49 protein-coding genes and 1 pseudogene (1 of these 50 cut by a window edge) are annotated in these 56,740 nt (G+C 68.4%); 25 read left to right on the top strand and 25 right to left on the bottom strand.

The features are described from left to right. A protein-coding gene (gene radA, locus ENSA5_RS33885; protein ID WP_106395866.1) for a DNA repair protein RadA crosses the window boundary here: on the bottom strand, window positions 1-891 show its 5' portion. Its footprint begins 543 nt before the window's first position; 891 of the gene's 1,434 nt are visible here — the first part of the coding sequence; the start codon lies at window positions 889-891; the stop codon falls past the left edge of the window. A gap of 54 nt (window positions 892-945) precedes the next feature. Here radA and ENSA5_RS33880 point away from each other — a divergent pair, with 54 nt between their 5' ends. Further along, window positions 946-1,680: a type 1 glutamine amidotransferase gene (locus tag ENSA5_RS33880; protein WP_106395865.1), complete on the top strand. Its 735-nt coding sequence runs from the start codon at window positions 946-948 to the stop codon at window positions 1,678-1,680. Between the two features lie 130 nt (window positions 1,681-1,810). Then, window positions 1,811-2,419 (top strand): hypothetical protein, encoded by a 609-nt coding sequence (locus tag ENSA5_RS33875; protein WP_146156403.1) that lies wholly within the window; start codon window positions 1,811-1,813, stop codon window positions 2,417-2,419. A gap of 81 nt (window positions 2,420-2,500) precedes the next feature. On the opposite strand, the gene metK is transcribed toward ENSA5_RS33875, so the two are convergent. The 5 genes from metK to ENSA5_RS33850 all read right to left on the bottom strand — a co-directional run bounded on the left by metK (window position 2,501) and on the right by ENSA5_RS33850 (window position 7,126). Then, on the bottom strand, window positions 2,501-3,640 hold the full coding sequence (gene metK / locus ENSA5_RS33870; protein WP_106395863.1) for a methionine adenosyltransferase: 1,140 nt from the start codon (window positions 3,638-3,640) through the stop codon (window positions 2,501-2,503). A gap of 167 nt (window positions 3,641-3,807) precedes the next feature. Further along, complete coding sequence (locus ENSA5_RS33865) at window positions 3,808-4,947, bottom strand: hypothetical protein (protein ID WP_106395862.1); 1,140 nt, start codon at window positions 4,945-4,947, stop codon at window positions 3,808-3,810. 10 nt (window positions 4,948-4,957) lie between these two features. After that, window positions 4,958-5,725, bottom strand: a complete 768-nt coding sequence (locus tag ENSA5_RS33860; RefSeq protein ID WP_106395861.1) for a hypothetical protein — start codon at window positions 5,723-5,725, stop codon at window positions 4,958-4,960. A 150-nt stretch (window positions 5,726-5,875) separates the two neighbouring features. Further along, window positions 5,876-6,478 (bottom strand): hypothetical protein, encoded by a 603-nt coding sequence (locus ENSA5_RS33855; protein ID WP_181198440.1) that lies wholly within the window; start codon window positions 6,476-6,478, stop codon window positions 5,876-5,878. 87 nt (window positions 6,479-6,565) lie between these two features. Beyond that, on the bottom strand, window positions 6,566-7,126 hold the full coding sequence (locus tag ENSA5_RS33850) for an RNA polymerase sigma factor (protein ID WP_106395860.1): 561 nt from the start codon (window positions 7,124-7,126) through the stop codon (window positions 6,566-6,568). Between the two features lie 155 nt (window positions 7,127-7,281). On the opposite strand from ENSA5_RS33850, the gene ENSA5_RS33845 reads away from it, so the two are divergent. Both ENSA5_RS33845 and ENSA5_RS33840 read left to right on the top strand, forming a co-directional pair. Further along, window positions 7,282-9,054 (top strand): serine/threonine protein kinase, encoded by a 1,773-nt coding sequence (locus ENSA5_RS33845; protein ID WP_106395859.1) that lies wholly within the window; start codon window positions 7,282-7,284, stop codon window positions 9,052-9,054. A gap of 43 nt (window positions 9,055-9,097) precedes the next feature. Continuing rightward, window positions 9,098-9,604, top strand: a complete 507-nt coding sequence (locus tag ENSA5_RS33840) for a hypothetical protein (protein ID WP_106395858.1) — start codon at window positions 9,098-9,100, stop codon at window positions 9,602-9,604. A 296-nt stretch (window positions 9,605-9,900) separates the two neighbouring features. On the opposite strand, the gene ENSA5_RS33835 is transcribed toward ENSA5_RS33840, so the two are convergent. Both ENSA5_RS33835 and ENSA5_RS36665 read right to left on the bottom strand, forming a co-directional pair. Continuing rightward, complete coding sequence (locus ENSA5_RS33835) at window positions 9,901-11,370, bottom strand: hypothetical protein (protein ID WP_181198439.1); 1,470 nt, start codon at window positions 11,368-11,370, stop codon at window positions 9,901-9,903. 445 nt (window positions 11,371-11,815) lie between these two features. Next, a complete protein-coding gene (locus ENSA5_RS36665) occupies window positions 11,816-12,139 on the bottom strand; it encodes a hypothetical protein (protein WP_146156402.1) in 324 nt (107 codons plus the stop codon). Between the two features lie 349 nt (window positions 12,140-12,488). Here ENSA5_RS36665 and ENSA5_RS33825 point away from each other — a divergent pair, with 349 nt between their 5' ends. Beyond that, complete coding sequence (locus tag ENSA5_RS33825) at window positions 12,489-13,292, top strand: hypothetical protein (RefSeq protein ID WP_106395856.1); 804 nt, start codon at window positions 12,489-12,491, stop codon at window positions 13,290-13,292. Here the strand turns inward: ENSA5_RS33825 and ENSA5_RS33820 are convergent. Further along, window positions 13,279-13,470 (bottom strand): hypothetical protein, encoded by a 192-nt coding sequence (locus ENSA5_RS33820; protein ID WP_106395855.1) that lies wholly within the window; start codon window positions 13,468-13,470, stop codon window positions 13,279-13,281. The genes ENSA5_RS33825 and ENSA5_RS33820 overlap by 14 nt on opposite strands. Window positions 13,471-13,476: 6 nt before the next feature. Beyond that, the gene (locus ENSA5_RS38725) at window positions 13,477-13,644 is read right to left on the bottom strand and encodes a hypothetical protein (protein ID WP_181198438.1); all 168 of its coding nucleotides are present in this window, start codon (window positions 13,642-13,644) and stop codon (window positions 13,477-13,479) included. A 164-nt stretch (window positions 13,645-13,808) separates the two neighbouring features. Here ENSA5_RS38725 and ENSA5_RS36660 point away from each other — a divergent pair, with 164 nt between their 5' ends. Both ENSA5_RS36660 and ENSA5_RS33815 read left to right on the top strand, forming a co-directional pair. After that, window positions 13,809-13,994: a hypothetical protein gene (locus ENSA5_RS36660; RefSeq protein WP_181198437.1), complete on the top strand. Its 186-nt coding sequence runs from the start codon at window positions 13,809-13,811 to the stop codon at window positions 13,992-13,994. A 69-nt stretch (window positions 13,995-14,063) separates the two neighbouring features. Further along, a complete protein-coding gene (locus tag ENSA5_RS33815; RefSeq protein WP_106395854.1) occupies window positions 14,064-15,488 on the top strand; it encodes a DUF4215 domain-containing protein in 1,425 nt (474 codons plus the stop codon). A 208-nt stretch (window positions 15,489-15,696) separates the two neighbouring features. Here ENSA5_RS33815 and ENSA5_RS33810 read toward each other — a convergent pair whose 3' ends face one another. The 3 genes and pseudogenes from ENSA5_RS33810 to ENSA5_RS33800 form a co-directional block, all read right to left on the bottom strand. Further along, window positions 15,697-16,350 (bottom strand): short chain dehydrogenase, encoded by a 654-nt coding sequence (locus ENSA5_RS33810; RefSeq protein ID WP_146156400.1) that lies wholly within the window; start codon window positions 16,348-16,350, stop codon window positions 15,697-15,699. A gap of 60 nt (window positions 16,351-16,410) precedes the next feature. Next, window positions 16,411-17,367 carry a LysR family transcriptional regulator gene (locus tag ENSA5_RS33805; protein WP_106395852.1) on the bottom strand — a complete coding sequence of 319 codons (957 nt, stop codon included), beginning with the start codon at window positions 17,365-17,367 and terminating at the stop codon, window positions 16,411-16,413. Window positions 17,368-17,438: 71 nt separating this feature from the next. After that, window positions 17,439-17,963, bottom strand: a pseudogene (locus ENSA5_RS33800) (aldo/keto reductase); the annotation flags it as partial. Between the two features lie 125 nt (window positions 17,964-18,088). Between ENSA5_RS33800 and ENSA5_RS33795 the strand changes: the two are divergent. Next, window positions 18,089-18,502, top strand: coding sequence for a winged helix-turn-helix transcriptional regulator (locus ENSA5_RS33795; RefSeq protein ID WP_106395850.1), 414 nt, complete (start codon window positions 18,089-18,091; stop codon window positions 18,500-18,502). A 50-nt stretch (window positions 18,503-18,552) separates the two neighbouring features. On the opposite strand, the gene ENSA5_RS33790 is transcribed toward ENSA5_RS33795, so the two are convergent. The 4 genes from ENSA5_RS33790 to ENSA5_RS33775 form a co-directional block, all read right to left on the bottom strand. Continuing rightward, entirely contained in the window at window positions 18,553-19,392 is an 840-nt protein-coding gene (locus ENSA5_RS33790) for an MBL fold metallo-hydrolase (RefSeq protein ID WP_106395849.1), read from the bottom strand. A gap of 217 nt (window positions 19,393-19,609) precedes the next feature. After that, window positions 19,610-20,248: an Isoquinoline 1-oxidoreductase subunit gene (locus tag ENSA5_RS33785; RefSeq protein ID WP_106395848.1), complete on the bottom strand. Its 639-nt coding sequence runs from the start codon at window positions 20,246-20,248 to the stop codon at window positions 19,610-19,612. Further along, complete coding sequence (locus ENSA5_RS33780; RefSeq protein ID WP_106395847.1) at window positions 20,245-20,703, bottom strand: (2Fe-2S)-binding protein; 459 nt, start codon at window positions 20,701-20,703, stop codon at window positions 20,245-20,247. The genes ENSA5_RS33785 and ENSA5_RS33780 overlap by 4 nt, the downstream gene beginning before the upstream one ends. Further along, a complete protein-coding gene (locus ENSA5_RS33775) occupies window positions 20,700-22,988 on the bottom strand; it encodes a xanthine dehydrogenase family protein molybdopterin-binding subunit (protein WP_106395846.1) in 2,289 nt (762 codons plus the stop codon). Before ENSA5_RS33775 ends, ENSA5_RS33780 begins: the two co-directional genes overlap by 4 nt. A 695-nt stretch (window positions 22,989-23,683) precedes the next feature. On the opposite strand from ENSA5_RS33775, the gene ENSA5_RS33770 reads away from it, so the two are divergent. The 7 genes from ENSA5_RS33770 (at window position 23,684) to ENSA5_RS33740 (ending at window position 39,453) form a co-directional block, all read left to right on the top strand. Further along, on the top strand, window positions 23,684-24,655 hold the full coding sequence (locus ENSA5_RS33770; protein WP_181198436.1) for a transposase: 972 nt from the start codon (window positions 23,684-23,686) through the stop codon (window positions 24,653-24,655). A 572-nt stretch (window positions 24,656-25,227) separates the two neighbouring features. Then, window positions 25,228-26,547 carry a histidinol dehydrogenase gene (gene hisD, locus ENSA5_RS33765; RefSeq protein WP_106395844.1) on the top strand — a complete coding sequence of 440 codons (1,320 nt, stop codon included), beginning with the start codon at window positions 25,228-25,230 and terminating at the stop codon, window positions 26,545-26,547. Beyond that, window positions 26,544-27,617, top strand: coding sequence for a pyridoxal phosphate-dependent aminotransferase (locus ENSA5_RS33760; protein ID WP_106395843.1), 1,074 nt, complete (start codon window positions 26,544-26,546; stop codon window positions 27,615-27,617). The genes hisD and ENSA5_RS33760 overlap by 4 nt, the downstream gene beginning before the upstream one ends. A gap of 357 nt (window positions 27,618-27,974) precedes the next feature. Next, entirely contained in the window at window positions 27,975-29,348 is a 1,374-nt protein-coding gene (locus ENSA5_RS33755) for an outer membrane protein assembly factor BamB family protein (protein ID WP_106395842.1), read from the top strand. A gap of 26 nt (window positions 29,349-29,374) precedes the next feature. Further along, entirely contained in the window at window positions 29,375-31,429 is a 2,055-nt protein-coding gene (locus ENSA5_RS33750; RefSeq protein WP_106395841.1) for a PAS domain-containing hybrid sensor histidine kinase/response regulator, read from the top strand. Window positions 31,430-31,730: 301 nt separating this feature from the next. Then, window positions 31,731-37,322, top strand: a complete 5,592-nt coding sequence (locus ENSA5_RS33745; protein ID WP_106395840.1) for a protein kinase domain-containing protein — start codon at window positions 31,731-31,733, stop codon at window positions 37,320-37,322. A 232-nt stretch (window positions 37,323-37,554) separates the two neighbouring features. Next, complete coding sequence (locus tag ENSA5_RS33740; protein WP_181198435.1) at window positions 37,555-39,453, top strand: hybrid sensor histidine kinase/response regulator; 1,899 nt, start codon at window positions 37,555-37,557, stop codon at window positions 39,451-39,453. A gap of 16 nt (window positions 39,454-39,469) precedes the next feature. Here ENSA5_RS33740 and ENSA5_RS33735 read toward each other — a convergent pair whose 3' ends face one another. Genes ENSA5_RS33735 through ENSA5_RS33725 form a run of 3 tightly spaced genes read right to left on the bottom strand, consistent with a single transcriptional unit; the run spans window position 39,470 to window position 40,971 of the window. After that, window positions 39,470-40,018 (bottom strand): hypothetical protein, encoded by a 549-nt coding sequence (locus tag ENSA5_RS33735; protein ID WP_106395838.1) that lies wholly within the window; start codon window positions 40,016-40,018, stop codon window positions 39,470-39,472. Between the two features lie 3 nt (window positions 40,019-40,021). Beyond that, window positions 40,022-40,702: a hypothetical protein gene (locus tag ENSA5_RS33730; RefSeq protein WP_106395837.1), complete on the bottom strand. Its 681-nt coding sequence runs from the start codon at window positions 40,700-40,702 to the stop codon at window positions 40,022-40,024. Beyond that, window positions 40,699-40,971 carry a nickel-binding protein gene (locus ENSA5_RS33725; protein ID WP_181198434.1) on the bottom strand — a complete coding sequence of 91 codons (273 nt, stop codon included), beginning with the start codon at window positions 40,969-40,971 and terminating at the stop codon, window positions 40,699-40,701. Before ENSA5_RS33725 ends, ENSA5_RS33730 begins: the two co-directional genes overlap by 4 nt. A gap of 139 nt (window positions 40,972-41,110) precedes the next feature. Between ENSA5_RS33725 and folP the strand changes: the two genes are divergently transcribed. After that, window positions 41,111-42,013: a dihydropteroate synthase gene (gene folP, locus ENSA5_RS33720; RefSeq protein WP_258183102.1), complete on the top strand. Its 903-nt coding sequence runs from the start codon at window positions 41,111-41,113 to the stop codon at window positions 42,011-42,013. A gap of 63 nt (window positions 42,014-42,076) precedes the next feature. On the opposite strand, the gene ENSA5_RS33715 is transcribed toward folP, so the two are convergent. Beyond that, window positions 42,077-43,924, bottom strand: a complete 1,848-nt coding sequence (locus ENSA5_RS33715) for a CRTAC1 family protein (RefSeq protein WP_106395835.1) — start codon at window positions 43,922-43,924, stop codon at window positions 42,077-42,079. Window positions 43,925-43,989: 65 nt separating this feature from the next. On the opposite strand from ENSA5_RS33715, the gene ENSA5_RS33710 reads away from it, so the two are divergent. From ENSA5_RS33710 to rplI, 4 genes are all read left to right on the top strand, one after another. Next, window positions 43,990-44,898, top strand: a complete 909-nt coding sequence (locus ENSA5_RS33710) for an alpha/beta hydrolase (RefSeq protein ID WP_106395834.1) — start codon at window positions 43,990-43,992, stop codon at window positions 44,896-44,898. 143 nt (window positions 44,899-45,041) lie between these two features. After that, window positions 45,042-45,605: a 30S ribosomal protein S6 gene (rpsF, locus tag ENSA5_RS33705; protein ID WP_106395833.1), complete on the top strand. Its 564-nt coding sequence runs from the start codon at window positions 45,042-45,044 to the stop codon at window positions 45,603-45,605. Beyond that, window positions 45,605-45,850 carry a 30S ribosomal protein S18 gene (gene rpsR / locus ENSA5_RS33700; protein WP_106395832.1) on the top strand — a complete coding sequence of 82 codons (246 nt, stop codon included), beginning with the start codon at window positions 45,605-45,607 and terminating at the stop codon, window positions 45,848-45,850. Before rpsF ends, rpsR begins: the two co-directional genes overlap by 1 nt. Next, window positions 45,850-46,308 carry a 50S ribosomal protein L9 gene (gene rplI / locus ENSA5_RS33695; RefSeq protein WP_106395831.1) on the top strand — a complete coding sequence of 153 codons (459 nt, stop codon included), beginning with the start codon at window positions 45,850-45,852 and terminating at the stop codon, window positions 46,306-46,308. Before rpsR ends, rplI begins: the two co-directional genes overlap by 1 nt. A gap of 30 nt (window positions 46,309-46,338) precedes the next feature. Here the strand turns inward: rplI and ENSA5_RS33690 are convergent, their stop codons facing one another. After that, complete coding sequence (locus ENSA5_RS33690; protein WP_106395830.1) at window positions 46,339-48,195, bottom strand: hybrid sensor histidine kinase/response regulator; 1,857 nt, start codon at window positions 48,193-48,195, stop codon at window positions 46,339-46,341. A gap of 183 nt (window positions 48,196-48,378) precedes the next feature. Here ENSA5_RS33690 and ENSA5_RS38720 point away from each other — a divergent pair, with 183 nt between their 5' ends. Further along, entirely contained in the window at window positions 48,379-49,206 is an 828-nt protein-coding gene (locus ENSA5_RS38720) for a hypothetical protein (RefSeq protein ID WP_181198433.1), read from the top strand. 148 nt (window positions 49,207-49,354) lie between these two features. Here ENSA5_RS38720 and ligA read toward each other — a convergent pair whose 3' ends face one another. Beyond that, the gene (gene ligA / locus ENSA5_RS33680; RefSeq protein ID WP_106395829.1) at window positions 49,355-51,442 is read right to left on the bottom strand and encodes an NAD-dependent DNA ligase LigA; all 2,088 of its coding nucleotides are present in this window, start codon (window positions 51,440-51,442) and stop codon (window positions 49,355-49,357) included. Between the two features lie 145 nt (window positions 51,443-51,587). Beyond that, a complete protein-coding gene (locus ENSA5_RS33675; protein ID WP_146156397.1) occupies window positions 51,588-53,057 on the bottom strand; it encodes a hypothetical protein in 1,470 nt (489 codons plus the stop codon). A 259-nt stretch (window positions 53,058-53,316) separates the two neighbouring features. Here ENSA5_RS33675 and erpA point away from each other — a divergent pair, with 259 nt between their 5' ends. From erpA to queG, 4 genes are all read left to right on the top strand, one after another. Further along, entirely contained in the window at window positions 53,317-53,718 is a 402-nt protein-coding gene (gene erpA / locus ENSA5_RS33670) for an iron-sulfur cluster insertion protein ErpA (RefSeq protein ID WP_106395870.1), read from the top strand. A gap of 3 nt (window positions 53,719-53,721) precedes the next feature. Then, window positions 53,722-54,291, top strand: a complete 570-nt coding sequence (locus ENSA5_RS33665; RefSeq protein WP_106395827.1) for an NUDIX hydrolase — start codon at window positions 53,722-53,724, stop codon at window positions 54,289-54,291. Between the two features lie 141 nt (window positions 54,292-54,432). After that, the gene (locus ENSA5_RS33660; protein ID WP_106395826.1) at window positions 54,433-55,275 is read left to right on the top strand and encodes a hypothetical protein; all 843 of its coding nucleotides are present in this window, start codon (window positions 54,433-54,435) and stop codon (window positions 55,273-55,275) included. Window positions 55,276-55,324: 49 nt separating this feature from the next. Next, window positions 55,325-56,413 (top strand): tRNA epoxyqueuosine(34) reductase QueG, encoded by a 1,089-nt coding sequence (gene queG / locus ENSA5_RS33655; protein WP_106395825.1) that lies wholly within the window; start codon window positions 55,325-55,327, stop codon window positions 56,411-56,413. Between the two features lie 5 nt (window positions 56,414-56,418). On the opposite strand, the gene ENSA5_RS33650 is transcribed toward queG, so the two are convergent. Continuing rightward, window positions 56,419-56,740 (bottom strand): LuxR C-terminal-related transcriptional regulator (locus ENSA5_RS33650; protein WP_146156396.1); only part of this gene is annotated, 322 nt, incomplete at its 5' end.

Genomic DNA, 56,740 nt, shown 5'->3' with positions numbered 1-56,740 from the left:
GCTCGGGTTCTCGATCTCGCGCAGGCCGACGCCGGTCATCTCGAACACGCCGAGCTCGGCGGTGCTGCCGAAGCGGTTCTTGCTCGCCCGGAGCATCCGCGTGGCTCGCTCTTCGTCGCCCTCGAAGCTGAGCACGGCGTCGACCATGTGCTCGAGCAGGCGCGGCCCGGCGAGCTGGCCGTCCTTGGTCACGTGACCGACGATCACGACCGGGACCTTGGTGGTCTTGGCCCAGCTCAGGAGGTGGCCGGTGACGCTGCGGATCTGGCTGATGTTGCCGGGCAGGCCCTCTTGCGCGTCGCTGTAGACGGTCTGGATCGAGTCGACGACGAGCACGTCGGGGCGGCGCCCAGCCTGGTCCGCGGCATGATCGAGGATCGCCTCGATGCGGGTCTCGGCCAGCAGCAGCAGGTGCTCGTCGCCGGGCCCAAAGCTGCCGCCGCGGAGGCGCGCCGCTCGGTTGGCGACCTGGGCGATCGACTCCTCGCCGCTCGCGTACAGGACCGTGCGCTCGCCCTCGCCCGCGCTGACCAGCCCCGTGCAGGCCTGGAGGAGCAGCGTCGACTTGCCGATCCCCGGGGCGCCGCCGAGCAGCACGAGGCTGCCGGGCACGAGCCCGCCACCGAGGACCCGGTCGAGCTCGGCGATGCCCGTGCGCAGCCGGGTCTCGCCCGCGGCCTCGGCCTGGGCCTCGGTGACCGGGACCGGCTTCGACTTCGCGCCCGGGGCTGCGAGCACCACGCGCTCGCCGGCCGTCGGTCGCTCGCTGAGCTCCTCGATCGTGTTCCACTCGCGGCACGAAGGGCACTGGCCGAACCATCCGCTCGTGGTCGCTCCGCACGCGCTGCACTGCCAGCGGGTCTTTTGCTTGCTTCGCTTGGCCTTGGCCATCGCGCGAATGGTACGCCCCTTTTCGAGCCGGACCTGCCCTGGTAGACCGCTCGCGTGCGAAGCGACCTGTCTTTTTGTCTGCTGCAGATCCGCGCGGCCTCCGACCCCGTGCGCGCCGAGGAGGTCGACTGCTTCGTGCGTCGGCTCGAGGTCGACCCCGGCCAGGTCGTGGCCCTCGACGTGCTGGCCGAGTCCCTCGATGACAGCATCTACGAGCGCTTTGACGCGGTCCTGGTCGGGGGCTCGGGCGAGTTCTCGGTCCTCGACGACGTCCCGCCGATCCAGCGCCTCCTCGACTTCCTGGGCGAGACGGCCGCGCGCGGGTTTCCGACCTTCGCGTCGTGCTTCGGCTTCCAGGCGATGTCGCTCGCCCTCGGCGGCGAGGTCGTCCACGACGGCGAGCGCGCCGAGGTCGGGACCTTCGACATCGGGCTCACGCCGGACGCGGGCAGCGACGAGATCTTTGGTGGCCTCCCCGAGCGCTTCTTGGCCCAGCAAGGCCACAAGGATCACGTCACGCGCCTGCCCACGGGGGCGCGGCACCTCGCGAGCAGCGAGCGCAGCCCCTTTCAGGCCGCACGCTTCGGTGAGGGCTTGGTGTGGGCGACCCAGTTTCATCCCGAGCTGACCGAGGACGACAACCGCCGCCGGGTGATGCGATACCACGAGCTCTACGCGGACGAGATCGACGCGGTCCTCGAGATCCTTCGGCCCTCACACGAGACCCACGGGCTCCTGGCTCGCTTCGCCGATGTGCTCGGGGATGCGTCGGGCAAGCGCTCCGGCTGATCGCCCGCGGCTGACGAAGACTGACGCGCACGTGGTGAAATCGACAATTTTGTTCTCACCCTTTGATAGGGCATTCTTGTCGGCCTCGGGCGTCATCGCTCGTATTCGTAATTCACGAGACAGGAACATCATGCAGACTCGAGTTCTCCCAATCATCGTCGCGACCGCGTTCATGGTCATCGCCTGTGACAGCAAGTCCAGCGAGGGCGACAAGAAGCAAGACGACAAGAAGGCCGACAAGGCCGAGAAGGCCGAGAAGGCCGACAAGGCCGAGACGCCCGAGAAGCCCGAACAGGTCGCCGAGCCCCCCGTCGATGAGGCGCCGAAGGTGACCCCGGGAGAGGTCAACCTCGAGGAGATCGAGGAGCCCTTCCTCGGCAAGATGTTGATGCCGAAGGGCGCTGAGACCTCGAGCATGAGCGACAAGGGCGGGCACTACCGATTTCCGCTCAGCGCCGACGGCTCCGAGACGCTCTACGTCGACTACGAGACCACGGGGGGCGAAGAGACCCTGGAGAAGGCCAAGAAGGCGACCAAATGGACGGTTTCCAACTCAGAGATCACCACCGCGGCCACCAACGAGGCAGGGGTTCATGTGATCGAGCTCAAACGCGAGAGCGACAACATGATCTTCGTGCTCGGGTTCCGCCCGGACAGCTACACCAAGTGCTGGGGCCCCGCGACGCAGCTCGAGAACTGCAAGCAGATCATCAACTCGATCCCGATGCCCGAGAAGTAATTTCTTTCAGGGACAAAAGACATCGGCGCTCACGGACGAGCCGTGAGCGCCGACGGTGGCGCGAGCGAGCTCAGCGTGAGCTCAGAGCGCGGCCTTGAGGGCCTCGACCTTGCCGAGGCCTTCCCATGAGAAGCCCTCGCGGCCGAAGTGGCCGTAGGCGGCGGTCCGCTTGAAGATCGGCTTGAGCAGGTCCAGCTCGGCGATCAGCTTGCCGGGCCGGGCGTCGAAGTTGGCCCGGACCAGCTGCGAGAGCTTCTCGTCGGAGACCTTGCCGGTCCCGAAGCTCTCGACCCGAATGCTGACGGGCTCGGCCACGCCGATCGCGTAGGCGAGCTGGACCTCGCAGCGATCGCAGAGCCCGGCCGCGACCAGGTTCTTGGCGATGTAGCGGGCGTAGTAAGCCGCGCTGCGGTCGACCTTGGACGGATCCTTGCCCGAGAACGCGCCGCCGCCGTGGCGACCCATGCCGCCGTAGGTGTCGACGATGATCTTGCGCCCGGTCAGGCCCGCGTCGCCCATCGGCCCGCCGATCACGAAGCGCCCGGTTGGGTTGATGTGATAGGTCGGGTTCTTGAGCAGGTCGGCCGGGAGGATCGGCTTGATGACCTCTTCGATCACGAACTCGGTCAGGCGCTCGTGGCTGACCGACTCGGCGTGCTGGGTCGAGATGACCACGGTGTCGATCTCGACGGGCTTACCGTCCTCGTAGACGACCGAGACCTGGCTCTTGCCGTCGGGCCGCAAGAAGGTGCTCGAGTCCTGCTTGCGCACGTGGGTCAGGCGCTCGGTCAGGTTGTGGGCGAGGTGGATCGGCAGCGGCATGAGCACCTCGGTCTCGCGGCACGCGTAGCCGAACATCATGCCCTGGTCGCCCGCGCCCTGATCGCCCTCGCTCCGGTCGACGCCCTGGTTGATGTCGGGGCTCTGGGCCTCGATCGCAACGAGCACGCCGCAGGAGTGGCCGTCGAAGCCCATGTCCGAGTGGACGTAGCCGATCTCGGTCACCGTCTCGCGGACGATCTTGGGGATGTTGACGTAGGTCGAGGTCGTGATCTCGCCGCCGACGACCACGAAGCCGGTCTTGACCATGGTCTCGCAGGCGACGCGACAGTGCGGGTCGTCGCCGATGATCGCATCGAGGATCGCGTCGCTGACCTTGTCGCAGATCTTGTCGGGGTGTCCTTCGGTGACGGACTCGCTAGTGAACAGACTTCGTGCCATGAACTGGAGTGCTCCTCGAGTCGGCCTTCGCGTTGAGCGGGCCGAGGGTGGCGCAGGATAGGGGTCCCGCGAACGGGTCGTCAACTGCGTGGCGGCGGCAGACGGCGCCGAGCGCCAGGGTCCCCACGCTCACGTGTTGGCCGGTTTGGGGCAGGATCGGGGCGGGCTCAGTCCGAGACGATCTCGACCGATACGGTGATCGGCGTGGGCGGGTCGGCCTCGTCGTCGGCGGGCTGGGGCAGCTCGATGAACAGCAGCGGCGCGTCGTTGGCCTCCGCGAGCGCGGACAGCTCACCCGCGCCGCCCCACGCGAGCGTGGTCTCGCTCTCGCTCGCGCTCGCGGGCGCACACGCGAGGGCCTGCTCGGGCAGGCAGCTCGGGCCGCGCAGGGCCAGGCCGACGCGGGGATCGTCGGCGCGAACGACGAGCGTGGCGTTGGCGGGCAAGCCCGGGGGCAGCTCGAGCTGCTCGACGCGCTCGGGTCGGCGCCAGCCCGTGCACGGGTGCTCGTGGGCGTCGCTGTGCGCTTCGTCGGGGGAGATCTCGACCAAGGCGGCGGCGCCGGGCTCGGGCACCGCGAGCTGCCCGGGCGCGACGCAGCTGTCGGCTGGCGGTCGGCGGCAGCGCCAGACCTCGGCGCCGTCCTCGTCGGCGCTCAGGCACACGGTCCCGGCCTCGCAGCGGCCCTGCCCCGAGCCGCAGGCCTGGTCCTCGCCGAGCACCGCTCGCAGCTCGATGTCGAGCTCGAAGTCGAGGGGGTCGGCCTGCTCGGCCTCGGCCGCGGGTAGCTCGAGCGCGGGGTCGTCTGCGGCGATGCCGAGCGCGACGAGCAGCTCGAGGTTAGGGCCGATGTCCGTGAGCGTGGTCGGCAGGGCGTCGGCGCAGGCGAGCACGCGCTCGGGGTCGGTGGGGCTCGCAACGCAGCCCGGTAGCAGGACCGAGAGCTTGGGTGTGTAGGCGCGGCCGCGCGCGCTGAAGGTCGCGTCGACTCGGTCCTCGATGGTCACGCGGACGAACACCACGGGCCCGTCGGCGCCGCAGGTCGAGCTGTCGGCGGGGGGCGGCGTGGCGTTGCGAAGGGTCGCGGCTAATTTTGTGGGGGCGCTGACGACCAAGCTGGTGTCTTCGCAGTCGTCGCCGAGCGCGGTGGCTTCGTTGGTTTCGGTTCCGGTCTCGGTCTCGGTCTCGGTCTCGGTCTCCGCGGGACCGGCGGTCTCGTCTTCGCCGCCGCCGCAGGCGGCGGCGAGGGTCACCGCGAACGCGGCGGCTGCGATCGCGGTGCTCGAGTAGCGAGGGAGGAGCCGCACGGGCGCCAGCCTAGCAGGCCGGGGTGGAAAGGAGTTTGTGAGGCACGGTCGAGGTGATCTCCCGGCCTCGACTCCACGGGCGACGGACAGCGCAGTCGCGGTCAGAGCCGGGCCGAGCGACGACACGAGCGCTGATACACGCACGCACCAGGTCGACGAGCACCATGAGGAGCGAAAAGAAGGCCGCAAGCCTCCCTTGAAGGCTTCGCGGGGTCCCGACTCCGAATGTCTTGCGCATCAGCAGCCCCAGGTTGTAGCCGGCGTTGTGGATCAGCACCCGCTTGAGGATGTTGTCGTGCCGTCGTAGGTGGGTCCGACCCATGCTCGTCGGCCCGTACATGTGAGCGAAGGGCCGCTCGAGCAGCTCGCCTCGTTGACGCATCAGGTGACGACCGCGTCGACCCTTGACCCGGCGCCGGTTCGCGTAGACGAGCTTCTTTTCGAAGTACAGCCAGTCGTCCTGCTCGCCGAGTTCGTAGACGCGGACCACGTTGGGGTGCTCGAGCCGAGCCATGGCGTGGCTACCGAACATCACCTGACGCCGCGGGAACGGCTCCTGTGCGTGGTGAACCTTCAGCGCCACCGCGCGACTGAGCAGGCGATCGACCGCCGCGAACACCGTCGAGAGCCGGGGCTCGGAGATCGTGTCGCTCAGCACATACCAGCGCACGCCGGTGTCGTCCAAGAACTTGTCGGCGACACTGGCCGGCGCGGCGCCGATCGAGGCCGCGATCAGAGCCAAGATGTAGTCCGATCGATTGAATATCGAAGTGTCCATCGGTGGACCACATGATCGAATGGGTTCGTCGATCCATCGATCTTGTTCGACCTTTTGCAACTCATCGATCACCTGTGACATGTCGTCTTCATGTCTCGTTCGTGGAGTTGTCGATTAGTAAGTCCTATTTTTTTCGTGCCAACCGATCGATCATTCGGCGCTTTCGAAAGCGAGCGCCGTGGAGAGCTCCCCAAGACATCGCCACGACCATATGGTTACGGATCGCCGAGTCGTATGCCGGGAAGTGCCCGCTACAGCTATGCGGGAAGCGACGGACCTTCGTCGCCCTCGAACTCGAGCTCGGGCAGTGAGCCGTCGGCGATCTTCGACCAACCAGTAGCGCATCGCCGAGGTTGCCCCGTCGTGATCGACGAGGCCCTCGGCCTCGAGCCGGGCCAGCGCGCCCTGGAGCTTCCACCGGGGACCCCCGACGCGCGCGCGCAGGTAGGGACCACACACGGGGCCGGGCGCGCGCTCGAGTACGCGGTATACGTAGCCGTCGAACTGCGCCCCCGTGGCCAGTTTGGCCCGCTTCAGCCGGCGCAGGTTGATCGGCGGCCCGCCGTCGAAGCGCAGGAGCACGTCTGGATCCGCGCGCAGCTCCGCGAGCGTGACCTTGGCCAATCCCTCGCCCCGGGGCCCGTCGAGCTGGCTGAGCAACTTCTCGAGGGTCCAGTCTGGGTGGGACCGAACCACTTGGGCGAGAGCGCGGCGCTCGGCCTCCTCGAGGATCTCGGCGGTGCGCGGCGACACGCCCCCAGAGGCGGAGAGTTAGCGATACGTTGCCGACGATCGCCAAGTTCCCGGCAGGCACCAAGCCGACGAAGCGTTGCCCGTCCGTCAGCGCGTCGGCTCACGCGTGGCCATGAGCTTCTCTAGCTCCATCTCCACTGCGATCCGCGCTCGCCGGATCCGAGCCCGCCCACTCACGGTCTTGATCCCCTCACGGCGCGCGAGCGTACGCGCACTCTCGCCGCGAAGCCGGCTCTCGAACGCCCGGCGCAAGGTCGAGCGTACGAGGGCCAGCGCCGCGCGCAGAAGATCGAAGCGCTCCTTCCAGACAAGTATGTCGGGAAGCTCGGGCTCGACGGCCCACTCGACCGGAACGTGGCGCTTGCGCTGGCCTTGCTGGCGCGAATGGGTCCGCAGGCGGTTCTTCGCTACTGTAAACACGTGAGAACGAAATGCCCGCGGGCCAGCGGGCTCGAAGCCATCGAACTCGTCGTTGATAATTTTCAAGGCCGCCTGCGCGAGATCCTCGGCGTCGGCACGAGCGACGCGGCTTCGGAAGTAGCTCAGCAACACGACCCGGGTCTCTCGAAGGAGGATGGTCTTGGCCCGCTCTCGACCATTCTCAGTCCGACACTTCTTGTAGTCACGAAGCATGCTGTCGAGTGACATCGGTGCTGAGAGTACACGCGGATCATCGGGGTCGCGCACGCGACGAAGCGCGATCCGATCACGCGTCCGCGCAGGCGATCCGACAGATCCGTCGCCGTCGACCGCACATGCATCGCATTGAGCTGATATAGAATCCCACTCCACGGAGCGACCGAGTGTCCCGCGAGCTACAAGAGTCCAGCGAACGTCGCATCCCCTCGGCGCGCTGGCTCGACTTGATCGACGAAGTCGAGGCCAGCCCGGGGCACGAGTTCGGCCGCTTCAAGCTGCTCGAGCTGCTCGGCGGGGCTGGCATGGGCGTGGTCTTCCGGGCCTACGACCCCAAAATCGAGCGCGAGGTCGCGCTCAAGCTATGGAAGCTCCCCCGAGACGAGGCGAGGGAGGCGGTCATCCACGAAGCCAAGTGCCTCGCCAAGCTCTCGCACCCCAACGTCGTCACGATCCACGGGACAGACGAGGTCGACGGTGACGTCGCCTTGATCATGGAGTTCATCGACGGCATGGACGGCCGCAAGTGGATCAGCACGCAGCGGCCGACCTGGTGGCAGATCGTCGACTTCTACGTCCTCGCTGGTCGCGGCCTCGCGGCTGCCCACGCCGCCGGGCTCGAGCACGGCGACTTCAAGCCCGACAACGTGCTGCTCGGTCGGGACAAGCGCGTCCGCGTCGCGGACTTCGGTATCGCGCGAGCGCTGCGGGAACACATCACGGGCGAGGACGACCCGGCCGAGGACAGCTACGAACCGGGGACCCCCGACTACATGGCGCCCGAGCGCTTGCTTGGGCGGCGAGGCGACGAGCGGTCGGATCAGTTCTCGTTTTGCGTGTCGGTGTGGGAGTGCCTCTACGGCAAGCGGCCCTTCGACGCGCCGACCGAGGTAGCGATCCTCGAGGCCATGGAGGGCGGGGTGCTGCAGACGGACCCCGCAGAGACCGCACCGGAGATCCCGAGGCGGCTGCGGCAGGTGATCGCGCGCGGATTGGCGATCAACCCTGGGGAGCGCTGGCCGGACATGGACAGTTTGCTCGCCGCGCTCAAGGAGATCCGGGAGCGGCCCGAGGAGCGCAAGCGCTGGCGCTGGCTCGCGGCGTCGGGGGTCGGGTTGGTCGTGGGGAGCTCCGCGATGACGGCATGGCTCGTGATGACACTCACGGACACAGTTTCCGAAACCGGGATCAAACCCGTCCGAGGCACGACGATCCTAGAAGCGGAGGACAGCTCTGACACCGACGGTGCAACCGACGAAGGAGAGAAGGAAGTCGCGGCCGAGTCACTCGTGTCGCAGCTGATGCCGCATATCGAGAGGGGCGAGTTGGACATCGTGTCCCGAGAGTGGAACCTGGCGGTTCAAGGCGCCCATGTGCAAGGCACCAGCATCGAGGGGGAGACCCTCGAGCTCGCGCGAGCGCTGCATGAGCGCTCGCTCGCTGTCGAACACCAGAAGCCGTACCAGGCGAGGAATACGGGTCTGCGCGGCCAGGCCATGCTGGCCTACTTGAGTGCGCACCCGTCCGACGGCGCAGCCACGGAGATCCAGGGGATCCGCGACGATTGGGATCGCATGGTCTCCGCCGAGACCTTGCTCGTCACCGAGTTCACCGAGCTGTCGCTCGGTCAACTCGAGCAAGTCTGCGCTTGCGAGGACGCGCTCAGTCCAGCCGACGACCGTTGCAAGGGCCGCGACGCCGCTGCAGTGCACCGGTGCCTCGCTGGTTTGCTCGCTGACCACGAGAGCGCCGTGAAGCAGTATCTCGATTGCTCAGTCCCAGCGCTGACCGAGCATGGCGAGTGCCTTGGTGCCGCGGCCGACTGCGATCCGGAGCGGCTCGCCACCTGCAAGGCGGAGCGAGCGCAGGCGATGGGAGCCTGCCCACCCTTGGGGCCCACTCTCGAGACGGCCCTCGTCGGGTGCATACGCGGAGATTGATAGCAGAACTCGCGACGAAGAAACGCGACGGTACGATTCGCGGATGACAACCGCGATCATTCTCCTCTCCACCCTCCTGCTCGATCCTCTCGCGCCAGACTTGTGCGCCGACGTCTATCTGGACGCCGACAACAAGCCGATCACCGACGCGAACGGGACCGCTGTGTCTCGCTTCTGTGCTCAGACCGGGGCAGATGCGCCCGTCTGGGACGACGACGTGTGCTGCACCTTCGGGGCCGTGGGGGCCCAGTGTACTGGTGCCCCGCCGGACTCGGCGTGCGCCGCTGGCAAGCGGCTGTACTGCGAGTTCGGTGAACTCCTCGCAGACTACAGCGTCGTCTGCTACCAACCACTGCCCGAGACCTGTGCGTCTGGTTGCACCGGGGTGACGATCATGGCACCCGACTACATCCAGGAGGAAGCTCTGTGCTGCTATAACGGCGACTGTTACGAGCTTTCCATCCCCGTGGAAGAGAACTGCCCGGGTGAGCTCTCCTGGTGCTGGTGGGGATACATGAAGGAGGATGGCACGGTCGACTGCTACGACTGACCTGTTCTCCTTTCCGTTCGACTCACACAGACTCAGGCGAGCACCATTGCCTGTGTGAGTCGGCTTCAATGTCACATCGTCGAGCCACGGCCAGGGACCCCATGGTTCGGTCCCTTCGCGAAGCACCCGCAACTCCGGCAGCGCGCCTTGAAGACGTGACAGCTCGGAGTCCGGGATTGAAGTGTCTTTTACGAACGGATGTCGAAGCAGCGTGAGCCCAGTCAGAAGCCTCGAGTCTGTGACCGGGCGGGCAGCAGTGCAAGTGGGCCGTTGTGCGGCGCGAGGATCCCCGATTCTCAGCGCAAACGTTCGAAGTCGCCGGCGGCGTAGGCGAGGTAGATCTCCAGCGCGCTGTACCCCGCGGCGTTCTCTACTTGGTAGGTGCCAAAGTCGTAGGTGTCGATGACCTGGTCGTTCGAGGTCACGCCGTGCTGGACGACGAAGAACTCGGGGATGTCCGCGAGGGTGTCGTAGAAGGCCGCACCGCGGGTGTTCTCGGGCAGCACAGGCTGTGTCCACTCTTTGTTGAACGGGTTCCGCGTGACCTCGTCCTCCACGTCTTGGAGGCGCAAAGTGTCGTAGCTGTCGACGTAGCGTCCGGGCACGCCGGCGTCGCTGACGAAGGCGTAGGCGCCCACGTCGGCGAGGACATCGGCGCGGGCCTCTTCGGCGCTCGTCACGGTCGTCGCCGCCAAGAGCGGGAACTGCGTCGTGGTGCGATAGTCCGCGGGGATCAGCGTCGCGGAGAAGAAGTCCGTCCAGAGCTCGCCGTCGTCGAGCTGGGGGGTGGGGTAGCGGTCGCGGTGGTAGTTGAAGGCGGTGTAGATCTGCGGCGGGTCCGACTCGTCGGGGTTCTGCACCTTGTTGTCTTGGCCGACGCCAGCGTACTCGCTGCCGGGCGTCATGTGGTTTCCGATGTAGTTGAGCTCGATGCCCGCGCCGCTGACGTTGGTGAGGCGGGAGCCCCAGCTGAACAGCACGTTGTTGGTCACGTCGATGCGGCCGGTGATGGCGAGGTTCGGCGTGCGGTGGCCCTGGTGCACAAACAGATTGTGGGAGGTGCTGATGCGCTCGGCGGGGTTGGCCCGAGAAGCGGCGCCGATGATGATGCCCGTGGCGTTCTCCGAGAAGATGCTGCGGCTGATCGTGCCGTCGGTGAGGGGCGCAAAGAAAGGCGCGATGGAGATCGCCTGGTCATCGTTGAAGCTCATCGACAGATGGTCGAAGATGAAGCGCTCGCTGCCGCCGCTGATGATACCGTTGTGGTCGTACACGTCGGGCTCACCGGTGTAGCTCCCGTTGCGGACGCGCAGGTGTCGGATGATGACGTTGTCGGTGCTCGAAATCGGCCGGTTGTAGCCGCCGGCAAGCAGGAGCGGGCGGCCCGAGATCGTGATGCCGCCTTCCGGTGCGGTTTGGCCAGCGATGGTGAAGTCGCTGTTCTCGACGATGAGCTCAATCCGCTCGTCGAGGTGGATTCGCCCCGAGACGTCGAAGACGATGGTGCGCGGGCCAGTCTCCATGAGCGCCGCGCGGAGGCTGCCGGCGCCGCTGTCGGCCAAGGTGGTGACGTGCAGGACGCGGCCGCCGCGGCCGCCCGTAGTGATGGAGCCGGCACCTTCGGCGGAAGGAAACGCGCGGAGCTCGGTGAGGGTGAGCGTACAATCGGTGCAGGGAGGTTCGCCGTCCGTGTTCCCGTCGTCCGTGTTCCCGCCGTCCATGCTCCCGCCGTCCATGCTCCCGCCGTCCGTGCTCCCGTCGTCCATGCTCCCGCCGTCCGTGCTCCCGTCGTCGATGCCACCCGCATCCATGCTTCCGGCGTCCGCTCCTACATCTTCGGCGGAAGACGAGCCACAGCCGAGGGTCAGGGCGCTTAGGAAAATCACGAGTTGAAACGAGGAGGGGGAGCGAGCTGACATGGTGAGAGTGCATCTCGGAATGGAGCCCGCGTCAATGGTTGAAGAGAAGGCGTGAAGAGCGATGAGGGCGCTCGAGGCCGCCCAAGTACCAATTTTACGTCGCGCATATGGCGCAAAGCTGCTTCGGCGAGCTTTGTGACGCGTGAGAGGCTGTCCGCAGACGGTGAGCCGGGCTCAACTTGCCCGAGTTCGTGCTCAACTCCGCCATGTTTGGCGACGAAGCGCACGGCTTCGTCAGCCCCGGGGGTGGTCGGCACGAGGGGGCCATCGCGGCCGGGTGGGGTCGCGTCGCTCAGGCGGCGAAAGTTCGCAAGAGTTCAAACGCGGCGGCGACCTCGGCGGCCCACTTCCCAAACGGGGCCTGCTTGAAGAACGCGACCCACAACCCATAGCGAAGGCGCGGCCCGCCGTACTTCCCTTCGATTTCAACCTTCATCGTCATCTCGCGCGAATGATGCTTGGCGTTTGGCCCAAGGCGCCCGAGGGCTGCTCGAGCGTCACTTTCCCCAAACTCTTGTGCTCGGCCAACGCCGAGCGCCTGCTCGAGCCCGAGGGCTGGAAGCCGACCGGGGCCGAGGCCCACGTGATCGGCAAGGCCGTGGCCGTCGTCGAGCACGACTCGCTGCTCGACGAGGCCCAGCGGATCGCCGCGGGTTGGATCGCCGAAGGCCGCCCGCGCTCCCCGGCGGCTTCGACCTCGCCGAGTTCGAGGCCGTCAACGCGGGCGAGTCCCCTTCCTCAGGTGAAGGGGCTAGCAGCCCGGGGTGCAATGCCTCGCGCCGCCTCGCTTGGCCTTTTCGCCGAGGGCTTTGTCGCCAAAACTTGCAGTACGCCCGGTACAGCGGCGTTTTGGCTTCGCGCCCTCAGCGAAAATTCCGGCGCGAGGCGACACGATGTATTGCACCTCGGACTGCTAGTTTTACTTCTCGGTCGCTTTGTTCGCGCCTCGGTTGGTATGGTCGGGCATGCGCGTCTGCCCTGCCTGCGACTGCCACGTCCTTCTGCTAGACCCTCGCTGCCCGCACTGCGAGGCGCCGCTGCCGGGGACCGGCTCGCGTGCGCTCCGCGTCGGCGCGAGCGTCGGGCTGGGTCTGACCCTCGCCGCTTGTCTCGGCCGCGCCGAGGCAGCCTACGGCGTGCCCGCGACGATGAGCGACGACTTCGGACCGACCACCAACGGCACCGACACCGACACCGAGGGCGAGGGCGAGTGCGAGCTGCCAGACGACGCCACGCCGAGCGGTGAGACCGCGCTGATCACGATCCGCAACGAGCGCGACGCGGCGATCTTCGTCACGCCCTACTCTTCGTTCACCTGCAATTACGGCAAGGTCGAGATCGACGTCGGGGGCGAGCCGGTGCTCTGGGATCACGCGGGCACCTACGCGTTCGCCTGCTCCAGCGACCTGTGCGGCTGGAGCTGCTCCGACGGCGGGGCCGCGGGCTTCATCATCAACCCCGGGGCCGAGGCCCAGGTCGAGTGGAACGGCGCGCTGTGGACCGAGACCGCGCTGCCCGAGGCCTGCGAGGCCGAGTACGACGACTGCGTCAACCCACCCGGCGACACCTGCGAGGTCCGGACCCTGGTCGAGGGCGACTACACCGTGCGCGTCAACCTCAGCGAGACCTGCCCCGTCGAAGACGAGTGCATGGCCTGCACCGACGGCGTGTGCGAGGTGTTCTTCTACGAGCCGTCGATGGGCGAGATCAGCGAGAGCTTCGAGGTCAGCGCCACGTTCCCAGCCGGGGCCGAGGTCACCATCGAGTGATCGCCAGCTCAGGGCCCTCCCACGCCAGCTCCGAATGTCCGTCGCGGACGTGCACGACGCGGCCCTCGAGGTCCCACGGCTCGTCCGGCGTGAAGTCCTCGTGCGCGTCGGCGTGGACCACCATGGTGAACTGCTCCCTGCCGAGACCGACGAGCTCACCGAGGCAGAGATAGGTCATTCGGGCCTATCCCCCCTCGGGGGACTCCTCGACGAGGGCTTCGAGATAGCCGGCGAAGCTGTCGGCGACGTCGAGCCACGTCCCCTCGGTGTTTCGGCCCGTCCAGGCCGGCTTCGCCTCGAAGTAGCCGACAACGCGGCCGCCACCGCTGCTTGTCAGGTCGAGGTAGAGCACGCCCTCCCGCGGCCCGTTGAGGCAGCAGGCGAATGGGATCACCTGCGGCGGGACGCCATTGTGCCGTTGCGCGTCTTGCTAGCAGCCCGGGCTGCTAGGCTGGCAACCGCCAGTACATCTCGCGGGGCAAGCTGTCCGAGAACCTCAAGGCCTTCATGTTCTTGATGGACTCCCCCAATCGGATCCGCGTGAAGATCTGGGGCACGGCGCGCTTCGTCGAGGGTGACGCCGCGCTGCTCGAGCGCGCTCGTGATCCGGACGACCCAGCCCGCGCGGCGGGTCCTGATGTTCGAGCTTCGAGCGTGGGACCGCCCCGTCACACGGCCGAAGAGCTCGAGGGGCTCGGCTGACGACTGCGCGGGCACGTGGCCGCTACAAAGTGCTTGGGCGGAGCCCGGATCGACGCGAGAATCTCGCTCATGGCACGCACCTTTGCTTCCACTGCGCTGATTTCGTCGAGTCTCCTCACGCTCACCGCCTGTCCCTCGGGCGCGGGCGACGGCGACGACACCTTCGGGACCTTCACGACCGACCCCGGCGACGGCGATGGTGATGGTGATGGCGAGACGGGCAGCGGCGACGGCGACGGCGACCCCGGCGACGGCGACGGCGACGGCGACGAAAACTGCGGTGACGGGGTCGTCGACCCTGGCGAGGAGTGCGACCTCGGGCCGATGAACTCCGCGTCCGGCCAGTGCACCCCCGACTGCACCATCGCCAGCTGCGGCGACGGCTACGTCTACGAGGGCTTCGAGGAGTGCGACGACGGCAACGGCGTCGACACCGACGAGTGCGTGTCAGGTTGCAAGAACGCAACCTGCGGCGACGGCTTCGTCCAGGACGGCGTCGAAGAGTGCGACGACGGCAACGACAACGAGGCCGACAGCTGCACCATGACCTGCACCCCCGGCTTGTGCGGCGACGGCATCCTCCAGGACGGCGAGCAGTGCGACGACGGCAACATGGACACGAGCGACGACTGCCCCGCCTGTCAGCTGGCGTTTTGCGGCGACGGCTACATCCAGGCCGGCGTCGAGGTCTGCGACGACGGCAACCTCGACAACAGCGATGCGTGCATCTCGCCCACCTGCGTACCCGCGACCTGCGGCGACGGCTTCTTGTGGGAGGGGACCGAGACTTGCGACGACGGCAACCTCGACGACACCGACGAGTGCCCGGGCAGCTGCGCGCCCGCGTACTGCGGCGACGGCTACCACCAGGCCGGCGTCGAGGGCTGCGACGACGGCAACAACGTCAGCGATGACGGCTGCACAGCCGACTGCGTGGCCGAGTACTGCTTCTTCTTGGATAACACTGATCAGACCGATCTGATGGGCATCGACTGGTTCGACGCCTGCGTCGACATGCCCGGCGAGAACGTCCAGATCACCGTGCGCGACGCCAACAACATGGTCGTGTACCAGGGCAGCGGGCCCAAGGTCGGCGTCTGGACTTACGACGAGCTGACCTCGACGAACGCGGGCAACAACCAATACGAGGTCTACAATCACGACCGGATCATCACCCTCGACAACGGTGACCTGCTGCGAATCTCGGGCAAGAACTCGAACAACAGCGGCTGCGGTGGGTCGCTTGGCAATGGCTATGTGATCATGACCTACGATGATCCGCTGAACGATACTTACTACAATAAGATCAAGCTGCTCGTGGCGCCCTACAACTTCACGGTCGGGCAGGAAGGCCCGCGCAACTTCGGCGACTGGACGCCCGGGGGTGAGCTGTCGTTCAACGACGACGAGGAGATGTGCAGCTGCTTCCCGAACCTCGGCCAGGGGCCCGCGCTGGCGCCCTTCATCGGCAGCATCGCGTTCACCGTGTTCTAGCAGCCCGGGCTGCTAGAGCGGCGCCGTCGCAGCGGGTACGTAGATCGCAGATCTAAAGTCCGTTCCGGGGTCCACGGCGGGCAGCTCGGGCTCGTTGATGAGGCTGTGTCGTGGCCGTTGGGCTCCGCGCAGGGCTGGAGGGGGCCCGTGTTTGGGGCCCGACGGTCACGACAGCCATCGAACAACGAGTTCGAGGTGCAGCGCGCCATCACAGGGCGAGAACTTGCCCCCGCATGTCGCCCTCGATCGCGTGAACGTAGCGCCTCGCCACCTCGTGGGCCGAGACCCCACCGCTCGGGTCCATGCCGAGCGCGGTCAAGGTGTCCTCGATCCACCCCGGACTGACGACGTTGACCCTGCGCGTGTCGGGAATGTCCAGCGCGATCGCACGAACAAAGGACTCGAGCGCGCCGTTGACGAGCGCGACCGGGGCGCTCCCGGGGAACGGGCTCTGAGCCAGGGCGCCGCTGGTGAGCGTCACGGATCCCCCCTCCGGGAGGTGCGGCACAGCGGCGAGGGTCAGGTTGACCTGCCCCATCAGCTTGCTCCGGAGGCCGAGGTCGAAGGCTGCGTGGTCGAGGGCTTCGAACCCAGCGAAGCGGGCTTCACCAGCGGTGACGACGACATGGTCGAAGGGTCCGAGCGCCGCGAAGCAGCGGATGATCGAGTCTCGGTCCTCGAGGTCGAGCTTCGGGTCACTGGAGCGGCTCAGGCCGATGACTTCGTAGCGCAGCGCGCGAGCGCCGGTCTCGAGCAGATCACGAAGTGAGCCGCCGATCAGGCCGCTCGCTCCGATGAGGAGGACCCGCTGCTTGTTCGTCTCAGGCTGGCGATGGGTGGACACAGTGGCGTTGTCGGTCATTGCCCACTCACCGTGGGCCACAACCCCGCTGCCCACCAATCCGACCGCGAGACCGAGGTATCAGCTGCGCGAATGCTCGCGCCCGTCCGCACCGGCAACCCGCGCCACGGCATCCCGCAGCCAGATCAACGACGGCTCCGCGGCGAAGCTCGGGTGCCAGGCCATGCACACGTCGAAGCCCGACAGCTCGAGCGGCGGCTCGCGGACCACGAGCCCGAACTCGTCGGCGAGGTACCGCGCGATGCGGCTGGGCACCGTGGCGATCAGGTCGGACCCACGGATCAGGCCTGGCAACAGCGCGAAGTAGGGCACCTCGACCGCGACCGCCCGCGTGTGCCCCACGGCCGCCAGACCCCGATCGACGATCGACCCGGCCTCGCGCCGGGGGCTCACGTGCACGTGCGTGGCCTCGGCGTAGGCCTCGACGGTGAGCTCGGCCGTGGCCAGCGGATGCTCGGGCCGAACCACGACGGACAGCTCCTCGCGATGCAGCGGCTGGGTCTCGAGCGCGCGCTCGGTCTCGCCGCGCACGCCGACGTAGAGCTGGACAATGCCCTCGGCGAGCCGCCCGCTGATCGACCCGTCATCGAGGGCATGGATCGCCAGGCGCACGCCCGGGGCCTCGGTCGCGACGAGGCGGCGCAAGGCCGGCGCAAGCAACATCGCCAGGTAGTCGACGGTGGCGATGACGAAGCGCTCGGTCGCCGTGTCCGGGTCGAACACGGGCCGGTCGCGGACCACGGCCTCGAGCTCGGTGATCGCCGCGTGGAGGCGCGCACGGATCCGCGACGCAAAGGGAGTCAGCTCCATATGTCGACCGACCTTGACCAGGATCGGATCGTCGAACTGCCGGCGCAGCCGCCCGAGCGTCTGACTCATGGCCGACTGCGTCACCCCGACCCGCTTCGCAGCTCGGGTCACGTTCGACTCGGTGATGAGCGCGTCGAGGGCCACGAGCAAGTTGGCGTCGAGCCCGGCCAGAGCCCCGGCCCACCTGCGGTCATTCGCGCTGCTCATGCCGGCCCGAGTGCAGGTTGGCGGCCGATCGCGTCGAGCTCCGCGAGGTCCTCTCGGCTGAGCTCGATCGCGGCGCCCTGCCGGGTGGTCACGTTGCTCAGCCCGAGGTTCCGGATGACCCCCTGCTGCTGGAGCTCGACGAGCGTCTCGAAGGCTTCGGCGAGCGACTCCTCGGCGGGGCCTTCTGCATCTCCGAGGCGCAGATTGACCAGATCCAGGGCATCGACCCCGAGCGACTCGAGGTTGTCGTCGACCTGCCGGCGGAGCTGGTCCGGTCGTCGCGCCACTGGCCACCCGCCTTCGGCGTCCCGGGTCGCGCCGACCTTCGTCGCGATGAAGAGCGATTCGGGGTAGGGCGACAGGGCATCGCGAATCAGTCGATTGGTCACGCGCGGCCCGTAGGCATCGCTGGTGTCGATGTGGGTGATGCCGCGCTCGACCACCGCCTTCAGAAGCGCGACCGCGCCGTCGACGTCGGCAGGCGGGCCCATCACCCAGGGGCCGGCGAGTTGCATCGCGCCGTAGCCGAAGCGGGTGACGCGGCGGTCGCCCAGCGACCAGTCACCACCAGGAAGAGAGGGAAGGTCGTTGCTCATGTGCATGCTTTCGGTTGAGGCCGAGGGGTCATCGCTCGGCCGGCACGAGGCTACGCATGGTACTCTCTGATGGGAAGTAGGCACCCAAAGGTGCGTATGTCAGCCTGGGGTCGGAGGTGCGGCTCATGGCGAAGACGGCAGCCCAACGGAGGGCCGAGGCGAAGGCTCGATACGATGCGTTTTTGTCGGTGTGTCCGAGCCGGCAGCTGCTCCACATGATCTCCAGCAAGTGGGTCACGCTGGTCCTGTGCGCGCTGGCAACGTGCGACGAGCCAAAGGAGATGCGCTACTCCGAGCTGGCCCGGGTGATCGCCGGCGTGAGCCAGAAGATGCTCACCCAGACCCTGCGCTCGCTCGAGCGGGATGGTCTACTTACCCGTACGGTGACGCCCACCGTCCCGGTCACCGTGACCTACCAGCTGACCCCGCTCGGGCGCTCCCTGCACGTCGCGGTCCGGGGCATCAAGAGCTGGGCCGAGGCCCACATGGACGAGGTCCAGGCCAACCGCTCCTCGGCCGACGACAACAAAGGTGCCTGAGTCCTTTGGCGCCCGCCCGCCCGCGTCGGTCGCTCCATGGATCAGGAGCTTCACGCGCTCATCCTCTCGTCGTCGAAGTCCGTGACCGCGGCGAGGTACCGCTCAAAGGACGCATCGACGGCGGCTCGCCCTCCCCCGCGGATGACCCGTCCCCAGGTGTAGCCGAACACGTCCTCGAACGCGTAGCCCGCGAGCCGCGCTCGCAAGGCCCGGACGTGGCGAGTCCGCATCGGGATCAGGTTTGGATAGCTGTACATGAACGAGACGTGCCGCTGATCCATGACCACTTGCGGCACATCCCCCGAAAACAGCGCGCCCCCAGGCCGAGGTCCGTCCGCCCAGTGCAGCGCCGTGGATCCACGAAAATGTCCGCCCATGCGGATCAGCGTCACGGAGTCCGACAGCGCGAGCTCGTCCCCCGACCACAGCTCGATCGCCGGGTGCGGTCGCTGGATCCACTCGCGGTCCGCCTCGTGAAGCAGGATCGGGACGCCACCCAAGGCGTCGCTCCACTCGCCCATCGACGCGTAGAAGTGCGGGTGGGAGATCGCAATTCGGTCGACGCCCCCGCGCGCCTCGATCGCCCGGATCGCCTCCGGAGTCACGATCGGCACCGTCTCCCACAGGATGTTTCCGGCGTCGGTCGGGAGCAGGAACGCGCGCTGGTCGATGGCGAAGCCAGGTGTCATCCCGAAGCTCAGCAACCCGTCCTCGTCTTCGATGCGTTGGGTGTGGGTTCGCAGGAGCTGCTCGTGCGTGATCCACCGTTGCCCCCGCCACCCGACGTACTGGCGTTCATCACTGCACACACGGCACAGCTCGGGCGTCGTCGCGCTGGCCGCGTGCTGCGTCCCACAGGTTTCACAGATGTACTCGTTGAGCTGCGTCATGCACCCAACTTGAGGCACGCCTGTGCGACGGACCAATCCTCGCGCGAGGCACAGGTATTCGCGCCGCGAATGCACGACGCTGGGCCCCTGCGCTGTCGCAGGGGCCGTCTACGCAGCTCGCCTCGCGGTCGGTCGCCTGCTCACCGGGGTCGACGACGGCGTTGCTCCGCGCTGGGCGGAAGGTCCGGCCCGCTTGCGCTCCCACTCGTCGCCGCCGTCACTCGGGGCAGACGGCGCCGCTGTCGAGCCAGGCCTGGAAGAGCTGGCCGAGCAAGCGCTGGTTGCCGGGGGCCGGCTCGAGCTGCTCCGGCGGCGCCCAGCCGTAGGCGACGAGCTCGTCGTGGGTCATGTGCTGAGCGAGCTCTGCGGGGGACTTCCCGCCGTTGCGCTGGGGATCCTGGATCTGTTGACAGATCGCGCGGGCCGACTTGCCTTCCCACGCCATCTCGAGCGGTGCGAGGTGCCAGTGTGGGCTGCCGGGCATGTTGAGGTAGCTCGACTCGCCGTGGCAGGTGTCACAGCCGAGTCCCGGCGCACCGAAGCCATCCTCGCCGCGGACGACCAGGGGCTGGTGAGGCTCACCGCTGCGTTGCAGCGGGCGCTCGCCGGCAGGATGGCAGTTCACGCAGCGGTCGTGTTGAAGGACCTTGGCCACCTCGAGGAACAAGGCGCGCGAGCGCTCGTCGTCATCGCTGATGACCGCGAAATCGGCCACGGACCGCAGCCCGCGATCGGCGGGCAGCCAGGTCGGCTCGCTGGTAGGTGGGCGCGAGCGCTGGCAGCTGACGACGCATCCCAAGCCGATGGCGACGCACAGGCTGGTCGCGGCCCACAGGTTGCGGGAAAAGGACTTCATTCCGCGTCTCCGGCGGCCTGGTGAATCGCGCGGCGAATGCGAATATAGGTGGCGCAACGGCAGATGTTCCCGCTCATGGCGTGATCGATGTCCTCGTCGCTCGGACGCCTGATCTTCGTCAGCAGCGCCACGGCGGACATGATCTGCCCCGATTGACAGTAGCCACATTGAGGCACGTCGATCGACACCCATGCCTTGCGCACGGCGTCGGCTGTCGGGCCAGAGACACCCTCGATGGTGGTCACGCGCTTGTCGACGACCGAGCGCACGGGCGCAACGCAGGCGCGGCGGGGGCGGCCGTCGACGTGCACGGTGCAGGCGCCGCATTGGGCCACGCCGCAGCCGTATTTGGTGCCGGTGAGGCGCAGCTCATCACGCAGGACCCACAAGAGCGGCGTCTCGGGATCGACGTCGATGTCGTGGCGATCGCCGTTGACCTCGATGCTGAGCTTCATTGCTTGGCCCCCTCGACCGCGAGACGGTCGCGGCGATCGGGTCCGAAGATGGGCAGCCGCCGGACGCGGAGGCCACAGGCTGCGAAGATGGCGTTGGTCAACGCAGGTGCGGCCGGCGGCGTCGGCGGCTCACCGACGCCCCCCGGGGGTGCGTCGGATGCAATGATCGTCGTTTCCATGTGTCGGGGTGCCTCGTTCATTCGCATCACCCGCCAGGCGGGGAAATTTTGCTGCTCGACGATCCCCTGCTTGGCGGTGATTTGTCCGTAGAGCGCGTTCGACAGGCCGAAGAGCGTGCCGCCCTCGAGCTGCGAGTGGGCGTGGTTGGTGTTGACGACCGTGCCAGCGTCCATCGCCGACCACACGCCGACGATGGTGAGGCGGCCTGCTTCGTCGACCGCGACCTCGACGACGGTGGCGACGTAGGCGGCGAAGGAGCGGTGGGCGGCGATCCCCAAGCCGTGACCTTTGGGAAGCGGGCGACCCCAGTCGGCCATCGTCGCCGCGGTCGTCGTCACCGCGGCCAGGCGGGCCGTGTCGATCGGGTGCTCGACGATCGAGCTGCCGTAGTTGTCGTACTCGGCGCCCTCGTCGTTCGGGTCGACGTGACGCGGCGGTCCGATGAGCTCGAGCAGGTAGTCCTTGGGATCGCGCCCCGCCGCGTGGGCGAGCTCGGCGACGAAGCTCTGGACCGCGAACGCGTGATAGATGTTGGCGACCGAGCGCAACCATCCGATGCGCAGGTGTGCATCGGCACGACCCGTCTCGAGCTGCAGGTTTGGAACAGCGAATGGCGTGTCCGACGCGCCAAGGCGAAGCTCGCCCCAACTCGGCTGATCGGCCCCCGCCTCGAAGGTCGAGCCGATGACGGGAAAGGCGGTTCGATGGAGGAAGGCGACGCAACGCCCCTCGGAGTCGAGCCCCGCTTCGAGGCGCTGGGCGCTCACGGCGTGGTAGTAGCCGTGCTTTAGCTCGTCCTCGCGCGTCCACACCAGCTTGACCGGCGCCTGGACGGCGCGGGCAACGAGCGCGGCCTCGGCGACGAAGTCTGGCTTCGACTTGCGCCCGAAGCCGCCCCCGAGCCAGGTCACGTTGATGGTCACGTTGTCCTCGGGGATCTCGCACGCCCGCGCCACGGCCTTGCGCGCCGCCTGGGGCGCCTGGACACAGGCCCAGCAGGTGACCTCGTCGCCGTCCCATTTGGCTGTAGCGACAGGCGGCTCGATCGGCGAGTGGACGAGGTGCGGGACGTAGTACTCGGCCGCGACCGTCTCGGCCGCGCGCTCGAGGGCCGCCGCGACGTCTCCGCGCCTGCGTCGTACCTCGCCTGGTTTTCGCACCTTGGCCATGAGCTCCTGCGCGAAGGTCTCGGAGTCGTAGTTCGCGCTGGGCCCTTCCTCCCACTTCAGCTCGAGCATCTCGCGGCCCTGGATGGCGGCCCAGGTGTTGCGGGCCACGACCGCCACGCCGCCGAGCGGCTGGAAGTGGGCCGGCGGCTTGGGCGTGTCGAGCGTGACCGTCTCGACTACGCCGCTCACCTGCTTGGTTTGGCTGTCATCGACGCTTTTGAGCTTGCCGAACACCTGGGGCGGCCGGGCGATGACCGCAACGAGCATGTTCGGCAGCTGGACGTCCATGCCGAAGGTGCCCTCGCCTCGCACGATGCGGGGCACCGTGAGCGACTTCACCGGCTTGGCGATGTAGCGCCAGTCTGCGCGTTTTTTGAGGACGATCTCGCCCTCGGCGGGGATGGGCTGGGCCCGTGCATCGGCCGCCAGCTCGCCATAGCTGAGGGATCGCTTCGTCGCCGGATGGGTAACCTTGCCCAGCACGGCACGACAGGAGGATGGGGCCACCTTCCACCGTTTCGCCGCGGCACGCTCGAGCATGGTGCGCAGCGCACCGCCCGCGACACGGAGGCGATGAAAATTGTAGCGGACCGAGCGCGAGCCATCGGTGTTTTGATCTCCGTAGCGTGGGTGACCGACGGCCTGGACGATGCGCACGCGGTCCCAGTCGGCCTCGAGCTCTTCGGCGATGATCTGTGCCATCGCGGTCCAGATCTGCTGGCCCATCTCCGAACGGTGGCAGGTGATCGCTACGGTCTCGTCGGGGCGGAGCTCGATGAAGAGATCGGGGCTGGCGTCGCCACCTCGGACGATGGTCAGCGGGCTCCCACCAGCTGCTGCGTTCTTGCCGGCGAGGGTAAGGCCGAGGATTAGAGACGCGGAGGTTACGAGGAAGTTACGCCGGCCCACTCCCACACGCGTCGCCGTCTCGCTCATGGGGTCGAGCCTGACCCGCTGGATCAAAGTGTCAAGCTGGAGGGGTGATGGGGAGTTTCAACCGGCGCGATGAGATCCTCGCGGGGACGGTTGGGGTCGTGGGGCACGAGCTTGGATGCGGGAGCAGGACGGGTGAGCGGGATGTTGGCGATGGGTCATGCGGGTCTGGCTCGGGGGATGGGGCGCAGATGTCACTGCACTTGGGAGGAGGAGCCTGTGGTGCAACCCATTGTGTCGTCTCGCGCCGGAAATTTGGTCGAGGGGACGGAGCGAAAGGGGCGCTCTGGGTCGCCGTTTTGCGCGCACTGGGGACCTTTGTTGCTGTCGGGCGTGGGAGAGGAGGTGAGGGGAGGAGAGGAAGTAGATGTTGGGGTAGTTTGAGTTGGTTGGGCATGTGGTGACGCGGTCGTGGCGATTGGTCTTGTTGTATTGGGTGCAGGGGGTGGCGTGGGCGCTGTGGCCGCCGTTCCTGCTGTTTACGGTCGTGCTCGGGGGTGGTCGCTTAGATAGGACTGGTGCAGTGTGAAGTGCGCGGGCGTGGGGGGCGGTGTGTCATGGGACGGGAGGGAGCATGGGCCGGTGTCCAGGAAGGCGCCTCGCGCCCCCTCTGAACCGTGTTTGTGACAGGACCTTCGGGCGCGACACTTCCTCGAAAAAACCTGCAAACCTCGACGAGGCCGGCCGATAGACCTCGCGTGACCCCGCCGCGATCCATCCACGATCAGCAAACCGCCTTCCTCACCTGCCGCGCCGTAGGCCGGAGTTTTCGCTTCGTTCCGACCGAAAAGGTCACGCAGACGCTCCTGTTCGTGCTCGCCTACACCTGCTCGAAATACCCCGTTTCCATCCACGAGGTCGTGTACATGAGCAACCACTTCCACGTGCTGATGACCGCGCACACGAAGTGCCTTCCCGATTTCATGGAGGATCTCAACTCCTTGGCCTCACGCGCCTTGAATGCCCTGCGCGGCATCTCGGGGACCAACATCGAGAAGGGCTACTGCCTCGTGGAGCCCCAAGACGCCGAGAAACTGCTCGAACACGCGGTCTACACGCTAGCGAACCCGTGCGAGAGTGATCTGGTGACCAAGGCGCGGCACTGGAAAGGCGTGACAACCGCGCGAATGCGATATGGCGATGAGATCGTCGTGCAAAAGCCGACCTACGGGCTCTGGGCCCGGAGCGGAGCAGCGAAGGGGCGCAAGCCAGCCAGGAGGCGGAAACGCCGGGACGCACGTACTCCGTCGAAGCGCGACCGCAGCATCATCCCGAACACCGCGACGCTTCGGCTCGTGCGGCCGGACGTCCGGCCGGAGCTGAGTGACGACGAACTTCGTGACCTGGTGCTCGAGCGAGTCGCTGCGAGGGAGCAAAAGTTCGAAGCCTTGCGGCAGAGGAAGGGGAAGAAGGTCCTCAAGATGCGGAACGTCAGCAAACAACACTGGGCTGCGATGCCCGGCGCGGAGGATCTGTTCGGGGTCCGGCCGACCGTGTCCGCGACCGACAAATGGAAGCGCATCGCGGCCCTCCAACGCAAGCAGATGTTCGAGGCGGCCTACGCGGAGGCGAGGGAGCGTTGGCTCGACGGGGAGAGGGATGTCGAGTTTCCGCAGGGCACGTGGTTGATGTGGCGCCGGTACGCGGCGCGGTGTGCCGGGGCCACGTAGTTGAGTAGGTGCATGGTACGTGGCGGGCACGGCGACCCGCTTCTTTGTGCTGGAAGACCGGTTGGGACTTCGCTAAGCCCACGAGCCCCCCTACGCTTGTTTTCGGGCAGGGCACCCCGCCACGCGCTTGTTTTCGGGCAGGGCACCGCCCCCGCCGCCTTCGGGCAGGGCACCGCCAGGTGCGGGACAGGACCTTCGGGCAGGGCACCCGCGGGCAGGGCACCGCCCCCCGGCACCGCCTCGTTCGGGCAGGGCACCGCGGGCACGGGCAGGGCACCGCCAGGTGCTACCCGCCGCCCGCCGGACAGGACCTTCGGGCAGGGCACCGCGCACGGGCAGGGCACCGCCAGGTGCTACCCGCCGCCCGCCGGACAGGACCTTCGGGCAGGGCACCGCGCCGGCAGGACCTTCGGGCAGGGCACCGCCAGGTGCTGGTGCTCGCCGACAGGACCTTCGGGCAGGGCACCGCGGGCAGGGCAAGGTGACAGGACCTTCGGGCAGGGCACCGCGACAGGACCTTCGGGCAGGGCACCGCCAGGTGGGGCACCGCCAGGTGCTAAGGTCCCGCCCCCATGCCGGAGCCGTTCACGGGCCTGCCCGTCCTCGACCTGCGCCACGCCGCCCCCCCCGCGCGCTGGCGCCAACTATGCGAACGCTCCTTCGGCCTCGACGGCGAGGCCGATCAAAGCGCCCGCGCGATCATCGCCCAAGTCCGCAACGAGGGCGACCCGGCGATCATCGAGCTAACCCAGCGCTTCGAGCAGCGCTCCCTGACCGCCGACACCTTCGAGCTGCCCACCGCCCGCGCCGCCGAGGCCCTGACCCAGCTCGACCCGGACCTGCGCCGGGCCCTCGAGCAGGCCGCCGCGCGGGTCCGGTCTTTCCATGAGCTCCAGGCCCGCGCCCTGGTCACCAGCGGCCGCGACACCCCGGGCGAGCAGCTCCAAAGCCGCGTCGCGCCCCTGGCCCGGGTGGCCGTCTACGCCCCGGGCGGGACCGCGGCCTATCCCTCGTCGGTCCTCCACGCGGCGATCCCCGCCAAGGTCGTCGGCGTCGACGAGGTCGTGCTCTTGACCCCGCGCCCGAGCGAGGTCGTGCTCGCGGCCGCGGCCCTCGCCGGGGTCGATCGCATCTTCCAACTCGGCGGCGCCCAGGCGATCGCGGCGGTCGCCTTCGGAACCGCGACGGTCCCGCGGGTCGACAAGATCGTCGGCCCCGGCAACGCCTACGTGACCGCGGCCAAGCGCCTGGTGTTTGGCCGCGTCGACATCGACTCGATCGCCGGGCCCTCGGAGATCCTGGTCGTCGCCGATCACACGGCCGACCCCGAGCTCGTGGCCGCAGATCTGATCAGCCAGGCCGAGCACGATGTGCTCGCGTCGCCCGTGCTCCTGACCTCCGATCCGGCCCTGGTCGACGCCGTCAGCGCGGCCCTGCATCGCCAGCTCGATGATCTGCCCCGACGCGAGATCGCAACCGCCGCGCTGCGCGATCAGGGCGCCGCGGTCGTCGTCGGCAGCCGCCGGGCGCTGGCCGAGCAGGCCGACGCCTACGCCCCCGAGCACCTCGAGCTGCTCGTCGAAGATCCCGCCGCGCTCGCAGCCGAGATCCGCCGCGCAGGCGCGATCTTCGTGGGCCCGTCGACGCCCGAGGCCGCCGGCGACTACACGGCCGGGCCCAGCCACGTGCTCCCGACGGCCGGCGGCGCGCGTTTCTCCTCGCCGCTGGGGTGCTGGGACTTTGTGCGCTACACGAGCGTGCTCGCCCTCGGGCCCGCGCAGCTGCGCGAGCAGGCGGCCGCGATCACCACCCTCGCCCGGGCCGAGGGCCTCGAGGGTCACGCCCGCGCCGTCGAGCGACGACTGAAGCCACGGGAGCCGACAAACACATGAGTGACCCCACCTGGCGCCGCCACCTGCGGCCGACCCTCGCCGCGCTCTCGATCTACGACGTCGCGCCCTCGCGCGCCCCGAGCCGCCTCCACGCCAACGAGTGCCCCGAGCCCTGGCCGCTCGAGGTCCGCGAGGCCATCGCCGGGGTCGTCCGCGAGCTCGAGCTCAACCGCTACCCCCACACCTCCGGCCAAACCCTGCGACGCGTGCTCGGCGAGCGTCACGGCTGCGACCCCGATCGCATCGTGCTCGGTAACGGCAGCGACGAGATCATCTCGATGCTGCTGACCGCGCTGTCGGGCGGACCCGAGGCCGGACACCTGGTCATCCCGAGCCCGACCTTCGTGCTCTACGCCCACGCCGCGCGGGTGCTCGGCGTGGACGTGCGCGCGGTCCCGCTGACGGACGCGCTCGAGCTCGACGAGGCGGCCATGCGCGGGGCCCTCGATGGCGCGGCGATCTGTTTTCTGGCCCGGCCCAACAACCCGACCTCGAGCTTGTGGGACGCCGAGCTCATCCACGCGCTGGTCCGCGATCACCCCGACACCGTGTTCGTGATCGACGAGGCCTACGCGGACTACAACCCGGGCTGTTCGCTGTTCAACCCCGACGGCCCCGACAACCAGGTTCACATGGCGACCCTGTCCAAGATCGGCCTCGCGGCGCTGCGCGTGGGCTACTGCATCGCCACGCCCGAGCTCGCGCGCGCGCTGAACAAGGTCCGCCACCCCTACAACGTGTCGCAGACGAGCATCGCGATCGCCGAGATCGCGCTGACCCGCTTCGCCGACGTCCAGGCTCAGATGATCGCCACGACGATCGCCAACCGCGGGCGCCTCGTCGAGCTGCTGCGGCGTCTGCCCGACGCCGAGGTGTTTCCAGCCCACGGCAACCTCGTGTTGGTCCGCTTCCCCGATGACGCGCGGGCTCACGAGGTCCGAGACCGCCTCGCCGCGGTCGGTGTTCACGTCAAAGATGTGACCGGCGTGCCCATGCTCGGAGGCTGCCTTCGGATCAGCGTTGGCACCGACGAGGACCTCGACCGCCTCGCGTCGGGCCTCGGGCTCTAGCAGCCCGTGGTGCAATGCCTCGCGCCGCCTCGCTTGGCCTTTTCGCCGAGGGCTTTGTCGCCAAAACTTGCAGTACGCCCGGTACAGCGGCGTTTTGGCTTCGCGCCCTCGGCGAAAATTCCGGCGCGAGACGACACGATGCATTGCACCACGGGCTGCTAGCCCTCGCTCGAGCGCGGAATTGAAAAAGATGAATGATTTAGGGTGAGTACGAGCCGAGAGGCGAGCGTTTGGGGTGAGCGGAGGGGCTTCGCCGCCGCAGCGAGGGGGCCTTTTCGACAGGCCTGGGTTACTTGCCAGGGTCAGTTAGCTGCAGCCGGATGAAGGCTCCGGCGGGCGCGCTATACTGCGCGGCATATGGCGATCGTCAAACTCGTCTGCCAGGGCTGTGGCGCCAACCTCGACGCCATGGACGACCGTCGCGTGATCCAGTGCGGTTACTGCGGGACCACCAACCAGATCAAGCGGACGGTCCACGAGCAGCCGCGGCAGGCTCCGCCGCCGCCGCAACCTCAGACTTCCTTCCCGCCGCCGCCGGCCCAGGTCAACCTTCCGCAGGCCGCGAACGCGGGCGGGGGCGCGGGCCGGGGCGTACTCACGATCATCCTGCTCACCACCTGCCTCCCGATGCTGATCGGCGGCATGTGCACCTTCATGGGCCTGCAGACGACCTCCGAGCTCCTCGACGGCCTCGGTGTCGGCTTCGAGGGGAGCAACAAGTCCGGGGTCAACGCGCGCAAGTACGGCTGGAACAGCAAGCGGCCCTTCGTCGCCGACGTCAACGGCGACGGGACCGACGACATCATCGGCACGATCACCGAGCCCGGCTCGGAGCAGCTCTTGTTGACCGCGATGTCGGGCAGCGACTGGTCGACGCTGTGGGAGGTCGACCTTGGCAAGCGCGCGAACCTGCCCAATTCCGCGCTCTACTTCGAGCCCCAGTCCAAGCTCGTGCTGTTCGGCGTGGGGGCCGCGCTCTACGCCTACGACGGCGGGTCCGGGGCCGAGCGCTGGGTTGCGAGCTTGCCGGACGCGCTCGAGGTGGTCACCGTCGACGGTGACCACCTGTGGGTCGCGACGATCGACGAGGCCGGCCACGATCTGGACCTGGCCAGCGGCAAGGTCACGCCCGCCGCGTCCGAGCCGGGCGCCGCGGTCAAGACTCTGCGCGACGACACGGGCTACGAGCTGATCCCCGAGCTGGGCAAGCTCGATCTGAAGTACGACCAATACGACGGTCTGCGGGTTCAGCAGGCCTTTTGTCCCGAGCAGGATCTCCCGTTCGCGCTCGGACGTCGTGACAGCGCCGAGGCCAAGCGCTGCGCCAACCCCCACGGGCTCGCCTTTGCGACCCGCGACAAGGGCACCGATGTCCCCTACCTGATCGGCTACGATCGCGGGACCAAGGCCGAGACCTGGCGGGTCCAGCTGACCAAGGCCGGCAGCCTCGAGACCGTCGACCGCGGCTTGGGGCAGCCGCGGGCCGAGTATGTCGGGGCGGACGCGATCGTCAGCTTCGTGCCCTCGAGTGACAACAACGCCCGCATTCGTCAGCTCTCGCTGGTCGATGGCTCGACCAAGTGGGAGACGACCTTGACCCGCACGAGCGTCGAGAACGTCGATGGGATGGTCGTCGGTGACGGCGTCGTATTCGTGAAATACGGCCAGCGCATCCACGTCCTGTCCCAAGCCGACGGCGAGGAGCTCGTCCGCCTCGGCGGGCTCATGTAGGCTTTGGTTCTGGCTCGACGCACGACGTGGCCGACCTACCAACGACTCGAGGCGAGCTCCTCGGCCAGATCGCCGTCCTTCGCAAGGAGCTTCGTGCCCATCGCAACGAGCGGCTCGGCTCGCTGCGGGCGATCAACGAGGGCTTCTCGGACGAGGAGTTCAGCGCCGAGCACATCAAGCTGATCCTCGACTCGAGCCCGGTCGGCGTCGGGATCGCGCGTACCGCCGATTCGCTCGTCGTCTACCAAAACCAGCGCTGCGCCGACATCTTCGGCGTCGAGATCGACGAGGTCCGCCATGCCCGGGACTCGTGGGCCGACCCCGCCGACCGCGACGCCTTCGTGGGCGCCTACGAGCGCGGCGAGCCGCTGCCCGACGAACCCGCGCGGATGTGTCGCAAGAACGGCGAAGTGTTTTGGGTCCTGCTTACGTTCGAGCCGATCCGCCTCGCGGGCGTCGACTGCGTCTTGTCTTGGATCTACGACGTCACGCCGCTCCGGGTCGCCCACCGAGCGCTCGAGCGGGCCAGAGACGAGCTCGAGCAGCGCGTCGAAGATCGGACCGCGGAGCTCGCTCGCAGCGAGACCGCCCTGCGCACGATCCTCGAGTCGCTGCCCGACGCCGTGCTCGTGTGTGACGCCGACGCGCGGATCCGTCACTGGAACGCCGCCGCCGAGCCCTTGTTCGTGAGCGCGCCCGAGCTCGGGGGCTCGCTGTCGACGCTGGTCGGCCCCGCGCTCGGCGAGCAGCTCCAAGCGGCCGCGAGCCGGGCGATCCAAGAGCAGCGATCCTTGCGCCTCGGCGACACCGAGCTCGCCACTGCTCGCGGCGCCGCGCGGGTCCTCGACATCGTCGTCTCACCCAGCCCCGGCGAGGGGCTCGAGCTCCACGCGGTGTTCGTGCTGCGCGACGTCACCGAGCAGCGTCAGCTCGAGCTTCAGGTCCAGCACGCCGCGCGGATGGACTCGCTCGGTCAGCTCAGCGGCGGCATCGCCCACGACTTCAACAACATGCTCAACGGGATCATCGGCGCCGCCGAGCTGCTCGGGCTGGAGAGGATCCCCGCCGCCAGCCCGGGCGCGGACGAGCTCAAGCTGATCCTCGACACCGCCGGCCGGGCCGCCGACCTGACCCGCAAGCTCCTGGCCTTCTCGCGCTCCGACCAGCAGGCCAAGGTGGTCCTCGACCTCCACGAGCCGATCCGGGACGCGATCGCGATCTTGCGCCACAGCGTCGACAAGCGGGTCGAGATCTCCACGCGCCTCAACGCCCCCCGAGCCACGATCCGCGGCGACAAGACCCAGATCCAAAACGCGCTGCTCAACCTCGGGATCAACGCCAACCAGGCCATGCCGAGAGGCGGGGTGCTCGAGATCAGCACCGAGCTCGTCACCCTCGACGCCGAAGCCTGCGCCGCCGAGGCGGGCGAGCTCGCGCCCGGGACCTACGTCGAGCTCTGCGTCCGCGACACCGGCGTCGGCATGGACGAGGCCCTCCAGGCCAAGATCTTCGAGCCCTTCTTCACGACCAAGGAGGTCGGCCGCGGGACGGGGCTGGGTCTGTCGATGGTCTACGCCACCCTCGAGTCTCACGGCGGCGGGATCTCGGTCTCGAGCGAGTTGGGGGACCACACCACCTTTCGGCTCTTGTTCCCAGCCCATCGAGACGAGCCGCTGCGGCCGACCGCCGAGACCGTCAGCGCAGCGACCAAGCCCTTGAAAGTGCTCGTCGTCGACGACGAACGCAGCGTGCGGCGGACGATCTCGGCGTTCTTCACGATGAAGGGCGGCGAGGTCCTCGAGGCCAGCGACGGTCGCGAGGCCCTCGACCTGGCCCGGGCCCACCTCCAAGACCTCGATCTGGTCATCCTCGACACGGTCATGCCGAGGATGAGCGGGCCGGACTGTCTGCGCGAGCTCCGCGAGCTGCGCCCCGGCCTGCCCGTGGTCATGATCTCCGGTCACCTCAGAAACATGGCGCTGCGTGAGCTCGACGATCTCGGCATTGGTGCGTTCCTGCACAAGCCATTTCGCTTCGCCCAGCTCGGCCGAGCGATCGAGCAGGCGATGGCCGAAGCCTGAGCTCGATCGCTGAATGGATAATGTCTGTAATTGCCAATTGATGTTGCTGGAGTGGTCAATGAACTCATGACTCGAAGCATCGCGGAAACAGCGTTCTCGTAATTCGTTTCCGGGGTCGTTTGGTGTGGAGTCGGGCCCATCGGCTGGGGTGGGGCGAGATCGCCCCGAGTATCAATATGCTCAGCTTCGAGGGGCCACTGTTCGTTAGAGCAGAGATGTGATCCGCGATCTGCGCAATTCGCAATCTCTATCAATCCACCAGCCCCGGTTCCTACAGGGTACTATTCGGGCCCCGCCGAGCATGGGCTTTCCGCTTGCAGAGTATCGGGCGATCCGACCGCTACGCGAATCCGCGCGCTCGCGCGTCTATGAGGCGGTCTCCGATCGAGATGGGCGGGCGGTGATCGCCAAGGTCTTCAACATCGAAGACGAAGCCGACGAGGACCGGGTCCAGCACGAGTTCGAGCTGATCCAAAAGCTCGACATCGAGGGGGTCGTCACAGCTCGCGAGCTACGTCGGGTCGGGGATCAGCTCGTGCTCGTGCTCGAGCGGATCCCCGGGGTCGATCTTGGGGAGTACGCGGGCGGCAGGCCGCTGGCGATCGCGGAGTTTTGGTCGATCGCAACACAGATCGCGGACATCCTCGCGCGGACCCACGCGGCGCGGGTCATCCACCGGGACATCAAGCCGACCAACATCCTGATCGAGCCCCGGTCGCTGCGGGTCCACCTCGTCGACTTCGGGATCTCCGTGCTGCTCGAGAGCGAGCGTCGCCACATCTACGACGGCGACGTGCTCGCGGGCACCCTCCCGTACATCTCGCCCGAGCAGACGGGCCGGACCAGCCGCGCGGTGGACCTGCGCAGCGACCTCTACTCGCTCGGGGTCACCTTCTACGAGCTCCTGACCGGGCACCTGCCCTTCGAAGGTCTGCTGCCGCTCGAGCTGATCCACGCCCACCTCGCCCGCGAGGCCGACCCGCCGACGAAGCTGCGCCCGGAGCTGTCGGCCGGGCTCTCGCGCCTGGTCATGAAGCTGCTCGCCAAGGCGCCCGAGCACCGCTACCAGACGGCGGCGGGCCTCGCGACCGACCTGCGTCGGCTCCAGGCGCTGCACGAGGCCAAGCTCGATGACGGGCAGGTCGAGCTCGGCGCCGAGGACTTCACGACCCAGCTCCGCCTGCCTCGTCGGCTCTATGGGCGGCAGCGCGAGCACGCCGAGCTGGCCGAGACCTTCGCGGTCGTGGCCGGGTCCGGGGGCCGGCAGAGCGTGGCCCTGAGCGGCCCGCTCGGCGTCGGCAAGTCCTTGCTGGTCAGCGAGCTCGAGACCACGGTCGTCGGCCACGGCGGCTACATGCTGCGGGGCAAGTTCGACGCGCACCGCGAGGTGCCCTACGTCGGCTTCGAGCAGGCCCTGACCATGCTGTTCGAGCAGATGCTGACCGAGAGCGACGCGCGCCTCGACCGTTGGCGCCGACAGCTCAGCGCAGGGCTCGGTGGCCTCGCGCCCGTGGTCGTCGAACTGTGTCCGACCGCCGAGCTCGTGCTCGGGCCGCAACCCAAGCCCGCGCAGCTCGACGCGGCCGAGGCCCGCAACCGGCTGCTGGTCACGGTCGAGCGCCTGCTCTCGATCGCGTGCAGCGATCGGCGGCCGATCGCGCTGGTGATCGAGGATCTGCAGTGGGCCGCTCAGGGCAGCGTGGCCCTGCTCGAGGCCCTCGTTCATGGTCACAGCGGCCCGCTGTTGCTGCTCTTCACCCTCCGGACTGACGAGCTCGGCGACGAGCATCCCCTGCGCGCGGTCCTGGCCGGGCTCGACGATCACCCTCGGTCCCGGAGGCTCGAGCTCAGCGGGCTCTCGACCGGCGCGATCGAGGCCATGCTCGCCGACGCCCTGCCCGGCGCGCGCGAGGTCGAGGCGCTCGCGCGTACGATCGCGCGCAAGACCAACGGGGTGCCGCTCTTCGTTGGCCAGTTCTTGGCCCAGCTGGCTGAGCGCGGGCTCCTGCGTCCGAGCAAGCGGGGCTGGGTCTGGGACCAGGCCCGCGTCGACGCCGAGCCGATCCCCGACGACGCCGTCACGATGATGGGCGCCAAGCTCGACGCGCTGAGCTCGAGCGCGCGCGACGTGATCCAACGCGCGGCCTGCATCGGCTCGCGCTTCGAGCTGCCGCGGCTGGCGCTGGTGTCGAGCCAGACCCGCGCCGAGCTGACGACCGGCCTGTTCGAGCTCGAGCACGCCGGCTTGCTCGGCCGCGTCGGCGGTGAGTATCGCTTCGTCCACGACAGCATCCAGGACGCCGCGCGGCGGGGTCTGGACGACGAGACGCGGCGGGCGCTGCACTGGAAGATCGGTCGCGAGCTGCTCGCGAGCCTGGCCGAATCCGACGAGCAGCTGTTCGAGATCGTCGACCACCTCGACGCGGGCGCGCCCGCCGATCCCGATCGCGCGACCCGTATCGAGCTCGCCGAGCTCGACCTTCGCGCGGGCGAGCGCGGGCTGGACACCGCGGCCCATGAGCTCGCCCAGAGCTACCTCGCTCGCGGCATCGCGCTCACCCAGGATCTGCGCGACGAGGTCATCGAGCGGGGCGCGGCGGCGCCCGGCTACGAGCTGACCTTCCACCTCCACTTCAAGCTCGCGTACTCGCTCGCGCTCAACGGGCGGAGGGCCGAGGCCGACGAGGCGTTCGCGGAGCTGCTCGACTGGGGCCTCGAGGATCATCACTACGGCGAGGTCGCCGCTCGACGCGTGCGCCTGCTGTGGGTCGAGACCCGCTACCGCGAGGCCGTGGATCTGGGCCTGGCCGCGCTCGCGCGCCTGGGCTCGCCGGTCCCGCGCACGCCCAGTCGGCTCCGCGCGAGGGTGGTGCTGACCCGCGCGTGGTCGCTGACCCGGGACCTCGACGTCGAGGCGACGGCGAGGATGCCCCGCTGCGAAGACCCGCGTGACGCCGCCGTGCTCGCGCTCGTCGACCAGGTCAAGTATCCGGCCTTCGCCGTCAACTACCGCCTGTTTCTGTATCTGACCGGTCTCCAGCTGCTGCTCATCGGCGCGCGCGGCTACCACCCGAGCCTGACCAAGGCGATCGGCGACCTGTCGATCGGGCTCGGCGGCGGCTTCGGCAAGATCGCCGAGGGGATCGCGATGCAAGACCTCGCCCGCGAGCTCGCCCGCGACGAGCCCACGGCCAAGTCCGAGTCGCGGGTGCTCGCCTTCGGCGGCGCCCTGTCTCTTCACCGCGGGCGCCCCTTCGCCGAGATCGTCACCCAGCTCGACGCCAGCTACCCGGCCGCCCTCGAAGCCGGCGAGTTCGACGCTGCGAGCTTCATCGGCGGCTTCGGCGGAGACATGCAGCTCGAGATCGGGACCCACCTGCGGGTGCTCGATCGCCACGCTCGTCGGGTCGCCCGCGACGTCGGGCGTTGGTGCCCCAACCAGATGAGGGTCATGGTCTGGGTCCTGCGCGGGCTGTGCTTGTCGCTGCGCGGACCCGAGACCGAGGCCGACGAGAGCTCCGAGCGGGACCAGGTCTGGGACCTCGATCCAGACCAGATCCTGGCCAACAACGGCGCTCCGACCAACTTCTACGTCGGGCTCATCGCCAAGGCCATGCGCGAGCTGGTGTTTGGCGACCACGCGGCCGCGCTCGACAGCTGCATGCGCTGCATCCACGACGTCGAGAAGGTCGTGTTCAACACCTGGTACATCGCCCGCGCGTGCGTGCTGACCTGCGTGGCCTACTACGGGCAGCTGCTCGGCGGTCACCCGCCCTCTGCGTCGGCCGCGGCCGCGGCTCGCAAGGGCCTGCGCACGCTCCGGCGCTGGACGGAGCACGGCGCGGCCAACTATGAGCATTACCTCTACCTCGCGCGTGGGCTCCGCTGCGCCGTCCGGGGCCGGGTCGGGGAGGCGGTTCGGCTGCTCGATCGCGCGTGGGCCCTGGCCCGCAAGCGGGGCTGTCGCTGGATCGAGGGGCTCGCGGCCGAGCAGCTCGCCGCGCTGCTCGAGCGCGAGGGCATGAGCGCGCTCGTCGATGGGGCCAGGCAGCAGGCGTGGACGGCCTACGCTGCCTGGGGCGCCGACGCCAAGCTCGACCAGCTGATCGAAGCCCACCCCGTGCTGTTCGCCGAGCTCGGGGGCCGCGGCGACCCCCCGCGCAGCGCCAGCCCGCGCGCGCTCGAGTCGCGTGGTCCCGGCAGGCGCGGCACGTCGGTGTCCGGGACCACGCCGCCCCTCGACTTCGCCGCGGTCTTGCGCACGGTCGGGGCGATCAGCGAAGACCTCCGCCTCGACGAGGTCATCGGCCGGGTGCTCGACGCCGCGCTGACCAGCGTCGGGGCCGACCGCGGGCTGATCGTGCTCGACCAGGGCCGGGAGCTGACCCTCGTCGCCGAGGCCAGCGCCGTCGGGGAGCCGACGATCTTCGCGGACCCGCCCTTGCTCCGGGACGCTGGCGAGCGGGCCCCGAGCATGCTGATCAACTTCGTCGTGCGCAGCGGTCAGTCGGTCGTGCTCGACGACGCCCGGGCCGATCAGCGCTTCGCCGGAGATCCCTACCTCGAGCGCGAGGAGGTCCGCTCGGTCTTGGCGCTGCCGCTGGTCAAGGGCGAGCGCCGGCTCGGCGCCCTGGTGCTCGAGAACCGGCTCACGACCCACGGCTTCAGCCCGACGAGCATCCGGGCGCTGCAGCTGATCACCGGCCAGGCCGCGAGCACGCTCGAGAACGCCCAGCTCTACAGCGCGCTGCACAGCAGCGAGGCCCGCTGGCGCTCGCTCGTCGACGGCGCCCCCGATCTCATCGCCCTGCTCGACGAGCGCGGGCGGGTCGTGTTCCGCAACCACAGCGGGCCGCTGACCGGGCTCGACGGCGACGAAGACGATGACGCCGAGGGCTCGCTGCGACCCCAATCGGCGAGCGCGTGGCGCGAGGCCGTCGCGGCCGTGCTCGACCACGGGCAGCGCCGCGAGCTCGAGCTCGAGTTCGTGCCCCACGCCGGGCTCCAGCGCTGGTACGCCGTCCGCGTCGCCCCGATCGAGGTCCGACGCACGCTGCTCGGCGAGACCGACAGCCTCCATCGAAACGCGGTCGCCGTCGCAACCGACATCAGCGCGCGCAAGCGGGCCGAGGCCGAGAAGCAGGGCCTCGAGGCCCAGATCCGTCAGCATCAGCGGCTCGAGTCCGTCGGGACCTTGGCCAGCGGCGTCGCCCACGAGATCAACAACCCGATCCAGGGCATCATGAATTACGCCGACCTGATCCAGTCGAGCTCGAGCGAGAGCACGATGGTCGAGTTTGCGACCGAGATCATCTACGAGTCCAACCGCGTCGCGACGATCGTGCGCAACCTCCTGGCGTTCTCGCGTCAAGACGCCACCTTGGCGCTCGAGACGGTCGAGCTGCGCGAGGTCGTCGCCTCGACGCTCTCGCTGGTCCGCTCGCTCTTGACCGGGGACTTCATCACCATCGAGTTCGAGACCGACCCGGGGTTGCCCTTCGTGCGCTGCCGATCTCAGCAGATCCAGCAGGTCGTCATGAACCTGGTCACCAACGCACGCGACGCGCTCAACGAGCGCTACGGCACCCACGACGATCGCAAGCGCATCGACATTCGCATCGAGCGATCCGAGCGGCCCGGCTGGGTCCACATCGCCGTGCGTGACTCGGGTCCGGGGATCCCCGCCGACGTCATGCCGAGGATCTTCGACCCTTTCTTCACGACCAAAGATCGCTACGAGGGCACCGGCCTCGGGCTCGCCGTGTCCCACGGGATCGTCAAGGATCACGGCGGCGAGCTGGTGGTCGAGACAACGCTCGGGGAGGGGACCTGCTTCATGATCGCGCTCCCGGCCGTCGACGAGTCCGAGCAGCTCGCCGCTGGATGCCAATGAGGCGGCGGCGGCGGCGGCCGATCGCGGCGCGCTTGGGAGCGTTGCTGGCTCCAATCGAAACGCCGACGAGTATGAGCTTTGGCCCGGCCGAGTCGGGCTCAAAACGACGACGCTCGCGACGCCGGCTCCGGCGCCAATCAGATCCGTGTCGGCGCCTCAACTCGATTTGACCGCGATCTTCAACGGGCCTAGCATCTCGCTCCAAGCGCGTATGGCGATGGATAGCGACAAGATGCATCTCATCTTCGAGGAGCTATTTCAGCGCGCGCCCGTCGGACTCGCGCTGATCGACCGTGAGCTCCGGTACCTCCACATTAATGATCGACTGTCGTCGATCAACGGCGTCTCGATCGAGGCGACGCTCGGGCGCTCGATACGAGATGTCATGCCGGCCGTCGCCGATCGCGTCGAGCCCATGATCCGGTCGGTCCTCCAGTCGGGTCGGGCGCTCGAGCGCGTCGAGATCAGCGGCGAGACACCCGCTGAGCCCGGCCGCTGGCGGAAGTTTGTCACAAGCTACCTGCCGATCTTGCTCGGTGGCTCCACGGTGGTCGCGGTCGCGGTGGTGGTCGAGGAGATCACGGCGCGCCGAGACGCCGAGGCGGCCCTGCGCGCGAGTGAAAGCCGACATCGATACCTGTACCTGCGGACGCCCGCGATGATGCACTCGATCGACGCTGAGGGGCGGCTCGTGGACGTGAGCGAGGCCTGGCTCGAGCGCATGAGGTACGTGCGCGACGAGGTCATCGGGCGTCGATCCGTCGAGTTCATGACCCCAGAGTCGCAGGACTACGCCACCCAGGAGGTCTTGCCGGCGTACTTTCGGACCGGCGTCGTCGAGGACATCCCGTACCAGTTCGTTCGCAAGGACGGCGCCGTCCTCGACATCCTGCTGTCCGCGGTCGCCCAGCGAGATGCCGAGGGCGACTTCGAGCGTTCGCTCGCGGTCCTGGTCGACATCACCGAGCGCAAGCGCGCCGAGGAGGCGCTGCGCCGCAGCGAGGCCCAGCTGCGCCAGGCCCAAAAGATGGAGGCGATCGGGCGCCTCGCCGGCGGCATCGCCCACGACTTCAACAACCTCCTGCTCGTCATCCTCGGCAACGCCGAATTAATGATGCCCCAGCTGGACGAGCCGAGCCTGCGGACGTCGGCGGAGCAGATCGTCGGCGCGGCGCAGCGCGCCGCCACGCTCACGCGACAGATCCTCACCTTCAGCCGCCAGCAGCTCGTCGAGCCTCGGGTCCTCGACCTCAACGAGCTGATCCGCGAGACCGAGAGCCTGCTTTGCCGCCTGCTCCGCGAGAGCATCGAGGTCGTCATCGACCTTCAGCCCGCGGCGTGCTGTGTGTGCGTCGATCCGGGGCAGGCGACCCAGATCTTGATGAACCTCGCCGTCAACGCGAGCGACGCGATGCCCAACGGCGGGCGCCTGACGATCGAGACCGCGACGGTCAACATCGAGGCCGCCGACCACTGCGAGCCGGGGAAGTATGTCCTGTTGACGGTGACCGATACGGGGGTCGGGATGGACACCGAGACCCAGGCCCGGCTGTTCGAGCCCTTCTTCACCACCAAGGAGCCCGGCCGTGGCACCGGTCTGGGTCTCGCAACCGTCCACGGCATCGTCTGCCAGAACAAGGGCTGGGTCAGGGTACACAGCACGCCGGGCCGAGGCTCGAACTTCTGCGTGTACCTCCCCTGGGCAGAGGAGGCAGAGCTCGAAGACGACGAAGTTGAGGGGGCGCCGGTCTCGGCTCCGCTGTTGCCGGCGACCATTCTCGTGGCCGAGGACGACGCGATGGTCCGCGGCGTCGTGGCCACCGCGCTGCGCGAGGCGGGCTACACCACCTTGTGCGCGGGTGATGCCGATGAGGCGCTGCGGATGATGCGGGCCCACGAGGGCCCGATCGACATCGTCCTCACCGACGTCGTGATGCCCGGCACCTCGGCCTCGAAGCTCGTCGACGGGGTCCGCCAACGGCATCCTCGCGCGCAGGTCGTGTACATGTCTGGCTACGCGCCGCTGCAGCCCGGCGAAGTCCAGATCGAAGCGAAGGACTTTCTACGCAAGCCGTTCACGATGGATGAGCTGCTCCGCAAGCTGGCCGCGCTTCGCTCGACGGCGACCTGACCAGACCAGACCAGAGCTACGCGCGCAGTTGCCCGGCCAGCTCGGCCCAGCGGTAGGGCGCGAGATCGACGGGCGGGTGGGTCGCACCGCAGGCGCAGCTGCGCCGGGCTTCGTCGGCGTTGAAGGCCTCGCAGCCGGCGAGGTAGCCCTCTTGAGGGTGGGTCTGCGCGGTGTCGAACACGTGCCGATAGAGCTCGGCGCCGCACGACTCGCAGTACCAGGCCACGCCCTCGAGCCCCGGCTCGCGCGCCTTGTAGCGCATGATGATCGTCTCGGTCAGGGCCGTGAGCCGGGTGGGCGCGCCCGCGGGCACGTAGACGTGGTCGCCGGGCTCGAGCGAGAAGTAGTGGACCCCGGTGTCCTTGAACTCGACCTTGCCCGTGCCCGAGAACACCGCCAGCAGCGTGTCTTTTTCGCAGATCAAGAAGAAGGGCTGGGGGCCGTCGTTGCGGCTCAGGCAGACCTGGGTCTGGACGGCGTCCGGGAGCATCGGGCGCTCGTCGTAGGGCCCGAGCTTGGGGGCCTCCTTGAACACGACGAAGGTCTTTTTGCGTGGCAGCGGCATCGTTCAGCTCGCCTCCTTGCCGCCGGCCTCGAGCAGTATCTGCTTGGCGGCGGTCATCGTCGTGGACTGGGTGGCGTAGAGATCCCAGCCCCAGGCGTGAACGGGGAAGGGCTCGTTGACGTGGCCACAATCGGGGCAGCGACGGCGCTCGGGATCCTCGTTGTACGCGCGAAACGCCTCGGCCGACATCAGCGGGGTCACGAAGGGGTGGTCGAGCTCGTGGGCGTCGGGCACCGAGGTGCTGTCGTAGGTCTCTTTGAGCAGCTGCTTGCGGCACTTCGTGCACAAGAGCGAGATGGCCTCGCTCTGCTCGCCCTCGTCGAGTTGGCGCTGGGTGATCGTGAACACCGCGAAGGTCCCGGGGCTGGTCTGATCTTTGAGGAAAGAATTGACCCCATGGACTCGACCGCCATTGTAGAGCTGACCGGTCTTGAGGTTCCCACCCTGGGCGACGAAGGCGATGATGACCTCGTCGACGGTGTTGTGGTGATAGAATTGGCCGTAGTCTTTGTCGGTGTCACCAATGAACAAGGCCCCCGTTGCTACGATCGCGCCTGGGTGGAGGTAGGGAAAGAGCGGCGCCAGGGCTGTATTTGCCTGCTGCATGGTGTGGAGCAGGTTGGTCTTCAGCGGCGGCCGGTCGGCGCGCGGCGGAGGGATGGTGAGCTGCGCTTCGGCGGTCAAGACAGCTGCCCCATCTGTTTGAGCATCTGCTCCATCTCGGCGAAGGACTGGCTGAACTGAACCTCGTGGATCTCCTCGTAGGGCAGCCCTAGCTCCTCGAATTGCTCGATCAGCTTGTCCTGGCTCGGGGCCTCGTAGATCGTGAAGATGAAGCCCGCTCCGAGGTTGACGTGGGCCTGGACGAAGCGGGCGTGCTCGCCGGCGTGGACGCTGGGGGCGTTCTCGGCCCACTGCTCGCGAAGGAGCCCGGGCGCGCGATGGATTGTCATGTACTGTGGCATTTCCGAAAGTCTCCGATCGACTCGCTACTACGCATTATCAGTGGCTTCGGTCGCCGGGGTCAACGGCTCATCGTTTCAGGCCTGGGGCGGTATCGCCCTCGCGCCGCGTCCTTGCTACCTTGTCCGGGTGACCGAGACCTGGCAGCACGCCCGCGGAGCGCTGAGCCTGGACCACTGCCTCGTGATGGCAGTCGTCAATGCGACGCCCGACAGCTTCTACGACAAGGGACGGTGGATCGTCTCGCCCGCGCAGCAGCCTGACGTATCGGTTGTCATGGGGGAGTGTCGGCGCTGGGTCGAGCTGGGCGCGGACATCCTCGATGTCGGCGGCGAGTCCACGCGTCCGGGTGCCACACCCGTCGACGAAGCCACCGAGCTCGAGCGCATCTTGCCGATCATCACCGGCCTGCGGGCCGATCCCGAGCTGGCGGCGGCGCCGATCAGCGTCGACACCCGTCACGCGCGCGTCGCGGAGGCTGCGTTGGCGGCCGGGGCCGCGATCGTCAACGACGTCAGCGGGCTCGCGGACCCTCAGATGGCGCGGGTCGTGGCCGAGGCCGGCGCGGGTCTGGTCATCGGGCACCTGCGCGGCGAGCCAGCCACGATGCAGGCCGAGCCGCGCTTTGACGATCTGCTCGGCGAGGTCGCCGACGAGCTCGGGCGCTCGGTCGCGCGGGCCGAGGCCGCTGGGGTTGCGCGCGAGCGAATCGTGGTCGACCCCGGCGTCGGCTTCGGCAAGACCCGGGCGCAGTCGGCCGCGCTGGTCGGGGCCGGCGACTTCCTGCGCGCGCGGACCGGCTGCCCGGTGTTGATCGGCGCGAGCCGCAAGCGCTTCCTGGCCGCGCTGACCGGCGGCAAGCCGGTCGAGGAGCGGATGCTCGCGAGCGTGGTCGCGGCGGTGGTGGCCGCGACCCGAGGCGCAGCGGCGGTCCGGGTTCACGACGTCGGCGAGACCGTCGAGGCCCTGCGCGTGCGCGGGGGCATCGAGGCCGAGCTCAGCCGAGCAGCCGCGGCCGCTCGAGACCGGTGAGCTCGACCTCGAGGTCAAACTCGGCGCGCCCGCGCCCGCTCATGGCGGGCGGCTGCGGGGTCATCATCGAGCTTCCAGCTCGATGACCTGACGCGGGTCGAGGTCGCTGAGCACGCTGACCTGGCCGCTCGGCCAGATCACGCGCAGCTGCGCGACCGGGGCCTCGCTGGGCCCGAGCCCGAAGTGGGCCCGGTACTCCCCGTGGCCGAGAAAGTGGCTGCCGACCCCGATCACCCGGACCTGCGTGGGCCCGCCGGGTTCGCGGGTCAGCTCGATCCTCGCGCCGACCCCGTGGCGGTTGCCCGCGCGCCCGTCGAGCTCGACGTCGAGCCAGGCGTTGTCGTCGCCGGACTCGTTGCGCCACAGCTTGGTCCCGGTCCCGAACATCCCGCTGTTGTCGACGACGAGCAGGTCTTCGTCGCCGTCGCGGTCGTAGTCGAGGGTCACGAGTCCGCGGCCCTGGCCGCTGTCGAGCAGCCCGACCGCGGCCGAGCGCTCGGCGAAGTCCGACTCGCCGAGGAGCTCGGAGCCGTTGCGCCAGAACCGGAGCGGGTTGTTGACGAAGAACAGGCCCGGGGGGCCGTGGGGGACCTGAAAGCCGTTGGTCTCGACGATGTCGAGGTCGCCGTCGTTGTCGGGATCCCACATCGCCACGCCCCAGCCCCAGCCGCCGACCTCGAGCTGGCGCGCGGCGCCGAGCTCCTCGAAGCAGCCCGGGCCCTCGCTGCGATAGAGGCGGTTGCCGCCCTTGCCGCAGACCGGGTTGCCGCACTCGAGCTCGTCGTCGGGCGAGAAGATCGCGCTGACGTACCAGTCGAGGTGCCCGTCGCCGTCGAAGTCGCCGAAGGCCGAGCCCATCCCGTTGCGCTCGAGCGAGACCCCGGCCTTGGGCGTGCCGTCGGCGAAGCTGCCGTCGCCGAGGTTCCAAAACAGGCGGCTGGTCCCGTTGTCGCTGACGACGGCGAGGTCGGGCCAGCCGTCCTCGTTGAGGTCGACGAAGCTCGGCGCGAAGGCGTGGACGCCCGCGGGGTTGATCATCAGCATCGAGGCGCCCGCGGCCGTCGTCGTGTCCTCGAACGCGCCGGGCTGCTCGGGGCCGAGGTTGTGGAGCAGCCGGGCGTGGTTGGTGTCGAGGGTCGGGGCGCTGCCCGGTCGCCACTCGCTGGTGTACAGATCGAGCCAGCCGTCGCGGTCGTAGTCGCCGACGGCGATCGAGAAGCCAAAGTGGGGGAGCCCGTCGTCGAGCGCGAGCCCGCGGGCCTCGGCCTCCTCGACGAAGCTCGCAACCCCCGTCTCGCGCAGCTCGTTGCGGTAAAACCAAAATCGGCCCGGCGCGTCGAAGCTGGTCACGTAGAGGTCGAGGTCGTCGTCGCCGTCGACGTCGACCCAGGCGGCTCCGTTGCCGCCGAATTCATCGACGAGGCCGCGCTCGAGCCCGAGCTCTTCGAAGGCCGGGGCCCCGCCGCCCTCGCCGAGCAGGTTGCGAAACAGGAGGTCGCGGCCGCCGAGGCGCGTCAGGTAGATGTCGGGCCAGCCGTCCTCGTCGAAGTCGCCGACCGCCGCGCCGCCGCCTTGGAGCTCCATCTTGCACGGGACGCCGACCGTGCCCGAGCCCTCGGGATCGCAGCCGGGCGGCCAGTCGCCCGGGTAGTAGGCCGTGTCGAGCAGGCCGACTTCGGTCGTGACGTCGGTGAAGCTCAGCGCGGTGGTCGTGCCCATCCCGAGCCCGCGCGGGGGCTCGGGCCACGGCTCGCAGCCGAAGGGGTCCGGGTCCTCGCCGGTCTCGTCGGTCGAGCCGCTCGCGTGGCTGTCGCCGTCGCTGGCCTCGTCGTCGTAGCTGAGCAGCGGTCCGCGGCAGGCTGCGACCGCGAACAGCGCGAGTGGCAGCGAGAGCCTCGGACCAGCGGTCACGCCTCGAATCTACACGCTCTTCGGGCACGCCGCTGGGCTCGCCGCGGGCTGGTAGCTTTGGCTCCGTGACGACCGAGGACCACGACCGGAGCAACGCGCCACAAAAGAGCCTGTTGCGCAGCGTCTTGCGCTGGACCCTGCTCGCGACCGTCGGCCTGCTCGTCGGCCTCGTCGGCCTCCTGCTCGCCCGACCCGAGTCGCTGCTGTTTTACCCGAGCCCGCACCTCGCCAACACGCCCGACGACATCGGCTGGGACTACGAGAGCGTCGAGATCACGACCGAGGACGGCGAGACGCTCAGCGCCTGGTACCTGCCCGCGGCCCCCGGCGGGGCGCTCGAGCAGCTGCCGTGGGTCGTGCTCTACTGCCACGGCAACGGCGGCAACATCGGCGGGCGCATGGGCGTGCTGACGGGCCTGCGCGCGCTCGGCCTGTCCGTGTTGATCTTCGACTACCGTGGCTACGGCCACAGCAGCGGTCGGCCGACCGTGGCAGGAACCCGCCTCGACGTGCTCGCGGCCTGGCGCTACCTCGTCGACGAGCGCGGCTACGAGCCGAGCGAGATCGTGATGTGGGGCCGCTCGCTCGGCGGCGCCGTGGCGATCGATCAAGCCGCCCGGGTCACCGAGGCCGGGATGCCGCCCGCGGCCCTGGTCGTCGAGTCGAGCTTCACCTCGACGCTCGACATCGGCCGCGAGCTCTACCCGTGGCTGCCCGTCGGGTGGTTCGGGCGCAAGCTCGACTACCCCTCGCGCGAGCGGATCGGCGAGGTCACCGCGCCCGTGCTCCTGGCCCACTCACCCGACGACGACCTGATCCCCGCGGAGCACGGCCAGGCGCTGCGCGAGGCTGCCGCGGCAGGCTCGGCGCTCAGGGTCGAGTTCGTCGAGCTCGGGGGCGGGCACAACGACGGCCACCTGAGCGAGCTCGACCATCTCGACGCCGTGGCCGGATTCCTTCAGCCTGGGACCTGACTCACACCGATCGTCCACGCTTGGCGCCGAGGCGTGGCCCTTGTCAGGCCGCGCGGCTTGACGTAGATCTGCCGGCCCCCGGCAGAGCCCGGGCTCCTTGCTCCGCGGATGGGCCGCGGGGCCTCACGTCCACGAGGAGACACATGACAGAAGCAACAGTGCGGTCTTACTCCGCGCTGCGAAACACGCAGCGCGAGTTCGAGATCACGATGATCCTCCGGCCCAACACCAGCAAGGATGGGATCGCGGATCTCGTCAGCCGACTTCAGGCCATCTACGAGCGCACCGGCGGTCGGATGCAGAAGATCGACAACTGGGGTCTGCGGACTCTGGCCTACCCGATCCAGACCAACAAGAAGGGCATCTACCTCTACATCCGCTTTCTCGGCGGCTCCGACATCGTCAAGGAGCTCGAGCGCAACCTGCGGATCTGGGACGAGGTCATGCGCTACCTGACGGTGGTCGTCGACGGCGACGTCAACCCCGACGCGCGGCCGAGCGACATCGACGACGAGATCCTCGACGCGGCCTCGGACGTCGCGCCCGATCCGCTCGACATCGCCGCCGAAAAAGAAGCCGCGTTCGCTGCCCAGGCCGAGGCCGAGGCCGCGGCCGCAGCCGAGGCGAAGGCCAACGAAGCGGCCAACGACAACGACAAAGAGGCCAGCGCTGATGGCGCTGCCGACACCAAGAAGGATGACGCGTAATGGGTGAAGACAACGAAGATCGTGACGGACGGCGCGGGAGCCGGCGCAAGCGCGTGTCTCCGCTCGCCGATCCCAACATCGTCATCGACTACAAAAACCCGCAGCTGCTCAAGCACTTCTTGACCGACCGCGGCAAGATCGTGCCCGCACGGATCACCGGGATCACCGCGCGGCAGCAGCGCTCGATCACCAAGGCGATCAAGCGCGCGCGTCAGCTCGCCTTGCTCCCCTACACGGTGCAGTAATGGCGATGCTCCAGATCATTTTGACCCAAGACGTCGAGAGCCTCGGCCGCGCCGGGGAGCTCGTCCGCGTCAAGCCCGGCTACGGTCGCAACTACTTGCTGCCGCGTGGCTTCGCGTTGCTCGCAACCAAGTCCAACCTCGCCCAGCTCGAGCACCACCGCCGCGAGATCGCGGCCGCCCAGGCCAAGGTCCGCGCCGAGCACGAGGCTCAGGCCTCGCAGCTCAAGGAGGCCGTGGTCTCGATCCCGCGCAAGGTTGGCGCCGAGGACAAGATGTACGGGTCGGTCACGACCAAGGACATCGCCGAGGCTCTGGCCGCGCAGAACGTCATGGTCGACCGCAAGCTGATCAAGCTGCCCGAGCCGATCAAGCTCGTCGGCGAGCACGAGGTCGAGGTCCGGTTCTCGGCCGACGTCTCGGTCTCGCTCAAGGTCCAGGTCATCGGCGTCAAGAGCTGAGCCGCTCAGTTCGCCCCCGGGGCGAACTTCTCACGCGAGCGCCTCGCCCGACTCTCGGGCGAGGCGTTGTTCTTGGTTGTGCTTGGGCCGGGCGTCGAGGGCCTCGCGGGTCGAGCGGGCGAGCTGCCGGAGTGACACGGGCTTTTGCAGGAAGCGCGCGCGGCCTTGCTCGACCTCGGCGCGCAGCTCGACCGCGTCGAGGTTGCCGGACATGATGATCACGGGCAGCTCTGGCGTGCGCTCGTGGAGCCGCTTGACGAGCTCGGCCCCGCCGATCCGTGGCATCGCGAGGTCGCTCAAGACCAGATCGACCTCGAGGCCGGCGGCGACCATCTCGAGGGCGTCGGCGCCGTCGCAGGCGGTGTTGACCTGGTAGCCGAGGGTCTCGAGCAACTTGGCCGTCGTCACGCGCACGGAGTCGTTGTCCTCGACGATCAAGATCCGCTCGGACCCACGCGGGATCGTGCGCTTGTTCGTGCGCGAGCGCGCTTGTGCGGGAACCTTGGCCAGCGGCAGGTACACGCGAAACGAGGTCCCTTCGCCCTCGACGCTGTGGACCTCGACGTTGCCGCCGTTTTGTCGGACCACGCCGTAGACGTTGGCGAGGCCCAGCCCGGTGCCGGACCCCGCCGCCTTGGTCGTGAAGAAGGGATCGAAGATGTGCGGGAGCACGTCGGCCGGGATGCCTGTGCCTGTGTCGGTGACCGTGAGGCAGACGTGGGGGCCGGCCTCGAGCGGCTCGGCCTCGTCTGCCTCCAACACCCGAACTGAGGTCGCGTAGGACAGGCGTCCGCCGCGGGGCATCGCGTCGGCTGCGTTGACGGCGAGGTTGACCAGGACCTGGTCGAACTGCGAGGGGTCGAGCTTGACGGGCAAGCGGACCCTGGCGACCTCGATCTGGAGCTCGATCGACTTGTCGAGCAGGTGACGCAGCATCTTGCCCGACTCCTGGAGCCGATGGTTGAGGTCGACGACTCGCGGGCGCACGACTTGCTTGCGGCTGAAGGTCATGAGCTGGGCGATGAGCTCACGGGCCGAGTTGCCGACGTGGAGGATCTCGCTCACGTGCGCGCGAGATTGTGGCGACAGCTCCTCGTCGCACTCGAGCAGATCACACATGCCGATGACGACCGTCAGCAGGTTGTTGAAGTCGTGCGCGATGCCCCCGGCGAGGCGGCCGACGGCCTCCATCTTCTGGCTGTGGCGGACCCGCTCCTCGAGCTCGCGGGTGTGGGTGAGATCTTCGAGCAGCGCCATGCCACCGGTCACCCGGCCCTCGGCATCGAGCAAGGGGGCGGTGTGCATGCGGAGGTCGACCCGGCTGCCGTCCTTGCGCACGCGCGTGCTCTCGACCCCGGTGAAGCCCTCGCCCTGGAGCACGACCTGATCGAAGAGGCGCTCGAACGCGGGCAGCTCGTCGGCCGGGACCAGCGGGTAGGGCTCGCCGAGGACCTCCTCGTGCGTCCAGCCGAAGGTTCGCTCGGCCGCGCGGTTCCACATGACCACGCGCTTGTCGTGGTCGACGGTCAAGATCGCCAGGGGGGAGGCCTCGATGACCGAGTCCAGGGTCTGGCGGGCGACTCGAAGCTGGCGCGCGAGGGTCGACTCGTTGCGCTCGCGCCGGGCGGTGACGATGTAGGCGATCGGTGCCGTGCTCGCGCGTCGGCAGACGAGCTCGACGGCGAACTCTTTGCCCTCGTGACGCGAGCGCGTGGGCCCTTCATCGGGCAGCGCGGGCGCCCACGCCAGGGCCGCGTGAAGCGGGCGTCCGATCATCGCCGCCGGCTGGGCCAGCCCGGCCAGATGGCAAAAGTCGGCGTCGAGCTCGATCACCGAGCCATCTGCGTCGAGCAGACAGACCCCGACTTCGCGCCCCGCCTCGTCCACAGGACCAGCATAGCGGCGCGACTCATGCGCTGCTGCGGTGATCTTGCGCCCGTGAAACCCGCGCCCCACATGTGGGCGCGAAACCGTGAAAGCGATCGGTCACACGTGACGCGACGCGTGATAGCACTCGGGCGCACGTTTTGACGGATCTCCGGATCTCCACCCGGTTATGCTGCTCTAGCTATGAAACGGCGGTCCTTACTGATTGCAGCCTTGGTGTGCTCGCATGCCTGCACGCCTGAACCGGGCAGCGATGAGGCGGGACAGACGGAGACAGGCGATGGCGATGGGGACGGGGATGGCGACGGCGACGGGGATGGCGACGGCGACGGGGACGGCGACGGGGACGGCGACGGAGACGGAGACGGCGACGGGGACGGCGACGGCGACGGAGATGGCGGCTTTGGCACGATCGTCGGCGCCTGCGGCCTCATCGCAGCCCAGCTCGATGAGCCGACGCCCGCGCTGTTCACCGTCCACTTCGACTTCGGCGACGACCCCTACGACGACCCCGAGGACGTCCCGCTGCTGACCGAGGGCGCCCAGACCGTGCTCGCCGACCCCAACGCTGGCGGCAGCTCGATCGTCAGCGAGGCGTTCGCCTTCGAGGTCCTCGCCCGCTGCGAGGACGCGACCCTGCTCAAGACCGAGACCGAGATCGGTTACGAGCCCCTCGACAGCAAGAAGACCGACCTGCTCGTCGAGATCGCCCTGGACAAGGTCGGCGTCAGCGTCACGCGGGCGGTCGGCTTCCCGCCGGAGGAGCCCTACCCCCCGGCGCAGGCGGCCGAGCTCATCCAGAGCAAGCTCGCCGACGTGCTCGTCAGTTCACAAAACGTCCTGCCCGAGGACGCGTGGGTCAAGCAGGTCCTGGTTGTGATGGCCTACGCGGACATGCACGCGGAGCTGATCGAGACCGCGTGGATCGAGCTCGACGCGATGACCAAGGCCGACACGGTCGTCTACGTGGTCGTGACCGACGGCCTCGACACGCCCGTGTACTTCGAGTGACGCCCCGGAGCCCTGTGGGCTGCTGTGCGAGCCGGGCGTCGCCGAGCGTCAGCCGCGCTTGTCCCTTCAAGCTGGATCGGCCCAGACCGGATGGCGGATCTCAGCGGGCTTCGCAAGCGCGCGCCGGCGCGGGCGTTGTCGGCGGGCGCTACTCGCCGATCATCTCGAGGAACTCGGCCTCGGTGATGACCTTTAGCGGCGCCCCGCCATCGACGAGCTTCTCGGCCTTCTTTTGCTTGCTCGACTTGGCGCCCTTGCCCGCGCCGACGACGAGGTAGTCGAGGGTCTTGTTGACGCCGGCCGCCGAGACGCCGCCGTGGGCCTCGACCTTGTCCTGGGCCTGCTTGCGGGTGAAGGCCTCGAGCGCGCCCGTGAACAGGAAGCTCTTGCCGCCGAGCACACCCTCGACTGGCTGCTCGGCGCTGTCGTCTTCGGACTTCTCGGGCAGGTCGACGACGCTCACGTGGGTGAGCAAGGCGTCGATCAGCTCGGAGCGGGCCTCGAGGCCGCCGAGGATCGCGTCGGCGATCGCGTCTTTGATGCCCTTGACCTCGAGCAGGGTGTCACGATCGACGGCGCGGACGGCCGCGAGGGTGCGAAACTCGTCGGCGAGCAGCAGCGCGTTTTGGCGGCCGAGGTGATCGATGCCGAGGGCCTGGAGAAACACGGGCAGCTCGACGCTTCGGTGGGCCTCGACCTGGTCGACGAGGTTCTGGGCGCTGCGCCGACCGAGGCGATCGAGGGTCTCGAGGTCCTCGGTCCGAAGGGCATAGAAATCGACGGGGCTCGACAGCAGCCCGGCGTCGACGGCCTGGGTCACGATCTTGGGCCCGAAGCCCTGGATGTCGACGACCTTGGCGAAGTGCAGGAGCTCGCCGAGCCGAGCCGAGACGCAGGCCTCGGGCCGGGAGCAGAACAAGAACTCGCCGTCGCGCTTCTTGCGACGCTCGGCCTCGCTGCCGCAGGCCGGACAGCGGGTCGGGATCTCGAATTTCTTGGCCCCCGGGCCCGGCGCGATCATGCGCTCGACGTGGGGGATGACCCCGCCGCGGCGGGTGACCTCGATCGTCGCGCCCTCGCTGAGGTCGAGCTCCTCGAAGCGGTTGAGGTTGTGGAGCCCGGCCCGGCCGATCATCGCGCCCGACAGCTCGATCGGCTTGAACAGACCGACGGGGGTGATCGTGCCGGTCCGGCTGACCGACCACAGCACGTCCTCGAGCGTGGTCGTGCCCGTGTCGCCCTGGAATTTGTAAGCGATCGACCAGCGCGGGTGGTGGCCGGTCTCGCCGAGCCGCGCCTGCTCGCCCGTGTCGGCGGCGCGGTAGACGACGCCGTCGATCTCGTAGTCGATCGCTTCGCGGCGCCTGGACCAGCGCTCGAACGAGTCCTGGAGCGCGTCGCGGGCGACGAACTCGCACTCCTCGACGCTGAACCCGAGGGCCTTCAATAGCTCGAACTTCTCGCGCTCGTGGCCGAGGCCGTGGTTGAGCAGATCGTAGGCGTAAAAGCTCAGGGTGTAGGCCGCGGTCTTGCCCCGCTCCTTGTGCTTGATCGCGCCCGCGGTCAGGTTGCGCGGGTTGGAGTACTGGTCTTTGTAGCGCTCGAACACCGACAGGCGCATGAACAGCTCGCCGCGGACCTCGAGCGAGAGCTCGCTGTTGGCGAGCCCGCTGTGCGCGAGGGACTTGGCGTCGAGCTGCTTGGGGATGTCGGCGACCTCGAGCGCGTTGATCGTGATGTCTTCGCCCTCGCTGCCGTTGCCGCGCGTGGCCGCGAGGAACAGCTCGCCCTTGTCGTTGTAGCGCAGCGAGCAGGCGACGCCGTCCATCTTGGGCATCATCAGGATCTCGCCCTCGAATTTCTCGGCCCAGGCGAGGAGCTCTTCGGCGCCGTAGCACTTGCCGAGCGAGAGCATCGAGCGGGTGTGGCGGACCGGGGCCCCGAGCCGATCTTCGGGCGGGATCGTGGCGGTCGCCTCGGCCTCGATCACGGGGCCATCGGGCAGGCTCTCGCCGAGCTCGTCGAGGACCGGGTTGTCGGGCGCGAGCCGGCGCAGGGCCTCGACCAGGCGATCGTAGAGGGGGTCGGGGATCGTCGGCGCGTTGGCGTCCCAGTACTCGCGGTTGGTCCGGCGGATCAGGGCCTCGAGGGTCGGCGGCTCGAAGCTCGGGAGGCCGCGCTCGATCGTCGCGGCGTCCATGGACGCGATGTCTTGGGGGATCGTATCGGTCGCCATTGCCTAATGTCGATACCAACCCCAGGGCAGCCGAGCCAGCGAATTGTCCGCCTCGCGTGGTCCGGCCTGGATCACGCAAAAGCGCCCCAAATCGCCTGAATTCGGCGGTTTGGGGCGTTATTCAAATACTTCGCGAAGTCCGGGCTCAGCCGCCGCGCTTCTTCTTGTTGTAGTCGCTCAAGAAGGCCTCGGCGTCCTCGACCTCCTGGGTCTTCTTGACGTCCTTCTTCATGTTGTCGAGGTTGACGTCGACCTTGGTGAAGCGGGCCAGCATCTGGAACAAGGCGGTGCGGGTGTACATCGCGGGCGGCCGGGCCTCGTCGCCCTCGGTCCCGCGGTTGATGCCGGTCGGGATCCGGTCGAGGATGCACTCGACGGCCACGCTCACGAGCTTGTCCTCGTTCTTCTCGGTCGAGTTGAGGCCAGCGAGGATGTCCTTGTCGGCGGCGAAGTCGTTGATCGCGCCGTCGAGGGCCATGCGCGAGGCGCAGTAGGCGTAGTCGGGGTCGTGCTTGTCGGGGACCTGGCCGCCCTCGAAGTCGCCGCCAGCGGCCGACAAGGTCGCGAAGTCCGAGAACACCTGGCGGTAGATCAGCGAGCGCAGGTAAGCCTCGCGCAAGGCGTCGTTGCGCAGCTTCTTGTCGAACACGAAGGTGATCTCCTGGTAGCCGCCGCCGAGGTCCTCGCGGTGGATCCCAAACCCGAGCTCGTCGTCGATCTCGACCTTGATGCCCTCGGGGATCGACGCCGAGCCCTCCACGGTCCAGCGGCTGTGGGTGTCGCCGCGGAACTCCTCTTGCTCGCGCAGCTTGGCCAGGTTGGTGAACATCTTGAACAGCTCGTCGTCGTCGTTGATCGTCTTGGCCCAGGCCGCGAACTCGGGGTCGTGCGCGTCCTCCCAGGTGATCGGCTCGGGCTCCTTCATCTCGAAGGTCTTGCGCAGGTTGCGAAGCACCGGCTTGAAGGGCTGGTCGTAGGCGACGACGCGGCGGGCGTACATCTTGACGCCCATCCACCGGTCCCAGATCTCGTCCTTGCGGCCGAGGTAGTCGTCTTTGAGCTCGGTCGCCGCGGTCTTGATCTCGCCGTCGAGGGCGTTGAGCGCCGCGTCGGCGGCCTCGGACGAGAAGAAGTCGAGGAGGCGGAGGTCGCCGTAGACCGAGCGGATCAGGTCGCGCTCTTCGGGGCTGAACGCGTACTTGATCTTGTTGAGCTGCTCGGGAAAGTAGAGCTCCGCGTCGTTGCGCACGGCGAAGGCGTCGGCCTCGGCGACGCCGCGGATGATCGCCTTGGCCTGCTCGCCCTTCGAGGTGCCCGAGCGGATGTTGACGACCGCGAGCACGCCGGGGTTGGTGATCGTGAAGTCCTGGCCCTCGGGGACCTCGGCCTCCTGCACGGCCGGCAACCCGTCGGCTTCGTAGATGTGAGAGAGCAGGGGCTCGAGCGCGTCGCGGGTCGGGTGCGGCGGGATCTTCGGCACGTCGGCGGTCTTGGCGTCGTCGTCCGGCGCGGTGCTGTCAAACGCCATCTGCTGGCGCATGCGCTCCTCACGGCTAGTACAGGCCAGGGCGGTCAACACCGTCATCGTGAGTGCGATCGAGCTGATTCGTTGCATGGGTGACTCCAGTTGACCCTAGGCGGACGCTGGGCACGCTGTCAAACCCCAAGTTCCTGTGATAACAACGTTTTTCGGCCACCTGGACCGGCTTTCGGGGGGCCCGCGCAGGGGTGGATTCAACCTCACGTACTTTGTCAACTGCGTGCGGTTGAAGCCAAGCTACGTCGTTTCTGTGGTTGACCGCCGGCGCCCGTCGGACCATTCTCTCGGGGCAACTCGTACCTCCACGGAAGAGTTGCCCACGAAAGAGAAGCCGATGTCCGAGACTAGCACCCAAAGCAGCCCCGAGGCCGAGACTCAGCCCGCTCCGGCGATGGATCCGACGATGGCCGGCGGCCTGACCCTGACCCCCGTCGCGGCCGAGAAGGTCATGGAGATCCGCAAGGCCGAGGACATCGAAGACAGCTACTCGCTGCGCGTGAAGGTCATGGGTGGCGGCTGCGCCGGCTTCCAGTACGACCTGTTCTTCGACGAGTACGCCGAGGGTGACAACGTGTTCGAGGTCCACGGCGTCAAGCTCGTCTGTGATCAGATGAGCTTCATGTATTTGATGGGCACCGAGATCGACTATGTCGAGGGTCTGCAGGGCGCGGGCTTCAAATTCGGCAACCCCAACACGACCGGCAGCTGCGGCTGCGGCAGCAGCTTCTCCGTCTGACACGTGCTGCCAGCTGACCTCGGCCTGCGGCTCGACGGCGTTCACGACGAGCTCGACGATCCGGGTCACCTTCGCTTCGCTGCCGTCATCGGGCTGTTGCTCGAGCACGAGGCGGCGAGCGAAGGCCCGTCGCTCGTATTGATCGAGCGCTCGGGCGCGCTGCGTCAGCACGCCGGACAGATCGCCTTCCCGGGCGGCAAGCCCGAGCCCGACGACCGCGACCTGCTCGACACGGCCCTGCGCGAAGCCTCCGAGGAGGTCGGGCTCCCGCGCGAGCTCGTCAGCGTGGCCGGTCGTCTGTCGCCCGTGCCGACGCCGACCGGCTACATGATCGTGCCCTACATCGGTCGCGTCCGCGCCGCGTGGCAGCCGGAGCGCGCGAGCGCCGAGGTCGAGCGGGTCCTGACGCCCTCGCTGCGGACCTTGATGGACCCCGCGATCCACCGCCTGACCGGAACCGTGGATTGGCAGGGCCAAAGCTACGACCTCCACGAATTCGCCATCGCCGAGCCACCTTTGTGGGGTGCCACGGCCCGCATGGTCTGGGATCTGCTCGAGCGAATCCGGGGGTAGCCTGTTTTTAGCTACGATTTTTTCATGCGCTGATTTGGCAAAGCTGTGATCTCGTGACCCAGGGTTGGCGAGCGGATACCATCCGCGAGCATTGGAGGACGTGTGAACCTACGAACTGGACCCGCCCTGCTCTTTTTGCCCATGACCCTCTGCCTCGCTCTTGGCGCCTGTGGCGACAGCTCCGTCGAAGCCAGCGATGACGAGACCGCCGGCAGCGAGACCGCGACCGAGACTGGCGACGGCGAATCCGGCGACAGCAACAGCGGCGACGGCGACGGCGACACGGACCCCGGCGACGGCGACACCGGCTGCCCGGTTGGGGCCGAAGGTTGCCCGTGCACGGGCGGGGGCTCCTGTGACCCCGGCCTGATGTGCGACGCGGGCGTGTGCGTGCCCGCTTCGGGTGATGGCGACGGCGACACTGGAGACGGAGACGGAGACGGAGACGGAGACACTGGCGACGGCGACGGCGACGGCGACGGCGACGGCGACACTGGCGGCAACGCCTGCAACGGCGACGAATTCATCGAGATCGAGGCCGTCGACGCCGACGAGATCAACGGCTGGGAAGAGGTGATGAGCAGCCTCGGCGAGGGTCTGATCCTGGTCTGGGACAGCAACACGCCCGACGCCTACGTCCAGTTCAACCTCGACGTCCCGTGTGACGACGACTGGCACGTCTGGGTCCGGGGCATCAACTCCGGCGGCGCCGACTCCTACTTCGTGCTCGTCGACGGCGCGCCCATGCCCGTGCCGATCTTCGAGATCGCCTGCGACCAGGGCCCGAACCCGCAAGAGCCCGAGTACCTGTGGAAAGAGCTCAATTGGCGGGACCAGGACGATCCCGGGTGCACCTACGTCGAAGATCCGTGGGTCCAGACCTGGGACGCGGGCGTGCACACCTTCACGCTCGGCTACCAGCCGGACGAGGCCTACGCGCTCTCGCGGATCTACGTGACCAACACAATGACGCCGCCTTCTTGATACGGTCGCTCGGTCGCTGCGCCCCGGGCTGCTAGTCTCTTCTCAGCCCATGCTGACCCTCGACGACGACGACCTCGCCGCGCTCACCGAGCGCGCCGAGGCGCTCGGTCTGCTGCGGCTCGGGGCCGTGAACCTCGACCACTCGGGGTTTGAACCGGCGCGGGCGGCTCTGGCCGAGTATCTCGATCGCGGCGCCGAGGGCGAGATGGCGTTCATGTCGCGGACTCGAGCGGTGCGCATGGATCCGGGCCAGATGCTGGACGGGGCGCGCTCGGCCTTGGTCGCGGTCGTGCCCTACGAGGGCGAGGCCGGTCCGATCGCCCGCTACGCGCAGTGGGTCGACTATCACTTTGAGCTCCATCGTCGCTTTGCCGAGCTGAGTGAGGCCCTGCGTGAGCGCGTCCCAAAGGTCGAGAGCCTGGCCTGCGTCGACACCAAGCCCGTGCTCGAGCGCGCGGTCGCGGTCCTGGCCGGGCTCGGCTTTCTCGGCAAGAACGGCTGCCTGATCGTCCCGGGGCTCGGGAGCTACGTGCTGATCGGGGTCTTGCTGACGACCGCGCGTTTTGTCGGCCGAGACCGCGCACCCGAGCACGCGTCAGCGCAGGCGACAGGCGGGCCGTGGGATGTGTGCGGGAGCTGCCGCTTGTGCCTCGACCACTGCCCGACCGAGGCCTTCGAGGCCCCGGGCAAGCTCGAGCCGCGCCGCTGCATCGCGTACCTGACGATCGAACACCGCGGCCCGATCCCCGAGTCGCTCGCGCCTCACATGGGCCAGCGCGTCGCCGGCTGCGACGTCTGCCAGGAGGTGTGTCCTTACAATCGATCGAGCACCCGGGCCCAGCGGATCCCCTTGGTCGCCCGGCTCGAGCAGCCGCCCGGGCGCGCCCGGACCCCCGACCTCCCGCGCCTTGCGAACATCGGCAGCAATCAGTATCGGCAATTCGTCAAGCACACGGCGCTCAACCGGATCCCTCGCCGGGCGCTGCGGCGCAACGCGATCCTGGCGATCGGCAACGGTGAGCAGGCCGTCAGCGAGGCCGAGCGCGAGGCGCTCGCGCGCGCGGCGAGGGATCCCTCGCCCGAGCTCGCGGCGCTCGCTCACTGGGCGGCGCGGCGCCGGGGCCTGGACCTGAGCTGAGGCGCTCACGCTGCCGCGGTCCGGCCGAACGAGCCCACGATCTCGTCGCGCGCGGCCAGGCGCAGGGCGAGGTCGTAGAGCTCGCGGCGGCTGTCGCAGCGGGTCTTGGCGAACAGCCGATGCAGGTGCTTGTGGACCGTGGTCTCGCGGATCCCGAGCCGCCAGGCGATCGCGCCGCAGCTGCGACCAAACAGCACGTGGTGGACGACCTGGAGCTCGTACTCGCCCAGTCGAAAGGCGCGCTCGAGGCTGTCGACCAGGCGCTTGATGAGCTCGCCGGTCCGCACGGCGTACTCGTCCTCCTGGCCCTGGGGCGGGGGGCAGGCG

This window comes from Enhygromyxa salina (assembly GCF_002994615.1).
GTDB classification, from domain to species: Bacteria; Myxococcota_A; Polyangia; order Nannocystales; family Nannocystaceae; genus Plesiocystis; species Plesiocystis salina_A.
The sequence above is the reverse complement of the archived record's forward strand: the minus strand, read 5'-3'. Positions and strand labels throughout refer to the sequence as shown.

What these genes read in the sequence shown, in the direction of transcription:
- ENSA5_RS33810 (WP_146156400.1), bottom strand. Translation starts at nt 16,350, where the DNA reads ATGACCGACAACGCCACTGTGTCCACCCATCGCCAGCCTGAGACGAAC.
- ENSA5_RS33840 (WP_106395858.1), top strand. Translation starts at nt 9,098, where the DNA reads ATGACAACCGCGATCATTCTCCTCTCCACCCTCCTGCTCGATCCTCTC.
- ligA (WP_106395829.1), bottom strand. Translation starts at nt 51,442, where the DNA reads ATGGCGACCGATACGATCCCCCAAGACATCGCGTCCATGGACGCCGCG.
- erpA (WP_106395870.1), top strand. Translation starts at nt 53,317, where the DNA reads ATGTCCGAGACTAGCACCCAAAGCAGCCCCGAGGCCGAGACTCAGCCC.
- ENSA5_RS33785 (WP_106395848.1), bottom strand. Translation starts at nt 20,248, where the DNA reads ATGAAGTCCTTTTCCCGCAACCTGTGGGCCGCGACCAGCCTGTGCGTC.
- ENSA5_RS33815 (WP_106395854.1), top strand. Translation starts at nt 14,064, where the DNA reads ATGGCACGCACCTTTGCTTCCACTGCGCTGATTTCGTCGAGTCTCCTC.
- ENSA5_RS38720 (WP_181198433.1), top strand. Translation starts at nt 48,379, where the DNA reads ATGAAACGGCGGTCCTTACTGATTGCAGCCTTGGTGTGCTCGCATGCC.
- ENSA5_RS33725 (WP_181198434.1), bottom strand. Translation starts at nt 40,971, where the DNA reads ATGACAATCCATCGCGCGCCCGGGCTCCTTCGCGAGCAGTGGGCCGAG.
- rpsR (WP_106395832.1), top strand. Translation starts at nt 45,605, where the DNA reads ATGGGTGAAGACAACGAAGATCGTGACGGACGGCGCGGGAGCCGGCGC.
- ENSA5_RS33835 (WP_181198439.1), bottom strand. Translation starts at nt 11,370, where the DNA reads ATGGACGACGGGAGCACGGACGGCGGGAGCATGGACGGCGGGAGCATG.
- ENSA5_RS33875 (WP_146156403.1), top strand. Translation starts at nt 1,811, where the DNA reads ATGCAGACTCGAGTTCTCCCAATCATCGTCGCGACCGCGTTCATGGTC.
- ENSA5_RS36660 (WP_181198437.1), top strand. Translation starts at nt 13,809, where the DNA reads ATGGACTCCCCCAATCGGATCCGCGTGAAGATCTGGGGCACGGCGCGC.
- ENSA5_RS33805 (WP_106395852.1), bottom strand. Translation starts at nt 17,367, where the DNA reads ATGAGCAGCGCGAATGACCGCAGGTGGGCCGGGGCTCTGGCCGGGCTC.
- rplI (WP_106395831.1), top strand. Translation starts at nt 45,850, where the DNA reads ATGGCGATGCTCCAGATCATTTTGACCCAAGACGTCGAGAGCCTCGGC.
- ENSA5_RS33760 (WP_106395843.1), top strand. Translation starts at nt 26,544, where the DNA reads ATGAGTGACCCCACCTGGCGCCGCCACCTGCGGCCGACCCTCGCCGCG.
- ENSA5_RS33790 (WP_106395849.1), bottom strand. Translation starts at nt 19,392, where the DNA reads ATGACGCAGCTCAACGAGTACATCTGTGAAACCTGTGGGACGCAGCAC.
- ENSA5_RS33735 (WP_106395838.1), bottom strand. Translation starts at nt 40,018, where the DNA reads ATGCCGCTGCCACGCAAAAAGACCTTCGTCGTGTTCAAGGAGGCCCCC.
- ENSA5_RS33825 (WP_106395856.1), top strand. Translation starts at nt 12,489, where the DNA reads ATGCGCGTCTGCCCTGCCTGCGACTGCCACGTCCTTCTGCTAGACCCT.
- ENSA5_RS33675 (WP_146156397.1), bottom strand. Translation starts at nt 53,057, where the DNA reads ATGCAACGAATCAGCTCGATCGCACTCACGATGACGGTGTTGACCGCC.
- ENSA5_RS33755 (WP_106395842.1), top strand. Translation starts at nt 27,975, where the DNA reads ATGGCGATCGTCAAACTCGTCTGCCAGGGCTGTGGCGCCAACCTCGAC.
- hisD (WP_106395844.1), top strand. Translation starts at nt 25,228, where the DNA reads ATGCCGGAGCCGTTCACGGGCCTGCCCGTCCTCGACCTGCGCCACGCC.
- ENSA5_RS33745 (WP_106395840.1), top strand. Translation starts at nt 31,731, where the DNA reads ATGGGCTTTCCGCTTGCAGAGTATCGGGCGATCCGACCGCTACGCGAA.
- ENSA5_RS33660 (WP_106395826.1), top strand. Translation starts at nt 54,433, where the DNA reads ATGACCCTCTGCCTCGCTCTTGGCGCCTGTGGCGACAGCTCCGTCGAA.
- ENSA5_RS33820 (WP_106395855.1), bottom strand. Translation starts at nt 13,470, where the DNA reads ATGACCTATCTCTGCCTCGGTGAGCTCGTCGGTCTCGGCAGGGAGCAG.
- ENSA5_RS33795 (WP_106395850.1), top strand. Translation starts at nt 18,089, where the DNA reads ATGGCGAAGACGGCAGCCCAACGGAGGGCCGAGGCGAAGGCTCGATAC.
- ENSA5_RS33780 (WP_106395847.1), bottom strand. Translation starts at nt 20,703, where the DNA reads ATGAAGCTCAGCATCGAGGTCAACGGCGATCGCCACGACATCGACGTC.
- ENSA5_RS33860 (WP_106395861.1), bottom strand. Translation starts at nt 5,725, where the DNA reads ATGGACACTTCGATATTCAATCGATCGGACTACATCTTGGCTCTGATC.
- ENSA5_RS33740 (WP_181198435.1), top strand. Translation starts at nt 37,555, where the DNA reads ATGCATCTCATCTTCGAGGAGCTATTTCAGCGCGCGCCCGTCGGACTC.
- rpsF (WP_106395833.1), top strand. Translation starts at nt 45,042, where the DNA reads ATGACAGAAGCAACAGTGCGGTCTTACTCCGCGCTGCGAAACACGCAG.
- ENSA5_RS33850 (WP_106395860.1), bottom strand. Translation starts at nt 7,126, where the DNA reads ATGTCACTCGACAGCATGCTTCGTGACTACAAGAAGTGTCGGACTGAG.
- ENSA5_RS33775 (WP_106395846.1), bottom strand. Translation starts at nt 22,988, where the DNA reads ATGAGCGAGACGGCGACGCGTGTGGGAGTGGGCCGGCGTAACTTCCTC.
- metK (WP_106395863.1), bottom strand. Translation starts at nt 3,640, where the DNA reads ATGGCACGAAGTCTGTTCACTAGCGAGTCCGTCACCGAAGGACACCCC.
- queG (WP_106395825.1), top strand. Translation starts at nt 55,325, where the DNA reads ATGCTGACCCTCGACGACGACGACCTCGCCGCGCTCACCGAGCGCGCC.